Origin of the sequence: Micromonospora sp. CPCC 206060 (assembly GCF_036906895.1) — a bacterium.
Taxonomy (GTDB): domain Bacteria; phylum Actinomycetota; class Actinomycetes; order Mycobacteriales; family Micromonosporaceae; genus Micromonospora.
In genome coordinates, this window is the sequence record NZ_JBAKHU010000001.1 from 1 (window position 1) to 57,671 (window position 57,671).

53 protein-coding genes and 1 pseudogene (1 of these 54 running past the window's edge) are annotated in these 57,671 nt (G+C 72.7%); 8 read left to right on the plus strand and 46 right to left on the minus strand.

The features are described 5' to 3' along the window. Positions 1-107: 107 nt before the first annotated feature. From hisF to hisD, 12 genes are all read right to left on the minus strand, one after another. The gene (gene hisF, locus V6U90_RS00005) at positions 108-875 is read right to left on the minus strand and encodes an imidazole glycerol phosphate synthase subunit HisF (RefSeq protein WP_334430341.1); all 768 of its coding nucleotides are present in this window, start codon (positions 873-875) and stop codon (positions 108-110) included. 151 nt (positions 876-1,026) lie between these two features. Continuing rightward, the gene (locus V6U90_RS00010; RefSeq protein ID WP_334430343.1) at positions 1,027-2,034 is read right to left on the minus strand and encodes an NADP-dependent oxidoreductase; all 1,008 of its coding nucleotides are present in this window, start codon (positions 2,032-2,034) and stop codon (positions 1,027-1,029) included. A 66-nt stretch (positions 2,035-2,100) separates the two neighbouring features. Next, positions 2,101-2,517 carry an organic hydroperoxide resistance protein gene (locus tag V6U90_RS00015; RefSeq protein ID WP_334430844.1) on the minus strand — a complete coding sequence of 139 codons (417 nt, stop codon included), beginning with the start codon at positions 2,515-2,517 and terminating at the stop codon, positions 2,101-2,103. 5 nt (positions 2,518-2,522) lie between these two features. Next, a complete protein-coding gene (locus tag V6U90_RS00020) occupies positions 2,523-2,969 on the minus strand; it encodes a MarR family winged helix-turn-helix transcriptional regulator (RefSeq protein WP_334430344.1) in 447 nt (148 codons plus the stop codon). 36 nt (positions 2,970-3,005) lie between these two features. Beyond that, positions 3,006-3,398, minus strand: a complete 393-nt coding sequence (locus tag V6U90_RS00025; protein WP_334430346.1) for a RidA family protein — start codon at positions 3,396-3,398, stop codon at positions 3,006-3,008. Then, positions 3,395-4,120, minus strand: a complete 726-nt coding sequence (priA, locus tag V6U90_RS00030) for a bifunctional 1-(5-phosphoribosyl)-5-((5-phosphoribosylamino)methylideneamino)imidazole-4-carboxamide isomerase/phosphoribosylanthranilate isomerase PriA (RefSeq protein WP_334430348.1) — start codon at positions 4,118-4,120, stop codon at positions 3,395-3,397. The genes V6U90_RS00025 and priA overlap by 4 nt, the downstream gene beginning before the upstream one ends. 14 nt (positions 4,121-4,134) lie before the next feature. Further along, positions 4,135-4,461, minus strand: coding sequence for a hypothetical protein (locus V6U90_RS00035; protein WP_334430350.1), 327 nt, complete (start codon positions 4,459-4,461; stop codon positions 4,135-4,137). Between the two features lie 82 nt (positions 4,462-4,543). Next, a complete protein-coding gene (gene hisH, locus V6U90_RS00040; protein WP_334430352.1) occupies positions 4,544-5,179 on the minus strand; it encodes an imidazole glycerol phosphate synthase subunit HisH in 636 nt (211 codons plus the stop codon). Next, positions 5,176-5,349, minus strand: a complete 174-nt coding sequence (locus V6U90_RS00045) for a hypothetical protein (RefSeq protein WP_334430353.1) — start codon at positions 5,347-5,349, stop codon at positions 5,176-5,178. The genes hisH and V6U90_RS00045 overlap by 4 nt, the downstream gene beginning before the upstream one ends. Before the next feature lie 28 nt (positions 5,350-5,377). Further along, on the minus strand, positions 5,378-5,989 hold the full coding sequence (gene hisB, locus V6U90_RS00050; protein ID WP_334430354.1) for an imidazoleglycerol-phosphate dehydratase HisB: 612 nt from the start codon (positions 5,987-5,989) through the stop codon (positions 5,378-5,380). Next, positions 5,986-7,062: a histidinol-phosphate transaminase gene (locus V6U90_RS00055; RefSeq protein ID WP_334430355.1), complete on the minus strand. Its 1,077-nt coding sequence runs from the start codon at positions 7,060-7,062 to the stop codon at positions 5,986-5,988. The genes hisB and V6U90_RS00055 overlap by 4 nt, the downstream gene beginning before the upstream one ends. Then, entirely contained in the window at positions 7,059-8,369 is a 1,311-nt protein-coding gene (gene hisD, locus V6U90_RS00060; RefSeq protein WP_334430846.1) for a histidinol dehydrogenase, read from the minus strand. Before hisD ends, V6U90_RS00055 begins: the two co-directional genes overlap by 4 nt. A 234-nt stretch (positions 8,370-8,603) precedes the next feature. On the opposite strand from hisD, the gene V6U90_RS00065 reads away from it, so the two are divergent. Next, entirely contained in the window at positions 8,604-9,299 is a 696-nt protein-coding gene (locus V6U90_RS00065) for an LON peptidase substrate-binding domain-containing protein (protein ID WP_334430356.1), read from the plus strand. On the opposite strand, the gene V6U90_RS00070 is transcribed toward V6U90_RS00065, so the two are convergent. From V6U90_RS00070 to mraZ, 25 genes and pseudogenes are all read right to left on the minus strand, one after another. Then, the gene (locus V6U90_RS00070; protein ID WP_442933501.1) at positions 9,214-9,969 is read right to left on the minus strand and encodes a DUF2567 domain-containing protein; all 756 of its coding nucleotides are present in this window, start codon (positions 9,967-9,969) and stop codon (positions 9,214-9,216) included. The genes V6U90_RS00065 and V6U90_RS00070 overlap by 86 nt on opposite strands. 130 nt (positions 9,970-10,099) lie before the next feature. Further along, positions 10,100-11,758: a MinD/ParA family ATP-binding protein gene (locus V6U90_RS00075; protein WP_334430358.1), complete on the minus strand. Its 1,659-nt coding sequence runs from the start codon at positions 11,756-11,758 to the stop codon at positions 10,100-10,102. Positions 11,759-11,872: 114 nt separating this feature from the next. After that, positions 11,873-12,910, minus strand: coding sequence for a hypothetical protein (locus tag V6U90_RS00080; RefSeq protein ID WP_334430360.1), 1,038 nt, complete (start codon positions 12,908-12,910; stop codon positions 11,873-11,875). 114 nt (positions 12,911-13,024) lie between these two features. Then, on the minus strand, positions 13,025-13,984 hold the full coding sequence (locus tag V6U90_RS00085; protein ID WP_334430361.1) for an RluA family pseudouridine synthase: 960 nt from the start codon (positions 13,982-13,984) through the stop codon (positions 13,025-13,027). Beyond that, entirely contained in the window at positions 13,981-14,652 is a 672-nt protein-coding gene (gene lspA / locus V6U90_RS00090; RefSeq protein ID WP_334430362.1) for a signal peptidase II, read from the minus strand. Before lspA ends, V6U90_RS00085 begins: the two co-directional genes overlap by 4 nt. A 59-nt stretch (positions 14,653-14,711) precedes the next feature. Beyond that, a complete protein-coding gene (locus tag V6U90_RS00095; RefSeq protein WP_334430363.1) occupies positions 14,712-15,131 on the minus strand; it encodes a TraR/DksA family transcriptional regulator in 420 nt (139 codons plus the stop codon). Between the two features lie 223 nt (positions 15,132-15,354). After that, positions 15,355-16,857: a potassium/proton antiporter gene (locus V6U90_RS00100; RefSeq protein WP_334430365.1), complete on the minus strand. Its 1,503-nt coding sequence runs from the start codon at positions 16,855-16,857 to the stop codon at positions 15,355-15,357. A 22-nt stretch (positions 16,858-16,879) separates the two neighbouring features. Next, the gene (locus V6U90_RS00105) at positions 16,880-17,221 is read right to left on the minus strand and encodes a DUF167 family protein (protein WP_442933486.1); all 342 of its coding nucleotides are present in this window, start codon (positions 17,219-17,221) and stop codon (positions 16,880-16,882) included. A gap of 409 nt (positions 17,222-17,630) precedes the next feature. Beyond that, positions 17,631-17,978 (minus strand): annotated as a pseudogene (locus V6U90_RS33875) (hypothetical protein); the annotation flags it as partial. Positions 17,979-18,027: 49 nt separating this feature from the next. Then, positions 18,028-18,831 carry a DivIVA domain-containing protein gene (locus V6U90_RS00115; protein ID WP_334430367.1) on the minus strand — a complete coding sequence of 268 codons (804 nt, stop codon included), beginning with the start codon at positions 18,829-18,831 and terminating at the stop codon, positions 18,028-18,030. A 52-nt stretch (positions 18,832-18,883) separates the two neighbouring features. Beyond that, positions 18,884-19,183: a YggT family protein gene (locus tag V6U90_RS00120; RefSeq protein ID WP_334430368.1), complete on the minus strand. Its 300-nt coding sequence runs from the start codon at positions 19,181-19,183 to the stop codon at positions 18,884-18,886. 29 nt (positions 19,184-19,212) lie between these two features. Beyond that, entirely contained in the window at positions 19,213-19,908 is a 696-nt protein-coding gene (locus tag V6U90_RS00125) for a cell division protein SepF (protein ID WP_334430369.1), read from the minus strand. Between the two features lie 199 nt (positions 19,909-20,107). Beyond that, a complete protein-coding gene (locus tag V6U90_RS00130; RefSeq protein WP_334430370.1) occupies positions 20,108-20,887 on the minus strand; it encodes a YggS family pyridoxal phosphate-dependent enzyme in 780 nt (259 codons plus the stop codon). A gap of 9 nt (positions 20,888-20,896) precedes the next feature. Continuing rightward, positions 20,897-22,012, minus strand: coding sequence for a cell division protein FtsZ (gene ftsZ / locus V6U90_RS00135; protein WP_334430372.1), 1,116 nt, complete (start codon positions 22,010-22,012; stop codon positions 20,897-20,899). A gap of 332 nt (positions 22,013-22,344) precedes the next feature. Further along, a complete protein-coding gene (locus V6U90_RS00140) occupies positions 22,345-23,160 on the minus strand; it encodes a cell division protein FtsQ/DivIB (RefSeq protein WP_334430373.1) in 816 nt (271 codons plus the stop codon). Next, the gene (gene murC, locus V6U90_RS00145) at positions 23,157-24,629 is read right to left on the minus strand and encodes a UDP-N-acetylmuramate--L-alanine ligase (protein ID WP_442933487.1); all 1,473 of its coding nucleotides are present in this window, start codon (positions 24,627-24,629) and stop codon (positions 23,157-23,159) included. The genes V6U90_RS00140 and murC overlap by 4 nt, the downstream gene beginning before the upstream one ends. A 135-nt stretch (positions 24,630-24,764) precedes the next feature. After that, entirely contained in the window at positions 24,765-25,871 is a 1,107-nt protein-coding gene (murG, locus tag V6U90_RS00150) for an undecaprenyldiphospho-muramoylpentapeptide beta-N-acetylglucosaminyltransferase (RefSeq protein ID WP_334430375.1), read from the minus strand. Further along, positions 25,871-27,478: an FtsW/RodA/SpoVE family cell cycle protein gene (locus V6U90_RS00155; protein ID WP_442933488.1), complete on the minus strand. Its 1,608-nt coding sequence runs from the start codon at positions 27,476-27,478 to the stop codon at positions 25,871-25,873. Before V6U90_RS00155 ends, murG begins: the two co-directional genes overlap by 1 nt. A gap of 135 nt (positions 27,479-27,613) precedes the next feature. Next, the gene (gene mraY / locus V6U90_RS00160) at positions 27,614-28,738 is read right to left on the minus strand and encodes a phospho-N-acetylmuramoyl-pentapeptide-transferase (RefSeq protein WP_334430376.1); all 1,125 of its coding nucleotides are present in this window, start codon (positions 28,736-28,738) and stop codon (positions 27,614-27,616) included. Then, positions 28,735-30,147, minus strand: coding sequence for a UDP-N-acetylmuramoyl-tripeptide--D-alanyl-D-alanine ligase (locus V6U90_RS00165; RefSeq protein ID WP_334430377.1), 1,413 nt, complete (start codon positions 30,145-30,147; stop codon positions 28,735-28,737). Before V6U90_RS00165 ends, mraY begins: the two co-directional genes overlap by 4 nt. Then, the gene (locus V6U90_RS00170) at positions 30,144-31,670 is read right to left on the minus strand and encodes a UDP-N-acetylmuramoyl-L-alanyl-D-glutamate--2,6-diaminopimelate ligase (protein WP_442933489.1); all 1,527 of its coding nucleotides are present in this window, start codon (positions 31,668-31,670) and stop codon (positions 30,144-30,146) included. Before V6U90_RS00170 ends, V6U90_RS00165 begins: the two co-directional genes overlap by 4 nt. A 91-nt stretch (positions 31,671-31,761) precedes the next feature. Beyond that, entirely contained in the window at positions 31,762-33,918 is a 2,157-nt protein-coding gene (locus V6U90_RS00175) for a peptidoglycan D,D-transpeptidase FtsI family protein (RefSeq protein WP_334430379.1), read from the minus strand. Between the two features lie 3 nt (positions 33,919-33,921). Beyond that, positions 33,922-34,548 carry a hypothetical protein gene (locus tag V6U90_RS00180; protein WP_334430381.1) on the minus strand — a complete coding sequence of 209 codons (627 nt, stop codon included), beginning with the start codon at positions 34,546-34,548 and terminating at the stop codon, positions 33,922-33,924. Beyond that, positions 34,545-35,699, minus strand: coding sequence for a 16S rRNA (cytosine(1402)-N(4))-methyltransferase RsmH (gene rsmH / locus V6U90_RS00185; protein ID WP_334430382.1), 1,155 nt, complete (start codon positions 35,697-35,699; stop codon positions 34,545-34,547). The genes V6U90_RS00180 and rsmH overlap by 4 nt, the downstream gene beginning before the upstream one ends. Before the next feature lie 198 nt (positions 35,700-35,897). Further along, on the minus strand, positions 35,898-36,329 hold the full coding sequence (mraZ, locus tag V6U90_RS00190; protein WP_334430383.1) for a division/cell wall cluster transcriptional repressor MraZ: 432 nt from the start codon (positions 36,327-36,329) through the stop codon (positions 35,898-35,900). Between the two features lie 375 nt (positions 36,330-36,704). On the opposite strand from mraZ, the gene V6U90_RS00195 reads away from it, so the two are divergent. The 3 genes from V6U90_RS00195 to V6U90_RS00205 are packed head-to-tail and all read left to right on the plus strand — an operon-like array spanning position 36,705 to position 39,335. Further along, the gene (locus V6U90_RS00195; RefSeq protein WP_334430849.1) at positions 36,705-37,952 is read left to right on the plus strand and encodes a MurT ligase domain-containing protein; all 1,248 of its coding nucleotides are present in this window, start codon (positions 36,705-36,707) and stop codon (positions 37,950-37,952) included. Then, positions 37,942-38,658, plus strand: coding sequence for a type 1 glutamine amidotransferase (locus V6U90_RS00200; protein WP_334430384.1), 717 nt, complete (start codon positions 37,942-37,944; stop codon positions 38,656-38,658). The genes V6U90_RS00195 and V6U90_RS00200 overlap by 11 nt, the downstream gene beginning before the upstream one ends. Beyond that, positions 38,562-39,335, plus strand: coding sequence for a TVP38/TMEM64 family protein (locus V6U90_RS00205; protein ID WP_442933502.1), 774 nt, complete (start codon positions 38,562-38,564; stop codon positions 39,333-39,335). The genes V6U90_RS00200 and V6U90_RS00205 overlap by 97 nt, the downstream gene beginning before the upstream one ends. A gap of 103 nt (positions 39,336-39,438) precedes the next feature. Here the strand turns inward: V6U90_RS00205 and leuS are convergent, their stop codons facing one another. Then, positions 39,439-42,282: a leucine--tRNA ligase gene (leuS, locus tag V6U90_RS00210; RefSeq protein ID WP_334430386.1), complete on the minus strand. Its 2,844-nt coding sequence runs from the start codon at positions 42,280-42,282 to the stop codon at positions 39,439-39,441. A 565-nt stretch (positions 42,283-42,847) separates the two neighbouring features. Between leuS and V6U90_RS00215 the strand changes: the two genes are divergently transcribed. The 3 genes from V6U90_RS00215 to V6U90_RS00225 are packed head-to-tail and all read left to right on the plus strand — an operon-like array spanning position 42,848 to position 47,667. After that, the gene (locus V6U90_RS00215) at positions 42,848-43,903 is read left to right on the plus strand and encodes an AAA family ATPase (protein WP_334430387.1); all 1,056 of its coding nucleotides are present in this window, start codon (positions 42,848-42,850) and stop codon (positions 43,901-43,903) included. A 3-nt stretch (positions 43,904-43,906) separates the two neighbouring features. Further along, positions 43,907-45,205 (plus strand): DUF58 domain-containing protein, encoded by a 1,299-nt coding sequence (locus tag V6U90_RS00220; RefSeq protein WP_334430389.1) that lies wholly within the window; start codon positions 43,907-43,909, stop codon positions 45,203-45,205. Then, positions 45,202-47,667, plus strand: coding sequence for a transglutaminase TgpA family protein (locus V6U90_RS00225; RefSeq protein ID WP_334430391.1), 2,466 nt, complete (start codon positions 45,202-45,204; stop codon positions 47,665-47,667). The genes V6U90_RS00220 and V6U90_RS00225 overlap by 4 nt, the downstream gene beginning before the upstream one ends. Before the next feature lie 284 nt (positions 47,668-47,951). Here V6U90_RS00225 and V6U90_RS00230 read toward each other — a convergent pair whose 3' ends face one another. The 7 genes from V6U90_RS00230 to V6U90_RS00260 form a co-directional block, all read right to left on the minus strand. Then, positions 47,952-48,341, minus strand: coding sequence for a DUF3040 domain-containing protein (locus tag V6U90_RS00230; RefSeq protein WP_208814838.1), 390 nt, complete (start codon positions 48,339-48,341; stop codon positions 47,952-47,954). A 116-nt stretch (positions 48,342-48,457) separates the two neighbouring features. Beyond that, on the minus strand, positions 48,458-49,720 hold the full coding sequence (locus V6U90_RS00235) for a DNA polymerase IV (RefSeq protein ID WP_334430395.1): 1,263 nt from the start codon (positions 49,718-49,720) through the stop codon (positions 48,458-48,460). A gap of 82 nt (positions 49,721-49,802) precedes the next feature. Continuing rightward, complete coding sequence (locus tag V6U90_RS00240; RefSeq protein WP_334430396.1) at positions 49,803-50,972, minus strand: alkaline phosphatase family protein; 1,170 nt, start codon at positions 50,970-50,972, stop codon at positions 49,803-49,805. Then, positions 50,969-51,736 (minus strand): methyltransferase domain-containing protein, encoded by a 768-nt coding sequence (locus V6U90_RS00245; RefSeq protein WP_334430397.1) that lies wholly within the window; start codon positions 51,734-51,736, stop codon positions 50,969-50,971. The genes V6U90_RS00240 and V6U90_RS00245 overlap by 4 nt, the downstream gene beginning before the upstream one ends. Then, positions 51,729-52,382, minus strand: a complete 654-nt coding sequence (locus tag V6U90_RS00250; protein ID WP_334430398.1) for a carbohydrate ABC transporter permease — start codon at positions 52,380-52,382, stop codon at positions 51,729-51,731. The genes V6U90_RS00245 and V6U90_RS00250 overlap by 8 nt, the downstream gene beginning before the upstream one ends. Further along, complete coding sequence (locus V6U90_RS00255) at positions 52,379-53,371, minus strand: carbohydrate ABC transporter permease (RefSeq protein WP_334430400.1); 993 nt, start codon at positions 53,369-53,371, stop codon at positions 52,379-52,381. Before V6U90_RS00255 ends, V6U90_RS00250 begins: the two co-directional genes overlap by 4 nt. An 8-nt stretch (positions 53,372-53,379) precedes the next feature. Continuing rightward, positions 53,380-54,726, minus strand: coding sequence for an extracellular solute-binding protein (locus V6U90_RS00260; protein ID WP_334430401.1), 1,347 nt, complete (start codon positions 54,724-54,726; stop codon positions 53,380-53,382). 170 nt (positions 54,727-54,896) lie between these two features. Here V6U90_RS00260 and V6U90_RS00265 point away from each other — a divergent pair, with 170 nt between their 5' ends. Continuing rightward, complete coding sequence (locus V6U90_RS00265; protein ID WP_334430402.1) at positions 54,897-55,619, plus strand: sulfite exporter TauE/SafE family protein; 723 nt, start codon at positions 54,897-54,899, stop codon at positions 55,617-55,619. 58 nt (positions 55,620-55,677) lie between these two features. Here V6U90_RS00265 and V6U90_RS00270 read toward each other — a convergent pair whose 3' ends face one another. Continuing rightward, positions 55,678-57,671 carry the 3' portion of an error-prone DNA polymerase gene (locus V6U90_RS00270; protein WP_334430403.1) on the minus strand. Its footprint extends 1,363 nt past the window's final position, so the window shows 1,994 of its 3,357 coding nt (coding positions 1,364-3,357); its start codon lies beyond the right edge, outside the window; the stop codon is at positions 55,678-55,680.

Here is a 57,671-nt window from a genome sequence, read left to right on the forward strand (position 1 = left end):
TCAACTTTTACCGATCACCACCACGCCGGACATCCATCACAACCGGGCACCTTCAGCCCATACGAAACACGGCCTAGCGCACCGAGCCGACAGGCGGACCCAGCCGGCTAGCGGACCGGGTGCCCGGCGCCGCGTAGGGCGTCCTTGACCTCACCGACACTCAGCTCGCCGAAGTGGAAGACGCTGGCGGCGAGGACGGCGTCCGCGCCGGCCGCCACCGCAGGCGGGAAGTGGGCCACCGCACCGGCCCCGCCGCTGGCCACCACCGGCACGTCCACCACCCGGCGGACCGCGCCGATCAGCTCCAGGTCGAAACCGTTCTTGGTACCGTCGGCGTCCATCGAGTTGAGCAGGATCTCACCGGCGCCCAGTTCGGCCGCCCGGTGCGCCCAGTCCACCGCGTCCATACCGGTGCCGCGCCGCCCCCCGTGGGTGGTCACCTCGAAGCCACTGCCGGTCGCCCCCGCCGGGGCACGCCGGACGTCCAGGGAGAGCACCAGCACCTGCCGGCCGAACCGCTCGGCGATCTCCGCGATCAGCTCGGGCCGGGCGATCGCGGCGGTGTTCACCCCGACCTTGTCGGCGCCCGCGCGCAGCAGGACGTCCACGTCCTCGACGCGGCGTACGCCACCACCGACGGTGAGCGGGATGAAGACCGACTCGGCCGTGCGGCGTACCACGTCGAGCATGGTGCCCCGGTCGTCCGAGGAGGCGGTCACGTCGAGGAAGGTCAGCTCGTCCGCTCCGGCCCGGTCGTACGCCGCAGCCAGCTCCACCGGGTCACCGGCGTCGCGCAGGTCGACGAAGTTGACTCCCTTGACCACCCGTCCGGCGTCCACGTCCAGACAGGGGATCACCCGTACCGCCACCGTCATGGGCTGAGCCTATCTCCCCGGATGAGTCGGCCGACCCGACCGGGTGGCCGGACCAGCGGGTGGGCCGCGACGGCGGGTGTGACGCGGGGACAAGTGTTAATAAGGGCCCCTTCCTCTACCGAAAGCGATAAGAAGGGGCCCTTCCTTACACCTACAGGCGGACGAGCATCTTGCCGAGGTTCTCGCCGCGGAGCAGGCCGAGGAAGGCTGCCGGGGCGTTGTCGATGCCGTCGACGATCGTCTCGTCGTACCGGATCTCGCCGGAGCGCAGCCAGCCGGCCATCTCGCCGAGGAACTCGTCCCGCAGGCCGGCGTGGTCGCCGACCAGGAAGCCCTGGAGGGTGAGCCGCTTGCCGATCACCAGCGCCAGGTTGCGCGGCGCGGCCGGCGGCTCGGCGTCGTTGTACTGGGCGATCATCCCGCAGATGGCGGCCCGACCGTGGGTCCGCATCGCGGCGATCGCCGCCTCCAGGTGGTCCCCGCCGACGTTGTCGAAGTACACGTCGATGCCCTTCGGGGCGGCGGCCTTCAGCGACTCCTTCACCGGGCCGTCGTGGTAGTCGAACGCGGCGTCGAAGCCGAGCCCGAGCACCCGTTCCACCTTCGCGGGTGAGCCGGCACTGCCGACCACCCGACCGGCGCCCCTGCGCTTGGCGATCTGGCCGACCAGGCTGCCGACCGCACCGGCCGCGGCGGAGACGAAGACCGTCTCGCCGGGCTGCATCCGGGCCACCGCCAGCAGGCCCGCGTACGCGGTGAGCCCGGTCATGCCGAGCACGCTCAGGTACGCCGACACCGGGGCCAGCTCCGGGTCGACCACCCGGGCGGAGGCGGCGTCGACCACCGCGTACTCCCGCCAGCCGAGCCCGTGCAGCACCGTGTCGCCGGGGCGGATCCCGTCGGCGTTGCTGGTGAGCACCTCTCCGAGGGCACCGCCGTCGAGCGGCGCGTCGAGCCGGAACGGCGGGATGTAGGACTTCACGTCGTTCATCCGGCCCCGCATGTACGGGTCGACGGACATCAGGGTGTTGCGGACCAGCACCTGCCCGGGGCCGGGGGTCGGGACCGGGACCTCGACCAGCCGGAAGTTCTCCGGTGTGGGCCAGCCGTCGGGGCGGGAGGCGAGGTGGATCTCCCGTCCGGTGGTGGGTGCACTCATCGGTGCCCTCCTTCGGTGTCGCCGGGGCGCCGCCACCGCGACAGCGGTACGGCAGGGCCGGCACGGTCAGCGGACGGTCAGGGTGACGTCGATGTTGCCCCGGGTCGCGTTGGAGTACGGGCAGACCTGGTGGGCCTGGGCGACCAGGTCCTCGGCGACGGCCCGGTCGACCGCCGGCAGCTCGACGGCGAGCGCCACGGTGAGGCCGAAACCGCCGCTGCCGTTCGGGCCGATGCCCACCTCGGCGTCGACCGTCGAACCGGTGACGTCGGCCTTGGCCCGGCGGGCCACCAGGCGCAGTGCCGAGTGGAAGCAGGCGGCGTAGCCGGCGGCGAAGAGCTGCTCGGGGTTGAGCGCCCCGCCGGCACCACCCATCTCCTTCGGGATGGCCAGGTCGACGTCGAGCGTGCCGTCGGAGGTCTGGACGTGGCCGTCGCGGCCGTCCCCGGTGGCGTGTGCGGCGGCGGTGTAGAGCACCTGCATGGTCGTCACTGCTCCTTCTGTTGGTGGATCGTCGCGGTGATCCTGGTGAGGGTGTCCCGGAGGGCGACCAGCTCGTCGCCGGTGAGCCCGGTCGCGGCAGCCACCCGGTAGGGCACCTGCTCGACCCGCTCCCGCAGTGCCCGGCCGGTGTCGGTCAGCGCGACGGTCACCCGGCGCTCGTCGACCGTCGACCGGCGCCGGGCCACCAGCCCGGCCGCCTCCAGCCGCTTGACCAGCGGGGAGAGCGTGCCGGAGTCCAGCCGCAGCTCGGCACCGAGCTCGGAGACGGTGGGCGGGTCGTCGCCGCGTTCCCAGAGCACGAGCAGGACCAGGTACTGCGGGTAGGTCAGGCCCAGCTCGTCGAGGATCGGCCGGTAGACGTCGGTGACCGCACGGGACGCGGCGTAGAGCGCGAAGCACACCTGCCGACGCAGCACCAGATCATCGTTCACGGGTGAACGATAGCGCGCGATTAAGTTGTGCGCAACTTAATCGCCTCCGAGGTACGCCTCCACCTCAACCTCCACCAGGTGGTCCGGGTGCAGCAGCCCGGCCACCACCACCAGCGTGGCCACCGGCCGGACCGCACCGAAGACGGCGTTGTGCGCCCGACCCACCTCGTCGGCGTACGACCGGTCCACCACGTACATCCGGGTCCGCACCACGTCGGCCGGACCGGCACCCACCTCGGCCAGCGCGTCCAGCGCGATCCGGAACGCCTGGGCGGTCTGCGCCACCGCGTCACCCACGTGGGTGACCTGCCCATCGACGGTCGACGTGCAACCGGCGGTCAGCGCGAGCGCACCGGCCCGGACCACCCGCGAGTAGCCGTACGTCCGCTCCCACGGGCCACCCGAGCCGAGCCGGGTCACCAGCGTCACGGCCGGGCCAGCGTCTCAAGCGCCTGCGCCACGGTGAACGCACCGGCGTAGAGCGCCTTGCCGGCGATCACGCCCTCCACCCCGACCGGCTCCAGCGTGGCCAGCGCCCGCAGGTCGTCGAGCGTCGAGACACCACCCGAGGCGATCACCGGCGCGCCGGTCCGCGCGCACACCTCGCGCAACAGGTCCAGGTTCGGGCCGCGCATGGTGCCGTCCTTGGTGATGTCGGTCACCACGTACCGGGAGGCGCCCGCCTTGTCCAGCCGCTCCAGCACCTCGAAGAGGTCACCGCCGTCCCGGGTCCAGCCCCGAGCGGAGAGGGTACGACCCCGCACGTCCAGCCCGATCGCCACCCGGTCGCCGTACTCGCCGACCACCCGGTCGCACCAGACCGGGTCCTCCAGCGCGGCGGTGCCGATGTTGACCCGGGCCGCACCGGTACCCAGCGCGGCGCGCAGCGACTCGTCGTCCCGGATCCCGCCGGAGAGTTCCACCCTGACGTCCAGCCGGCGCACCACGTCGGCCAGCAGCGCCGCGTTCGAACCCCGACCGAACGCGGCGTCGAGGTCGACCAGGTGGATCCACTCCGCGCCGTCGGACTGCCAGGCCAGCGCCGCGTCCAGCGGGTCGCCGTAGGTGGTCTCGCTGCCGGCGGCGCCCTGCACGAGACGGACGGCCTGGCCGTCGGCGACGTCGACGGCAGGAAGCAGGGTGAGGCTCAACTCGGTCTCCTCGATCAGGTTCTACGGTCCAGGGCGATCACCACGACCGCCGGAAGTACGAGCACCAGTACCAACGACAGCAGCACCCGCAGGGCGAGGTCGTCGACGAGTGCCCAGATCAGGGCGGCCACCGCCAGCACCACCAGCACGATCCCGGCCCGCTCCGCACGGGTACGTCGGGGTAGCAGCCGACCGGTACGCCGGTCCGGCAGCCGGGGGACCAGTCGCCGGAGCAGCGCCCGCCGGCGCTCCCGCCGGGCGCGTCTGCGCTGCCGGGCGGCACGTTCCCGCTCGGCCGCCACCTCCCGTTCGGCCCGACGGCGGGCCCGCTCCCGACTCACCGGCCCACCGGTCCGGCGACCAGCACGACAGCCGGCACCGGTCCGCCGCACCCGGGACGGGGCGCGGGCGCCGCCGCCCGGTTCACAGCGTGGCCAGCCAGTTGCCCAGCAGGGTGGCGCCGGTGTCGGCGGACTTCTCCGGGTGGAACTGGGCCGCCGACAGCGGACCCCGCTCCACCGCCGCGACGAAGTCGGTGCCGTGGTGCGCCACGGTGGGCACGGCACCGGCCGCGCGCAGCGCCACCACGTCGGACACCGCGTACGAGTGGACGAAGTAGAACCGGCTCTGCGCCGGCAGCCCGGCGAAGAGCACCGAGCCGGCCGGCGCGGTCACCGTGTTCCACCCCATGTGCGGCAGACGCTCGGCGGCGAGCCGGGTCACCCCGCCGGGCAGCAGCCCCAGCCCCTTGGTGACCACGCCGTGCTCCTCGCCGTACTCGAAGAGCACCTGCATGCCCACGCAGATGCCGAGCACCGGACGGCCGGCCGCGACCCGCTCGGCGATCACCGGCCCGGCACCGAGCGCCTCGATGCCGGCCATGCACGCGGCGTACGCCCCGACCCCCGGTACGACCAGGCCGTCCGCGTCCGCCGCAGCGGCGAGGTCGGCGGTCACCGTGACGTCGGCACCGACCCGGGCCAGGGCCCGTTCGGCGGACCGCAGGTTGCCGGAGCCGTAGTCCAGGACCACCACCCGGCGTGTGGTGCGCTCACTCATGAACCCTCCCCGGGGATCAGCCAGAGGATGCCGCCCGCAGCGGCCAGCAGCGCGAGCAGCCCGACAAAGAGCACCGCCGTGCGCCCGGCCCCCTGCCGGTGCATCGACCAGGCCCCACCGACCAGCACGCCGGAGAGGGCCAGCAACAGGACCGGCAGTACCGAGCTCACCGCGGCGCCCCCGCCGCCGGCCCGGACATCAGAGCGCCCCCTTGGTGCTGGGGATCACGCCCGCCGACCGGGGATCGATCGCGGTGGCCTCGCGCAGCGCCCGGGAAACCGCCTTGAACTGGGCCTCGACCACGTGGTGCGCGTCCGGGTGCCCACCGGGGCGGGCCGCCCGCAGCACGTCCACGTGCAGGGTGATCCGGGCCGCCTGCCCGAACGACTCGAAGATGTGCCGGGTCATGCTGGTCGGATAGACCGGCCCGATGTACGGCGCCAGGACCGGTTCGTCGTGCACCACGTACGGCCGGCCGGAAAGGTCGACGGCGGCCCGGACCAGTACCTCGTCCATCGGGACGGTGGCCGAGCCGTACCGCCGGATGCCGGCCTTGTCGCCCAGCGCCTGGTCGAACGCGGCGCCCAGGGCCAACGCCGTGTCCTCCATCGTGTGGTGCGCGTCGATCTCCAGGTCGCCGACGGTCCGCACGGTGAGGTCGAAGCCACCGTGCCGGGCGATCTGGTGCAGCATGTGGTCGTAGAAGCCGATGCCGGTGCTGATCTCGGCCCGGCCGCCGCCGTCGAGATCCAGCTCGACGAGCACGTTCGTCTCCTTGGTGACCCGCTCCACCCGGGCGGTCCGGCTCATCGGGACAAAACCTCCATGGCGCTGAGAAGAGCATCGGTTTCGGCGGGGGTGCCGGCGGTGACCCGCAGCCAGCCGGGCAGACCGACGTCGCGGACCAGCACCCCGGCGTCCAGCAGTGCCTGCCAGGCCACCGCCTGGTCACCGTCGACCGAGAAGAGGACGAAGTTGGCGTCGCTGTCAGCCACCCGGTGACCCCGGCGGCGCAGCTCGGTGACGATCCGGTCGCGCTGCTCGCGGATCGCCGCCACGGTGGCCAGCAGGACGTCCCGGTGGGCCAGCGCCGCCCGGGCCGCGGCCTGGGTGAGCGCGGAGAGGTGGTACGGCAGCCGGACGAGCTGGACCGCGTCCACCACGGCCGGGTCCGCCGCCAGGTAGCCCAGCCGGCCACCGGCGAAGCCGAACGCCTTGCTCATCGTGCGGGTCACCACCAGCCGGGGATGCCCCGGCAGCAGCTCCAGCGCGGTCCGGGTGCCGGCCCGGGCGAACTCGGCGTACGCCTCGTCGACCACCACCATGCCGGGGGCGACGTCCAGTACCGCCCCGATCACCGCCGGGTCGAGGGCGGTACCGGTGGGATTGTTCGGTGAGCAGAGGAAGACCACATCCGGGTGGTGTGCCCGGACCTGGGACACCGCGTCGTCGACGGTCAACCCGAAGTCGGCGCCCCGGCGGCCGGCGATCCAGCCGGTACCGGTGCCGAGCGCCAGCAACGGGTGCATGGAGTAGGCCGGGGTGAAGCCCAGCGCCACCCGGCCCGGCCCGGCGAACGCCTGTAGCAGCTGCTGCTGGATCTCGTTGGAGCCGTTCGCCGCCCAGACGTGCCCCGTGGTCAGCCCGTGGCCGAGGTAGTCGGCCAGGTCGGCGCGGAGCGCCAGCGCGTCCCGGTCCGGGTAGCGGTTGAGGTCCCGCAGCTCCGCCGCGACCGCCTTGCCGATCGCGTCGACCACCGCGTCGGGTACCGGATAGGAGTTCTCGTTGGTGTTCAGCCGTACCGCCACGTCGAGCTGCGGCGCGCCGTACGGCGACCGCCCGCGCAGGTCGTCGCGGATCGGCAGGTCGTCGAGGGTGGTCACCGGAACCTCACCTGGACGGCCTGGCCGTGCGCCGGCAGGTTCTCCACGTTGGCCAGGGTCACCACGTGCGGGGCCACCTCACGCAGCGCCGCCTCGTCGTACTCGACCAGGTGGATGCCGCGCAGGAACGACTGCACCGACAGCCCGGAGGAGTGCCGGGCGCAGCCCCCGGTGGGCAGCACGTGGTTGGAGCCGGCGCAGTAGTCGCCGAGCGACACCGGCGCGTACGCCCCGACGAAGACGGCCCCCGCGTTGCGGACCCGCAGCGCCCACTGCCGGGCGTCCCGGGTCTGGATCTCCAGGTGCTCGGCCGCGTACGCGTCGACCACCCGCAGACCCTCCTCCAGGTCGTCGACGAGCACCGCCCCGCTCTGTTCCCCGGTCAGCGCGGTGGTGACCCGCTCGTGGTGCCGGGTCGCCGGTACCTGCCGGGCCAGCTCCGCCTCCACCGCGTCGACCAGCTCCACCGACGGGGTGACCAGGACGCTCGCCGCAAGGGGGTCGTGCTCGGCCTGACTGATCAGGTCGGCGGCCACGTGCGCGGGGTCGGCGGTGTCGTCGGCCAGGATGGCGATCTCGGTCGGCCCGGCCTCGGCGTCGATGCCGACCACCCCGCGCAGCAGCCGCTTGGCGGCGGTCACCCAGATGTTGCCCGGCCCGGTGATCATGTCGACCGGCTCGCACCAGCCGGTGCCGTCGGCGTCGGTGGCGCAGCCGTAGGCCAGCATCGCCACCGCCTGGGCGCCGCCGACGGCGTAGACCTCGTCGACGCCGAGCAGGGCGCAGGCGGCGAGCACCCGGGGATCGGGCAGGCCCTTGTTGTCCGGCTGCGGCGGGCTCGCCACCACCAGCGAACCGACCCCGGCGGCCTGGGCCGGGACCACGTTCATCACCACGGTCGACGGGTACATCGCCAGCCCGCCGGGGACGTAGAGGCCGACCCGGCCGACCGGTACCCACCGCTCGGTGACCGTGCCACCCGGGACCACCTGCGTGGTGTGGTCGGTACGCCGCTGGTCGGCGTGCACCCGCCGGGCCCGGCTGATCGACTCCAGCAGGGCGGCGCGTACCTCGGGTTCGAGGTTCTGCTCGGCGGCGGCGATCTCCGCCACCGGTACCCGCAACCGGTCGAGGGTCACCCCGTCGAAACGATGGGTGGCGTCCCGGACCGCCGTGAAGCCATGCTCGCGGACCGCCTCGACGAGCGGGCGGATCTTCTCGACCGCCACGGAGACGTCGAGCTGGGCACGGGGCAGCAGGCGGCGCGGGTCACGGGCGCCGCCGCGCAGGTCGATCCGGTTCAACACCCCTGCGAGTCTAGGCGGCGGGCCCGCGGCCGGCCCGCGCCGTCCGGGTGGCGGGACGGTGAGCCGGACCACCCCGACCAGCACACCACCATTCCCGCCGATCATGGAGTTGTGGTGCCCCACGAATGCCGCCATACGGGATCAGTCACCCACCACACCTCCATGATCGACAAGGCGGGACAGGCGAGTGGGACGGGCCCCGCCGGTTGGGCCCCGGCGGGCTACGCTCGGATGGTGAGTGCGCGGCTGCCGATCTTCCCGCTCGGGACGGTGCTCTTCCCCGGTCTGGTCCTCCCACTGCACATCTTCGAGGAGCGGTACCGGACGCTGGTCAACAACCTGGTCGGGCTGCCCGACGACACACCACGCGAGTTCGGGGTGGTGGCGATCCAGAGCGGCTGGGAGGTCGCGCCGGCCGGCGGCACCGGTCCCGGCTCCGCCTCGGTCAGCCTGCACGAGGTGGGATGCACCGCCGAGGTACGCCAGGTCACCGAGCTGGCCGACGGCGGGTTCGACCTGGTCACCGTGGGCAGACGCCGGTTCCGCATCATCGACGTCGACCAGGACGCGGCACCGTACCTCACCGCCGACGTGGAGTGGCTGCCCGAGCCGGACGGCCCGGACGAGGTCGCCGAGCTGCTCACCCCCCGGGTCACCGCGGTGTTCCGGCAGTACCTCGGCCTGATCCGGCCGGAGGCCGCGGAGATCACCGAGCAGCTACCCGACGACCCGACCGTGCTGTCCCACCTGGTTGCCGCGACCGCCGCGCTGACCATCACCGACCGGCAGCGACTGCTGGCCATCGACGGCACCGCCGACCGGCTCCGCGCGGAGCTGCGTCTGCTCAACCGCGAGGCGGCTCTGCTGCGTCAGGTCCGGGCGGTCCCGGTGCCGCTGGCGGAGCTGGCGGTGCCGCCGAGCCCCAACTGACCTCCGGTCCCGCGCCGGCCCTGGCTCCGGGCGCATCACCCGCGCCGGGCCCGGTCGCCGGCAGCCAGGGTTGCGGCTCGGGCTCCGGGTGCAGCGACGGCCACTGCGACCAGCCGGCGAGCAGGGTGTACGCCACTGCGGCGCCAAACGCCGGGATCAGCACGTCACCCTGGACGGTGGGGATCACACCGAGCACCCACTCGAACCCACCTGCCCGCAGGTCGGCGGGCTTGTCCAGCGCCTGCCCCACCTCGGCGGCATCCAGCAGCCGCTGGTAGCCGGCCAGCCCGATCTGCCGCCCGAGTCGCCAGGCCACCAGGGCAGCGCCGGCACTGCCGAGGACCGCGACGAGCAGCCCGACCGGTCCGCGTACCCGGCGCACCAGTAGCCACACCCCGATCGCGGCGAGCACGCCGAAGCCGAGCCCGAGCAGGCTGAACCATCCGTCGGCGGCGATGAACTGCTCCGGCTGCGGCTCGGCCAGGACCGCGCCGTCCTCCGTCCGCACCACCGGTACCCGGGGCGCCAGGGCGTACCAGAGCAGGCCGAGTGGCACGCCGAGCGCGGTCAGCGCCACCACGGCGCCGGCACAGATCCCGACCGTCCGGCCGGGCCGGCGGGGCGGTTCGTGCAGGAGGGTCAGGGTGCTGACGTAGGCGCTGTCGACCACGGGACGGTCGGGCTCTCCGGTGGGCTGGCTCACCGGATGATCCTCTCAGGCGTCCCCGCCGGCCGTGGCCCGGACCGGCCCGGGTGGGACAGGCAGGCCGGCCCGGGTGGGACAAGCCGGCCCGGGTGGCTCAGCGGGCGAAGGGTTCCAGCATGACCGCCGCCGCCCGCAGCCAGGCGTCCCGGGTCTCCTGCTGCAACTGGTGGTACTCGATCGAGGAACCCGCCTCCAGGGCCGGGTCGTACGGCACCACCGCGACCGCCCGGGTCCGGGTGGCGAAGTGCCGTTCCAGGTCGGTCTGCAACGGCGACCGGCCCGGGGTGGGGCAGGAGATCAGGGTCACCGCGTTGTCGGCCAGCTCCCCCATGCCGACCTCGTGCAGCAGGTCCAGCATCCAGTCGCCGCTGAACGCGGCGTCCTCGCGGGGCACCGTGGTGAGCACGAGCTGGTCGGCGGACTGCATCACGCTGCGCCAGTTGGGGCTCTCCACGTTGTTGCCGGTGTCCACGCAGATCACCTCGTGGGTCCGGCGGAGCAGGTCGAGCACCCGCCGGACGGTGAACTGGTCGAGCCGTTGGGCGAACCGGGGGCTCTCCTCCCCCGCGAGAACGTCGTACGACCCGTCGGAGGCGTGCCGCAGATAGTCGTCGAGCCGGTCGTGCAGGTCCGCGCCGTGCCGGGTCTCCACATCGGCCAGGTCGGTGACCAGGTGCCGGATCGTACGGGCGTGCCGGGCGCTGCCGGCCCGCAGTCCGAGGGTGCCGCGCAGCTCGTTGTCGTCCCAGGCCAAGACGCCCCGCCCGCGTACGCTGCCGACGGTGGCCGCGGCGAGCACGGTGGCGGTGGTCTTGTGTACCCCGCCCTTCGGGTTGGCGAAGGCGATCACCCGGGGGGTGCCGAAGTCCCGTCGCAGCACACCGACCGCCCGCTCCGTCTCGTTCGCGGGGGCGGGACGCTGCCACTGGCCCCGGGCCGGGTAGCCGCCGGCGGCCGGCGTCGCCGTGGTCACCGGCGTCGAGGCCGAGGCCGGCAACGCCGGCCGGGTCGGGTAGGCGTACTCGACGGCGGGCGCGGACCGGGCCGGATAGCCGCTGTCGAGCGGGCGGGCCGGATGGCCACTCTCCACCGCTGGCGCGGTACGGGCCGGGTAGGCGCTCTCCACCGACCGGGCCGGGTAGCCGCTCTCCACGGCCGGTACCGACCGGTCGGGGTAACCGGTGTCGACCGGCCGGACCGGATAGCCGCTCTCCACCGCCGGTACCGACCGGGCCGGGTAACCGCTGTCCGGAGCCGGCCCGGCCTGGGGCGGCTCACGCCGGTAGACCGGCTCCGCCGGGGCGGCGGCGGGATACGTCGGCTCGGCCCGGTAGCCGTTCTCCAGCAGCGCGTACCGGGACTCGGCCGGCGGTTCGGGCGCATGCCGGTAGCCGTTCTCCAGCAGCGCATAGCGCGACTCACCGGTCGCCGGCGGGTCGGGCCGGAGAACCGGGCCCGGCTCCGGCAGGGGGCCGCCGCCGGAGTAGCCGGCGGGGGCGGCCCGTCCGGCGTACGCACCGCCCGCCGTGCGTCGGGGCAGCGGAGGCCGCTCAGGATCACCGGGTACGGCGGAACGGCCGGCCCGGGTCGGCAGGGTGGACGGGTCGTCGACGGCCGGCGGCGGGTCGTCGACGGCGTGCCCACCCTCGCCCTGCTCCGTCGGCCGACCGTGGAGCCGGGCCCGGTCCAGCAGCGCGCGCCAGCGCGGTGCTGGTTCCGCAGGCCGGCCCCAGCCGGTCTCGCTGCCGTCCACGGCTCGCCCTCCCAGCGCCCTCGGTTCCCCGCCTGACAGGCTACGGAAGCAAACCCTATTCGGACCAGATCGTGGCGGATACACCACCGTCGCCGTGCTGACCCGCGACGGTACTCACGGGCTGCCCGCCGGAGCCGCCGAAGGGGGCGGCGGTGAGGGCGGCGGCGGGTCCGTCCCCCAGGTCGGACCGGGTGTCACCGACTCGTCCGGATGTCCGGGGGACGTGGCCGGGGCACCCGGGATGGATTCCGCTCCGGTGGTCATCCCGGTCGCATCCGGGGTGACCTGGCCGGCGGCGTCGGACACCCGGGCGGCGGGCGCCGGGCTCCCGCCGGCCGTCGGTAGGCCGGTGTCGGCGGGTGGACGGACCACGTCGACCTGCTCGGGCAGCGGGGGTGAGAAGACCGCGCGGTCCAGTCGGTCCACCTCCGGTGCCGGGTCGACCCCGCGTACGCCCGGCCGGCCGGCCACCGCCCTCAGGGCGGTCGGTTCGGCGCGGACCACCGCGGCGTAGACGCAGGAGCAGTGCGACCGGTACGCCGCAGCCTCGGCGGCGGCCACCTCGGCCCCACTGACGTAGACCTGCCGCAGTTCACGGTCCTCGACGGCGTCCCCGGTGACGGCGGCGGCGCGGGCCCGGTAGTCCGCCGCCTCGCGGTCCTTGCGGCGGGCGAGTTCGTCCATCCCGGCCAGCACGTCCTGCGGGACCCGGAGCGCGGGGATCCGGACGATCTGGGTCTGCCGGCCGGGCAGCGGCACCCGGCCGAGGACCTCGGCGACGGCCACCTCACCGAGCAGCGGGGCCAGCCGGTCCGGGGCGAGATAGTCGGCGAGCGAGACCAGGGCGTACGTCTGCCGCCCGCCCTCGCCCGCGGCCAGCGCGGCCAGTTCGTCCCCTGCGGTACGCAGGTAGCCGGGAATGGACTGCCCCTCGGTCACCCCGACCCGCGCGGTGGTACCCAGCGTCGGGTCGCCGGTCGGCGGCCGGTCGGTGGTCCACACGGCGGTGAGCAGCACCGCTGCCGCGCAGAGCACCGCGACGACGGTCAGCGCCCGGGGTCGGGCCGGCCCTTCGCCCATCCGGGTGACCGTCCGACCGAGTCGGGGCAGCAGCCGTTCGTCGAGTCGTCGCAGCAGGTCGCCGGCTCGCACGGTGGCTCACCCCCCCTCGTCGCTGTTCCGCCCGGCCCGGTACGGCCACCGGGTGCCGCCACCGGCCCGTCGGCCCGGTGCCGCAGCGGGCCGTCAGGTGTCGGACGGACGCGCTCAGTCGCGCAGGATGCCGAGCGCGCGATCCAGGTCGTCAGGGTAGTCGCTGACGAACTGGACTTCCTCCCCCGTTCGGGGGTGCAGGAAGCTGAGCGACCGGGCGTGCAACCACTGGCGGGTCAGCTTCAGCCGGGCGGCGAGCGTCGGATCGGCACCGTAGGTGAGGTCACCCACGCACGGGTGCCGCAACGTCGAGAAGTGCACCCGGATCTGGTGGGTACGCCCCGTCTCCAGCCGCACGTCGACCAGGCTCGCCGACGGGAACGCCTCGACGGTGTCGTAGTGCGTGATGCTGGGCTTGCCACCGGAGACCACCGCCCAGCGGTAGTCGTGGGTGGGGTGCCGGTCGATCGGGGCGTCGATGGTGCCGCGTAGCGGGTCGAGGTGTCCCTGGACCACCGCGTGGTAGCGCTTCTCCACCTCGCGGTACTTGAACGCCCGTTTGAGGGCGCTGTACGCCTGCTCACTCTTGGCAACCACCATGATGCCGGTGGTGCCGACGTCGAGCCGGTGCACGACCCCCTGCCGTTCGGCGGCACCGCTGGTGGCGATGGTGTGCCCGATCGCGGCGAGGGCGCCGATGACGGTCGGGCCGGTCCAGCCGGGGCTGGGGTGCGCCGCGACCCCGACCGGCTTGTCGACCACCACGATGTCGTCGTCGGCGTAGACCACCCGCAGGCCGGGGACCGCCTGCGGGACGACCACCGGTGCGCTGGCCGGGGCGGGCAGGGTCACCTCCAGCCAGGAGCCGGCGTTGACCTTGTCGGACTTGCCGCGTACCACCCCGTCGACCTGGGCGTCGCCGGCCTCCACCAGGGACGCCGCCGCCGTCCGGGACAACCCGAAGAGTCGGGACACCGCCTGGTCGAGGCGCATGCCGTCGAGGCCGTCCGGGACCGGCAGGGACCGGGTGTCACCGGCCGGGCGGGCCCGTCCCGCGTCGAAGACCGAGGTCATGCCCGCTCCCGCTGCTCGCTCTGGTCGCTGTCTGCCGGCGTCCCGGCGGCGTCCGGGTTCCGGCCGTTGTCCGCCGGCTCCGGGTCGTCGCCCGTCGTGTCCGGCTCGCCGGACCGGCCGAGCCGGGTGCCGTCCCGCTGCCGGCCGGTCAACTCCAGCAGCACGGCGAGCAGTACGCCGCAGACCAGGGAACTGTCGGCCAGGTTGAACACCGGCCAGACCTGCCCATACGGGTCGAAGAGGCTGACCATGTCGACCACGTGACCGATGAACGTACCGGGTGCCCGGAAGATCCGGTCCGTCAGGTTACCCAACGCCCCACCGAGGACCAGACCGAGGGAGACGGCCCACGGGACGGACCGCAGCCGCAGCGCCATCCAGGCGATCCACCCGACCACCCCGAGGGTGATCAGCGGGAAGATCCAGGTGTGGTCCGAGCCGAGGCTGAACGCGGCACCGCTGTTGCGGGTCAGCGTCAGGTAGACCGCCCCGCCGAGCAGGCGTACCGGCTCCCGGTCGGTGAGGGTGACCAGGGCGAGATGCTTGGTGCCGAGGTCGGCGAGGAGTGCCACCAGGGCGACGGCCAGCAGGATCAGGGTGGCGCGCCGCCGGGGCTGACCGGGTGGCGGCTCGGCGGTGTCGGACCGGTCGGGCCGTGCTGCGGTCATCTGCTCCCCATCGACGCTCAGCGGTGATCCCTCACCGGCTCCGAGGCCGGGGAGCGCCGCTACCGGCGCTCCTCCAGCTGCTTGCAGGTCACGCAGAGGGTGGCCGAGGGAAAGGCGGCGAGCCGTTCGACCGGAATCGGGTTGCCGCACCGCTCGCACCAGCCGTAGCTGCCCTCGTCGAGCCGTTCCAGTGCCCGCTCGACCTGCGTGATCCGTTCTTTGATGCTGTTGGCGAGTGAGATCTCCTGCTCGCGCTCGAACGTCTTGGTGCCGGTGTCGGCCTGGTCGTCCCCGGCCGAGTCGGTCAGCCGGTCGCGCTGCAGCTCGGTGATGTCGCTCAGCGTCTGATCGTACTCGGCACGCAGTTCGTCGTACCGGGCCGCCAGGGCCGCCCTGATCTTCTCGGTCTCGGCGGCACTGCGGTCGGCCTTGACGGCCGGTTTGCGGCCGGCGGTCCTCGTGTCGGCTGGCTTCGCCATCGTCGCCCTCCCTTGGCCGCGGAGCCCGCGGCGATCGGCGGTGCCTGACAGGGCCCCCGGCCCGGCGGACCCCACGTACAAAACGGGCGCGCGGCCGGCGGCCGCGCACTCCAGAGATTGGCAAGAATACGGAACGTACAGGCGTGCGACAACATGCCGCACCAACACACCGCATCCGAGCCCGGACTAAACTCGTAATCAGGGCAGCACGAACGGTAGCAGACTATTCGCCTGAATCGTCACCGTACTCGCCGAACCAGCGGGCCAGCCGCCCCCGCCGGCTCACCGCCCGCAGCCGCCGCTCCGTCGCGTCGCGGACCTCGACCGAGGCCACGATGAGCAGGCTGTCCCCCACCTTCAACCGGGTGTCCGGCCCGGGTACGAAGCCCGTGCCGTCCCGCAGTACCAGCGTCACCGAGGCGCCCATCGGCAGGCGCAGCTCGTCCACGTGCACTCCGCCCAGCTTCGAGCCGGGTGGGATCTCCAACTGGAGCAGGTCGGCGCGCATCCGCTCCAGCGGCGCGGTCTCCACCCGGATCTCGGCCGCCTCGGCCGGCGCGGTGACCCGCAACCAGCGGGCGACCGGCGCGAGGGTGCCGGCCTGCACCAGTGTGAAGATCACCACCAGGACGAAGACCGCGTCGAAGAGCCGGTCCGCGCCCGGCACCCGTTCGGAGAGCGGGATCGTGGCGAGCACGATCGGCACCGCCCCCCGCAACCCGGCCCAGGACAGGAAGAGCTGCTCCCGGGGGCCGATCCGGAACGGCGTGGCGGAGGCGGCGACCGACAGCGGCCGGGCCAGGAAGAGCAGCGCCAGTCCGACCACCACCGCCGGCAGCAGCGCGTCGGCCAGCCGACTCGGCGTCACCAGCAACCCGAGCAGCACGAACAGGCCGATCTGGGCCAACCAGGCGAGCCCGTCGGCGAACCCGAGGATCGCCTGCCGGTGCGGCAGCCGGGCGTTGCCGAGCACCACCCCGGCGACGTACACGGCCAGGAAGCCGGAGGCGTGCAGCACCGCTCCGGCGGCGTAGGCGAGCACGGTCAGGCCGACTGCCGCGATCGGGTAGAGCCCGGACGACGGCAGGGCGGCCCGGCGCAGGGCCCACCGCCCGCCGAGACCCACCAGGAACCCGACCGCCGTGCCCATGGACAGCTCGTAGGCCACCAGCAGCACCTCGTACCACCAGGGGTGGCTGACCGGGCCACTGGCGGAGAGCAGCACCACGAGCAGGACCACCGGGGCGTCGTTGGTACCCGACTCCGCCTCCAGGGTGGCCACCAGCCGGGGCGGCAGGCGCAGCCGGCGGAGGGTGGCGAAGACGGCCGCCGCATCGGTGGAGGAGAGCACGGCCCCGTAGAGCAATGCCAGTCGCCAGTCGAGGTCGAGCAGGAGATGCCCGGCCACCCCGACCACCGCGATGCTGACCAGCACGCCCACCGTGGAGAGCGCGGCGGACAGTCCGAGCACCGGGCGCAGGGTGCTCCACCGGGCGGTCAACCCGCCCTCCGCGATGATCACGATGAGCGCGCAGAAGCCGAGGACCCGGGTGAGTTCGGCGTCGTCGAACCGGATGCCGAGGCCGGCCTCACCGATCGCCATGCCCAGGGCGAGATAGACCAGGAGGCTCGGCACCCCGAGCCGGGTGGAGAAACGGACCGCCCAGACCGCCACCAGCAGCACCGCCGCGCCGAGCAGCAGCGCCAGGTCGAGCCCGCCCGTCACGGTCGGCCTGCGCCTGCGGACCTCACCCGGCGGCCCCGTCGCGCAACCGCTGCACCAGCTCGGGCAGCCCGACGGCGGCCTGTTCGACCTGGAAGAGCTTGTCCCGGCTGGCCGCCCCGGCCCGCAGCGACACCGCAGCCGGGCGAAGGCCCAGCGCGTCGGCCAGCGCCCGACGGGCCGCCTCGGTGGCCCGGCCGTCGACCGGGGGAGCGTTCACCGCGACCACCACCGCCGGGCCGTAGGGGCCGTCGAAACAACCACCGACCCGGGTACGCGACGAGCCGGGCTTGACCCGGACGGCGACCGTCAGCGTGGCGTCGCCGGCTCCGCCGGCCGCGCCACGGCGCTCAGACCGGGCGGACATCAGCAAGCAGGGCGGTGTCCGGGGCGCATCGGGCGCAGGGAGTGAAACCGAGTTCGACCGCCTCGGCCACCGGCAGCGATTCGGTCCGGCGCCCCACCAGATGGGGGCAGGTGGCCAGGTGGTACCGGGGACGGCCATCCACGACCAGCACCGGGCTGGCCAGTCGGGCCACCCGGGCTGCGTCGTCATCCCCGACGACCTGGGCGGGGGGCTCGTCGGGTAGCAGGTCCTCGTCGGCGGCCAGATCGGATGCGGCCCCGAGCGGGCCGTCCGCAGCGGTCACCCACGCTCGGTCGGGATCGACCGGACTGTCCGCACCGGCCGCCCACCGTTGGTCCGAATCGACCGGACTGTCCGCACTGGTCACCCACGCCGGGTCGGGATCAACCGGATCCGGGCCGGACGCCGACGGACCGGGTGGTTGCCGCCACCCGGTCCGTCCGGAATCGTCCGTCGTACGCATCGACTGCACCGGGATGCCCGCCGTCGCCGGGGAACCGGCGTACCGGCTGGCGCCGTCACCCGCCCCGGCCTGCTCCCCCCGGCCCCGCTGGCCGGGCCGTCCGGCTGGGCTGCCCGGACGGGATCCACCCGCTTCGCGGGTGGCGGCCGCCTGGCGGGCACCCACCACCAGCGCCACGGCAGCCAGCAGGCTCGCCGCGATCGAAGTGATCAGCAGCAGACTGGAGCCGTTCGCCAGACCCAGCACGAGCAGCACCACCGCGACGAGGATGAGCAACAGACTTGCGACTATCACGGCTCACCCCCGCCGCATCGCTTCGAACCGGGTCAGTCGGTCACGAGGATCAGTGGCCGGCTTCGAGGGCGTTGGCGCGGCCCCCGCTGTACGAGCCACCGAGGCCGGCGGCGGCGAGACCGCCGTTGCTGGCCCCACCCCGGCCGACCTCGGTGCGGGTTATGTCCGCCTCCAGGTCCTGGCCACGGGCACCGAGGTCACGAAGCTGGCTCTCCAGGTACGCCTTGAGCCGGGTGCGGTACTCCCGCTCGAACTGCTTGAGCTCCTCGATGTGCTTCTGCAACGCGGTGCGCTTGGCGTCCAGGCCACCCATGGCCTCCTGGTGCCGCTGCCGGGCGTCCCGCTCCAGGGCGTCGGCCTTGGCCCGCGCCTCGCGGGTGACCTCCTCGGCCTTGGACCGGGCCTCGGAGAGCAACTGGTCGGCCTCGCGCCGGGCGTCGGAGACGTGGTCGTCCGCCGTGCGCTGGGCCATCATCAGCACCCGCAGCGCCTGCTGCTCGCCGTCGCCGGCCCCACCGGGGCCGCCCTGGGCGCGCATCTGCTCCAGCTCGGCCTGCATCGCCCGGGCGGCCTGCTCGGCCGCCGCCTTGTCGCGCTGCACCCGGTCGAGCTGGGCCTTGACGTCGTTGAGCTCTGCGGCGAGCCGGGGGTCGGCACCGGGACCGGCGGGGGCACCGCCGCGGCCGCCCCGCTCCACCTGGGCGCGAAGCTCGTTGTTCTCCTCGATCAGACGGGCGAGCTCACGCTCGACCTCGTCCAGGAAGGCGTCGACCTCCTCCTCGTCATACCCCCGCTTGCCGATCGGCGGCTTCTTGAAGGCGACGTTGTGAACGTCGGCCGGGGTCAGCGGCATCGAAACTCCTCGGGTCAGTTGCGGCCGCGTAGCGCGCTGGACCACCGGGTCTTCACCCGTTGATCAACCGCCTTAACACGAACTCCATCAGCACGAACAGGATAACCAGGAGCACAAGGGAGGCCAGGTCGATGCTCACGGTACCAATTCGCAATGGAGGGATCACACGCCTCAACGCCTTGAGGGGCGGATCAGTGACGCTCCACACGGTCTCGAGTCCTGCCACTGCTCCCCGGCCCGGTTGCCACCGGCGGCCGTACTGCAGTACTGCGCTCAGTACGAACCTGGCCAAAAGAGTCAACAAAAAGACATAGAGGATCAGATACAGGACTTGCAGCACGACGGACAACACGGTAGGCGAGGCCCCCTGATCGGGTGGGATCATCCCAGACTGAAGAAACCGCCCTCAGCGATCTTGGCCTTGTCCTCCGCGGTGACCTGGACATTGGCCGGTGAGAGCAGGAACACCCGATTGGTCACGCGCTCGATCGTACCGCGCAGACCGAACGCCAACCCGGCAGCGAAGTCCACCAACCGGCGGGCGTCGGCCTCATCCATCTCGGTGAGGTTGATGATCACCGGAACCCCGTCCCGGAAGTGCTCACCGATGGTGCGCGCCTCCCGGTACGTGGTCGGGTGCAGCGTGGTGATCTGGTAACGCTGCTCCTCATCCGGCACCACCCGCTCCCGCACCTGCGCCTGCGGCGCCAGGGCGAGGTTGTCCCGGGTGTGGTAGCTCAACGCACCCGACGACTCGGTGGTTCCGGACCTGGCGATCGACCGGACGCTGGCGCGTTCGGTCCGCTCCGGCCGGTCGGAGTCGGCCCGGTCGGCCTCACTCGCCCGGGACGACACCCGCTCGGCCAACCGGGTACGCTCGCCGGGTCGGGAACGGGGCGGTGCCGGCGGCTCGTCCTCGTCGTCCTCGCCGTCCTCGCCGAACTCCTCCGCGTAACGGCTCTGCCGGTAACGCGTCTCGCGGTAGCTACCCTTCTCGTAGCCACCGTCGTCGTAGGCCCGCTCATCGTCCTCTTCGACGAGACCGAGCCAGACCCCCGCTTTGCGCAGTGCGCCCATTCGCCGCGCCCCTCCGTCCGCCGTGCGGCACGCGCCCCCGTGCCGTGTCGCTGTCACGCGCGTGAACACCCCAAGTGCCCACCGGACCGAGTCGGCAATCCCCCGACGCCGACGATCGCGACCGTCCGCGTCATGACCCCCGCCACCGGAATGGCCGACTCAAACAACACTGATGTAATTTGCTGTCTCCACGGTCAGGCTACCCCAGCGTGGAACGCATTCCGAGCAACGCGCTGCCTACCCTGACATGTGTCGCGCCGTAGGCGACAGCCGTTTCCAGATCCCCGCTCATTCCGGCGGAGAGCACCGCGGCCTGCGGATGGGCACTACGGAACCGGGCGGCCACCTCGGCCAGCCGGGCGAAGGCCCGCTCCGGCTCCCAGCCGAGCGGGGCGACCGCCATCAGCCCGGCCAACCGCAGCGACCCGGCGGCGGCGAGCCGGTCGGCCACCGCCGACAGGCTCCGGTCCGGGTCGCCGTCGTCCGGCAACGCGCCCCCGCGTACCGGATCCGCGTCGATGCTGACCTGCACCAGTACGTCCAACGGCCGGTCCCGGCCGGCGGTGGCCGCCGCGTCCAGCGCCGCAGCGAGCCGGACGCTGTCCACCGACTGGACGACGTCGGCGTAGCGCACCACCGACCGGCACTTGTTGCGCTGCAACTGGCCGATGAAGTGCCACCGCAGGTCGGCCCCGGCCGCAGCGACCTCGGCCGCCTTCGGCGCCGCCTCCTGGTCGCGGTTCTCCCCCACGTCGGTGACGCCCAGCTCGGCGAGGAGCAGGGCGTCACTGGCGGGGTACGTCTTTGTCACCGCGATCAGCGACACCTCGGCGGGATCCCGACCGGCGGCCGAGCACGCGTCGGCCAGCCGGGCGCGGGTACGGGTCAGCGCAGCGGCCAACTCGGCGCGACGCGACTGCCGTCGGGCAGCCGCGTCCGCACCGCCGGCGACGCCGGCCGTGGTCGTCTCCTCGGTCATCGGGCCGGCTCAGGATCCGTTCTTGAGGAAGTCGGGCACGTCGACGTCGTCGAAGAGCACCCGGCGGGGCGGCTGCGTGGGGGCCGGCGAGGGCGGCGAGTGGGGTGCGCTCTGCATTCCGCCCGACTGCTGGCTCACTGCCGGCTTACGGGCCGGCTCGGCCGCCTTGTAGGCGGGTGTACCACCGTCGAAGCCCGCCGCGATCACGGTCACCCGTACCTCGTCGCCGAGCGCGTCGTCGATGACCGCACCGAAGATGATGTTGGCGTCCGGGTGGGCCGCGTCGGTGACCAGCTGGGCCGCGTCGTTGATCTCGAACAGGCCGAGATCGGAACCACCCGCGATGGAGAGCAGCACCCCTCGGGCGCCATCCATGCTCTGCTCCAGCAGCGGGCTGGAGATGGCCGCCTCGGCCGCCTCGACCGCGCGGTTCTCGCCCCGGGCGCTGCCGATGCCCATCAGGGCACTGCCGGCACCGCTCATCACGCTTTTGACGTCGGCGAAGTCCAGGTTGATCAGACCGGGGGTGGTGATCAGGTCGGTGATGCCCTGGACACCGGAGAGCAGCACCTGATCGGCGGTACGGAACGCGTCCATCATGCTGATGCCCCGGTCACCCAGGGCGAGCAGTCGGTCGTTCGGGATGACGATCAGCGTGTCGCACTGGTTGCGCAGCTCGTCTATCCCCGACTCGGCCTGCACCTGACGCCGCTTCCCCTCGAAGGAGAACGGCCGGGTGACCACGCCGATGGTCAACGCGCCGAGCTTGCGGGCGATGTTCGCCACCACCGGGGCCCCGCCGGTACCGGTGCCGCCACCCTCACCGCAGGTCACGAAGACCATGTCGGCGCCCTTGAGCACCTCTTCGATCTCGTCGCGGTGGTCCTCGGCGGCGTTCTTGCCCACGTCCGGGTTGGCGCCCGCGCCGAGACCACGGGTCAGCTCCCGGCCGACGTCGAGCTTGACGTCGGCGTCACTCATCAGCAGCGCCTGCGCGTCGGTGTTGATCGCGATGAACTCGACGCCCTTGAGCCCAACCTCGATCATCCGGTTGACGGCGTTGACGCCGCCGCCACCGATGCCGACGACCTTGATGACCGCCAGGTAGTTGTGCGGAGGTGTCATCGGGGTCCTTCCCTTCGAGATTGGCGGCGCCGACCGGGTCCCGCTCGGCCGGTCGACATCCACTTACAGCCAGGAGGGTGAAGGTTAACCCTCACCCTCTACTAGAGGCTTACAGTTATGTCAACCACTGATCCTCTCGGGGCAACGTAAGCGGCTCCACGCCACCAGCCAAGGACCACACCCGGCGTGTCGCCACACCCAGGGACAAACCCGGGGGGCGTACCGGTACCCAGCCGTGGCGCGGCCCACACCAGCCGCGCCTGGAGCGCCGCGACCGGCCACAACGGTGGGTCCGGACCGGACCGGCCAGCGGGGACGACCGGTACAGCCGGTCAGCGGAAGGTCACCACGTCCGGGGCACTCACATCGATGGTGTCGGCTTTCCGACTGAGCAACGCGGTCGCCACCCGAGCCTTGGTCTCCCCCCGGGTCGCGTCGCCCCAGATCACCTTCCGGTCCCCCCGCAACCGCACGGTGATCCGGGCCAGCCCCTCCACGGTCACGTCCACAAGCTGGGCCCGCAGCTCCGGAGTCAACGCGGCGAGCACGTCGAGCGCCGCCCGGGTCCCCGGATCGTCCCGGCCCGGGGTGGCCACCCGGGCCACCGGCAGCCCCGGCGGAGGCTCCGCGAGATCACGGAACACCGTGCCGGAGGAGTCGATCACCGCGAACCGGCCGGCCCGAGGCACCACCGCCGCAGGCGTCCGCTCCACCACCTCGACCAGCAGCCGGTCCGGCCACTGCCGGGACACCGTCGCCCGCTCGACCGGCGGCAACTTGCCGATCCGGTCCGCCACTCCGGCCAGATCCACCTGGGCCAGCGGCATCCCGTCCGGCACCGCCGCCGCGTCCCGCACCTGCACGGCGGTGACCAGGTCGTTGCCGGTCACCCGCACCTCGCGTACGCCGAACAGGCCGGTACCGAGCAGCGTCCAGGCGACCAGACCGGCCAGCACGGCCACCCCCGCCGCGACGGCCCAGGGCAGGGCGGCCCGCATCCGGCGCTGCCGCGCCCGGCGCATGAACCGGCGGGTCGACGGCGGTACGGCGTCGCTGCCGGCCCGGACCAGCTGCCAACGGCGCTCCGGACCGCGCCGGGACGCAGCGTCCGCACCGGCGGTCCGTCCCCGCGACGGCCCGGGGCTCATCCGACCGTGGGCGCCGCGCCGTCCCCCTGGTCCGGCGAGGCCGGACCGGCCGCACGGCGCAGCAGCGCGTCAAGCAGTTCGTCGCCCATCAGCGAGATCGGCGGGGCCCCCATGGTGACCACCACGTCACCCAGGCGCGCCCGGCGCAGCACCTCCGCCGGAACCGCCTCCCAGGACTCCACGAACACCTTCTGTGCCTCAGGCAGGTCGATCGCTGCGGTCAGGGCGACCCCGCCCTCACCCGGCTGGCGTACCTCGCCCGGGCCGAACACCTCCATCACCACCACCTCGTCGGCCAGCGCCAACGCCTCGGCCAGCTCCTGCTGGAGGTCGCGGGTCCGGTAGAGCCGGTACGGCTGGAAGACCACGACCAGGCGACCGTCCCCGGCCACCTCCCGCATGGTGCGCAGCGCGGCGGTGATGGAGGTCGGGTGGTACGCGTACTCGTCGTACACCAGGACGCCGTCGGCGGTGCCCTTGCGCTCGAAGCGGCGCCGGACCCCGGGGAACGCGGCCAGGGCCGCGGTGATCGCCTCCAGCGGCAGCCCGAGCTGGTACGCGGTCAGCACCGCCGCCGCGCTGTTCAGCCCCAGGTGCCGCCCCGGCGTCGGCAGCCGGATCTCGCCCAGCGACTGCCCCTCCACGCCTGCCAGGTAACGGACCCCGTGGGCGGAGGAGGTGATGTCGCTCAGCCGCAGGTCCGCGTCGGCCGACTCACCGTAGGTGAAGACCCGTCGGCCCTCGGCCCGCAGCACCTCGGCGAGTCGTCGGGTACCCGGATCGTCCGCGCAGGTCACCACGAAGCCCTCGGGGTCGGTGAGCCGGGCGAACTCGGCGAAGGCCGCCTCCAGCCCGGCGTAGTCGCCGTAGGTGTTGAGGTGGTCCGCCTCGATGTTGGTGATCACCGAGACGAACGGCCGGTAGATCAGGAACGACCGGTCGCTCTCGTCGGCCTCCACCACGAAGTACTCGCCGGTGCCGTGGTGCGCCCCGGACCCCACCTCGGAGATCTCCCCGCCGATGACGAACGACGGATCCTGCCCGGCCTGTTGGAAGACCAGGGTCATCATCGAGGTGGTGGTGGTCTTGCCGTGCGTCCCGGCGATGGCGATCGCCCGCCGACCGGTCATCGCCGCCGCCAGCGCCTCCGACCGATGCAGCACCCGCAGCCCTCGGCGACGGGCCTCGACCATCTCGATGTGGTCAGCCGGGATGGCCGTCGAGTAGACCACGGTGTCGACCTCGTCGAGGTTGGCCACGTCGTGGGTCATGTGGATCCGACCACCCAGCGCCCGCAGGCCCACCAGTGACGGCCACTCCCGCAGTTCGCTGCCGGAGACCGGGATACCCCGGGTCAGCAGCAGTCGGGCCAGGCCGCTCATGCCGACCCCACCCACCCCGATCAGGTGAACCGTACCCAGGTCCTCCGCGGTGAGCGTGCCGGCCGGGCTGAACTGTGCGGTGTTCATAGGGAGAACCTTTCCATAACGGCCGGCCGCCTCACCGGGCTACCCGTCCGTTCGCGACTGCGGGGCTCGCAAGCTCGCTCCTCGCGCTCACCACAGCTACCCGTCCGTTCGCGACTGCGGGGCTCTCGGTTACGGTCACCGGCCGACCGCCTCGTGGACGAAGGCGAGCAGCGCCTCGTCACCGTCACGGCGGCCGTACCCGGCGGCGGCGGCCCCCATCGCGGCCAGCCGCTGCGGATCCCGGATCAGCGGGATGACGTGGTGTTCCAGCCAGGCCGGACTGAGCTCGGCGTCGTCGACCAGCAGCCCGCCACCGGCCTGCACCACCGGCAGCGCGTTGCGCTTCTGCTCCTGGTTGCTGTGCGGGTACGGCACGTAGATCGTGGGCAGCCCGATCGCGGCCACCTCGGCGCAGGTCATCGCCCCGCCCCGGGCCAGCATCAGGTCGGCGGCGGCGTAGCCGAGTTCCATCTCCGACAGATAGGGCAGAGTGACGTACGGCACCGGCAGGTCCGCCGGGACCGGCACCGGCTCGTTGCGGGCCCCGATGACGTGCAGCACCTGCACCCCCGCCCCGGCCAGCCGGCCGGCCGCCCCGGCGACCGCCTGGTTGATCGACCGGGCACCCTGCGACCCGCCGGCCACGAAGAGGGTGGGCAGGTCCGGACGGAGCCCGAAGTGTTCCCGGGCGGTGGCCCGCCGGGCCGCCCGGTCCAGCGTGGCGATCCCCCGGCGCAGCGGCACCCCGACCACCCGGGCGTGGCGCAGCGACTCGGCCTGGACCGGCTGGTGCGGGAAGCCCACCGCCACATGTTTCGTGAACGTCATGCCGAGCCGGTTGGCGACGCCCGGCGGGACGTTCACCTCGTGGACGACGATCGGCAGTTCCCGACGCCAGGCGGCCAGGTAGGCGGGGACCGAGACGTAACCGCCGAAGCCGACCACCACGTCGGCGGCCACCTCGTCGAGTACCCGGCCCGCCGCGCGGGCCGCCCGCCACATCCGGTCGGGCGTCCGGATGAGATTCATGTTGAGCGACCGGGGGAGCTGGTGGGCGGGGATCGGCCGCAGGTCGTACCCGTGTGCAGGAATGAGGTCGTTCTCCAGGCCACGGGGGGTACCGACGCAGGTGATCCGGACCGACGGGTCGTGCCGGCGCAGGCAGTCCGCGAACGCCAGCAACGGGTAGACGTGCCCCCCGGTACCGCCGCCGGCCAGGACCACCGACCGCAGCGGACCCATCACCGTCTCCTCTCGCTCGCCGGACCGGAGCGGCTCCGGGGCACCCGGGGCGGTGGTACGCCGTCGTCGCGGCGGGCTGCGGCGCGGTCCCGGGGTGGCGAAGAGTCCCGTGCCGTCGACCGGTCCCGGGTCGGCGTCGGCCGCTCCCGGCCGGGGGTGGCCCGGTCGTCGGCGGCCGACGGCGGTACCGTGCGCCGGCCGGGGATCGGCGGCAGCGGGGCCCAGAGTAGGCGGACCCACCGGGCCGGCGGGCGCGCGTGCAGGGCCCTCGCCGCATCGGGTTCGGCCCGGGCGAACGAGGCGAGCATGCCGATCGCGGCCATCGTGACCACCAGGGCGCTGCCGCCGTCGGAGATGAACGGCAGCGGCAGACCGGTGATGGGGAGCAGCCCGACCACCCCACCGATGTTGATCACGGTCTGGCTGACCAGCCAGGTGGTCACCGCTGCGGCGGCGAGCCGCCGGAACGGGTCGGAGACCCGCCGGGCGATTCGCAGCCCGGTGTACGCGAGGACGGCGAAGAGGGCGAGCACCACGGTACAGCCGACCACGCCCAACTCCTCGGCGAGCACCGCGAAGATGAAGTCGTTGTCCGCAGCGGGGAGCCAGTCCCACTTGGCGCTGCTCTTGCCGAGCCCCACCCCGAACCAGCCGCCGTTGTCGATGGCGTACCGGGCCTGGGCGAGTTGGTAGCAGTCATCGAGGTTGCACTCGTTCGGCGGCGGCGGGTTGAGGAACATGGTCAACCGGGCCAGCCGGTAGTTCTCCGCATCCTTGTCGCCGGAGCCGGCGCCGAGCGAGGCGACCGCGATCAGCAGGCTGATCCCGAGCAGGCCCAGCGCCGACAGTGCCGCGAAGATCCGCAGCCGGACCCCGGCCGCCCAGAGCAGGCCGACCACCAGGGCCAGCAGGCAGAGCATCGTACCGAGGTCGTTGTAGCCGACCAGGACGAAGAGCAGCCCGACCACCGGGAAGAGCGGGGTGGCCAGTTCCCGCCACCAGCCCAGCTCGGCGCCCTTGCGGGCGATCACGTCGGCACCCCAGAGCACCAGGGCGAACTTGGCCAGCTCACTGGGCTGCAACTGGATCGGGCCGATGTAGAGCCAGAGCAGATTGGCCTCGACCGGGCCGATCTTCGCGACCTTTAGGTCCCGCAGCGACGCCCAGGCGAGCAGGGCGTTGAGGATCAGCAGCAGCACCACGGAGAGGCCGAGCAGCGGTCGGCCGAGCACCCGGTAGGTACGCGCGGGCAGCCGCTGGCAGGCCCAGAACGCGACCAGGCCGACGACCGCGAAGACGGCCTGCTTGGTGAGGTCGGCGTAGGCGTTGCCGTCCTCGGCGTACGCCTTGACGCTGGTGGCCGAGAAGACCATGGTCAGGCCGATCACCAGCAGCAGCCCGGCACTGGAGATCAGCAGGTAGTAGGAGGCGAGCGGCCGGGCCAGCAGGCCACGCAGCGCGGCCAGCCCACCGGCCGCCGCGTCCAGGCCGCGCGGTGCCGCGCCGGGCCCGTCCGCACCGGCCGGCTGGTCCGGGGTACGTCCACCGCCGGACTGCCGGAGCGGGTACTCGCGGGTGCTGCCCGTTCTGTCGTGTCCCTCCCCCATGCGCCCATCATCACCGGTACCGCCCGTCGGCGGGGACAGGCGCCCGACCTGCGGCGTGTCGCCCCGGATGCGCGGAAGGACCCCTGCCTGCCGTTTTCGGCGGCGGCAGGGGCCCTTCGGCGACGGCCCGCCGGGTCAGCTGACGTTGGCGAGGAACTCGCTGTAGAACAGGCCCAGCGCGATGGCCACCCCGATCCCGGCGATGATCCAGAAGCGGACCACGATGTTGACCTCGCTCCACCCGGCCAGCTCGAAGTGGTGCTGCAACGGCGACATCCGGAAGACCCGCTTACCGGTGGTCCGGAACGAGATGATCTGGATGACCACCGACATGGTGATGATGACGAAGAGTCCGCCGATGATCGGCAGCAGCAGCACGGTCCGGGTGGACATCGCCATACCGGCGATCAGGCCACCCAGGCCCAGGGCACCGGTGTCGCCCATGAAGATCCGCGCCGGTGAGGTGTTCCACCAGAGGAAGCCGACGCAGGCACCGGCCGCCGCACCGGCGATCAGGGCGATCTCCAGCGGGTCACGGACCGCGTAACAGTACTTCTCGGTGTAGTTGGGGTCGGCGCACCAGTGCCGGTACTGCCAGAACGCGATCAGGGCGTACGCGGCGAGCACCATCACCGAGGCACCGGTGGCCAGGCCGTCCAGACCGTCGGTCAGGTTGACGCCGTTGGTGGCCGCCATCACCACGAAGATGAAGATGATGACGGAGGCGACCTTGCCGACCTGCAGCGCGTCGATGTCGCGGATGAAGGAGAGGGTGGTGCTGCCCACCGTCTCGACGTTGGTGGCCGTCCCCGCGGCGTCGACCATGCTGCTCGGGAAGTAGAGCGCGATCACCCCGAAGACCGCGCCGACCAGGATCTGGCCGAACAGTTTGCCGCGCTTGTTGAGACCGGCGCTGTTGCGCTTGCGGACCTTCAGGAAGTCGTCGATGAAACCGACCGCGCCGGAGAAGACCATCAACCCGAGCAGCACCAGCGCGGTGATGGTCGGCTCGACCTGGGCGATCTGCTGGTCCGGCAGGGTGGTCAGGGCGAGGTGACCGGCGACGTACGCGATCACCGTGGCGATGATGAACACCACGCCACCCATGGTGGGGGTGCCCTTCTTGCCCTGGTGCATCGCCGGGCCCTCGGCCCGGATCGGCTGTCCGGCCTTGAGCCGGGTGAAGACCTTGATGGCGATCGGGGTGCAGAACAGGGAGATCAGGAACGCCACCCCGACGGCGACGATGACCGCCCTCACGCCGGAGCCACCCCTGCGTCAGTTCCCGTGGCGCCGTCGGCGCGCAGCGCGTCGGCGACCTCCCAGGTGCGGTAGCGGGAGCCCTTGACCAGGACGACATCGCCCGGTCGTAGCTCGCTCCGCAGTATCCCGACGGCTTCCGCCTGATCGGTAACCAGCACCGACTCTCCTCCCCAGTCCTGTACCGCTGTCGCGCCCTGATGAATGGACGCGGCCGGCTGGCCCACCACGAGCAGCCGGTCGACGCCGAGTTCGGCCGCGATCCGGCCCACCTCGGCATGCCCGTCGGATTCGTACGGGCCGAGTTCGGCCATGTAGCCCAGGACCGCCACGGTCCGGCGGCCCTGCCCCATGCCGGCCAGGGCGCGCAGCGCCGCGGCCATCGACGCGGGGTTCGCGTTGTACGAGTCGTCGATCACCGTGACGCCGTCCGGCCGGTCGAACACGTCCATCCGGCGGGTGGAGACCAGACCCAGCTCGCCGAGGGCCACCGCCAGCTCGGCCAGGGGCATGCCGACCTCCCGGGCCACGGCGGCGGCGGCCAACGAGTTGGATACCTGGTGCCGGCCGGTCAGGCCGAGCCGCACCGGCGCGCTCCCCTCCGGGGTGACCAGGGCGTACGACGGCCGTCCGCGCTCGTCGAGGGTGACGTCGACGGCCCGCAGGTCGGCGTCGGCCGCCTCGCCGTAGCGGACCACCCGGGCCCCGGTCCGCGCCGACATGGCGGACACCCGGGGGTCGTCGGCGTTGAGCACCGCCAGCCCGTCGGCGGGCAGCCCCTCCACCAGCTCGCCCTTCGCCTCGGCGATGGCGTCGGCCGAGCCGAACTCGCCGATGTGTGCCACCCCGACGTTGAGCACCACCGCGATCCGGGGTGGCACCACCTCGCAGAGGTAGCGGACGTGTCCCCGCCCCCGGGCGCCCTTCTCCAGCACCAGGAAACGGGTCAGCGGACCGGCCTGCAACGCGGTCCAGGGGTGCCCCAGCTCGTTGTTGAACGATCCCGGCGGTGCCACCGTGGGGCCGAGCCGGACCAGCAGCTGGGCGATCATGTCCTTGGTGCTGGTCTTGCCGGAGGAACCGGTCAGACCGACCACGGTCAGCCCGGGCAGCCGGTCGACCACCGCACGGGCCAGCCGCCCCAGCGCGGTCAGCGCGTCGTCGACGAGCACCATCGGCACCCCGGGTACCTCCCGGGTGCCGAGTACGGCGACCGCGCCCGCCGCGACGGCGGCAGCGGCGTAGTCGTGACCGTCGACCTTCTCCCCGGGGAACGCCACGAAGAGCGACCCCGGCCCGACCTTGCGGGAGTCGAACTCCACGGCTGACGTGACCGTGGCGGCCGGGTCGGCGGCGACCAGCCGGCCGTGGACCGCCTCCGCCACCCCGGCCAGGCTCATCTCGATCATGACCGCTCCACCAGATGTCCGAACCGACTGGTCAACGCAGCGGCCAGCTCCACCTTGTCGTCGAAGGGGTGCACCTCGCCACCGATCTCCTGACCGCGTTCGTGCCCCTTGCCGAGCACCGCGATCACGTCACCCGGCTCGGCCAGCCGGACCGCCTCGTCGATCGCCGCCCGACGGCCGGCGACCTCCAGGATCCGGCCCCGTCCACCGGCGCTCTCCGCACCGGCCCGTACCTCGGCCCGGATCGTCGCCGGGTCCTCGGTACGCGGGTTGTCGTCGGTGATCAGCAGCAGGTCGGCGCCCCGGGCGGCGGCGGCACCCATCACCGGGCGTTTACCCCGGTCCCGGTCACCGCCGGCGCCGAGGACGCAGATCAGCCGGCCGGCTTCGCCCGGTTCCCGGAGGGCGGCCAGGGCGGCCACGATCGCGTCCGGCTTGTGCGCGTAGTCGACCACCCCACGGACCGGCCCGGGGGCGTCGATGAGCTCCAGCCGACCCGGTACGCCCGGACAGGCGGCCACCCCGGCCGCAGCGGTCTGCGGGTCGACCCCGGCGGCCACCAGGATGGCGATGGCGAGCAGCGTGTTGGCGACGTTGTGCCGGCCGGGCAGGCCGACGCCGGCGGCGACGGTGATCCCGTCCGGCCCGTGCGCGGTGAACCGCTGGGCGTACCCGGCGTCGCGCACGTCGCCGGCCCACCAGGTCGCGGTCGGGTCACCGGCTGCGGAGTAGCTGACCGTGGCCGGCTGGTACAGCGGGCGCAGCGCCGGGTCGTCGTGGTTGAGCACCTCGACCGCGCACCGGCCGTCGAAGAGTTGGGCCTTCGCGGCGAAGTAGTCGGCCACGTCGGCGTGGAAGTCGAGGTGGTCGGAACCGAAGTTGGTGTAGCCGCCGACCGCGAAGCGCACCCCGCCGACCCGGCCCATGGCCAGCGCGTGGCTGGACACCTCCATCACCACCGAGGTCACCCCCTGCTCGCGGGCAGCGGCCAGCATGGCGTGCAGGTCGGTGGCCTCCGGGGTGGTGCGGACGCTGTCCACCCGGAGATCACCGAGGCGGGTCTCCACGGTGCCGATCAGGCCGGTGACGTGCCCGGCGGCGCGCAGCCCCGACTCGATGAGGTAGGCGGTCGAGGTCTTCCCGGCGGTGCCGGTCACCCCGATCATGGTCAGGTCGCGGCTCGGCTCGCCGTAGACGGCGGCGGCGACCGTACCGAGCACCACCCGGGGATCGGCCACGACGAGGGTGGGCAGCCCGGCCTCCTCGGCGGTGCCGACGCCGGCCGGGTCGGTGAGCACCGCCACCGCACCGGCGGCCCGGGCCGCCGGGATGAACTCGGCGCCGTGCCGGCGGGCACCGGGCAGTGCCGCGTAGAGATCGCCGGGTCGCACGTCCCCGCTGGCGTGGGTCACCCCGGTCACCGTCAGGTCGGCGGCGCCGGCCGGGGCCACGACCGTGAGCCGCGCGGCGAGGTCGCCGAGCCGGACAGGTGGGACGGTACGGGGACGAGGATTGCCGGGCACGGCGTCAGACCCTACCCTCTCCGCCGGCCCCGACCGCACAGCCGCCCCGGTGGTTCGTCGCCACTCCCCGATGATGTCCTGCCGTGCCTGCTCAGCGGGGATAGACGGTGAAGTTCGGGGCTTTCGTACCGCTACTCGGCGGCACCTTGTTGTGCCGGAGTGTGTACCCCATCAGGTCCTTGAAGACCGGGGCGGAGATGTCCCCGCCGCCGCCACCGGGGGTGTGCGCGAAGACCGCCACCACGTACCGGGGGTTGTCCGCCGGCGCCATGCCGATGAAGGAGGCCACCTCGCCGGACACCTTCCGGCCGTTGACCAGGCGCCAGCCGGTGCCGGTCTTGCCGGCCACCCGGTAGCCGGGGATCCGGGCCCGCAGTCCGGTGGCGTCCGGCACGGTGGTCACCGCCTCCAGGATGTGGCGTAGCGCGGCGGCGTTCTCCGGGCTGAGCACCGGGCGGGTCACCGGGTCCGGGGCGGGGGTCCGTTTCCCGTCCGGGCCGATGGTCGCCCGCACCAGCCGGGGCTGCACGTAGGTGCCGTTGTTGGCGATGGTGGCGTAGACCGCCGCCATCTGCAACGGCGTGGCGTCCACGCTGTGCCCGATCGGCACCGACCCGTACGACGATCCGCTCCACTCGGCCGGCGGCAGCAGCCGGCCGGACGCCTCGCCGGGCATCCCCACGCCGGTCGGCTTACCCAGCCCGAAGCGCTGCTGGTAGTCGTAGAGCCGGTCCTTGCCCAGCGCGTCGGCGATCCGGATGGTGCCGACGTTCGACGAGTAGGCCATCATCCCGGGCAGGCTCATCGGCCGGCCGTTGGCCCGGTGGGTGTCGGAGAACGGGGTGTCGCCCTTGACGATGGTGTTGGCCACCGGGAAGGCGGTGTCCGGCTTGATGACGCCCTCCTGGAGCGCCGCGCCGAAGGTGATCGCCTTGTGTACCGAGCCGGGGTCGACCACGAAGCTGGTGGCCGCGTCCTCCCGGTCGGTCGGCTTGCTGGGGAACGGGGTCGCCGCGTTGTAGGTGGGGTGGCTGGCCTGGGCCAGCACCTCGCCGGTCCGGATGTCGATGACGATGGCGGCGCCGGTGCTGCCCCGCACCTCGGCCATCCGCTCGCTCAGGTAGCGCTGCGCCTGGAACTGGAGGTCCCGGTCGATGGTGAGTTCCAGCGAGCTGCCCGGCCGGGCCTCGGTGGTACGGCTGTACCCGCCGGGGATCGGCGCGTTCAGGTCCCCCTGCCCGACCTCGAAGACCCGCTTGCCGGTCTCGCCGCGCAGCAGTTCGTCGTAACGGGCCTCCAGCCCCTCCAGGCCGGCCATGTCCTGGCTGGTGAACCCGATCAGGTTGGCGGCCAGGTCGCCGCCGGGCACCTCGCGGCGCTCGTCCCGGTCGGTGAAGATGCCGCGGAGCTCCAGCTTCTCGATCTGCTTGGCCTTCTCGATGCGTACCCCCCGGGCGAGGTACTCGAACTGGGAGACGTCGCCGTCCCGTTTCCGGGGGGCCATCCGCTTGACCAGTTCCGAGCGGGGTACGCCGAGCAGCGGGGAGAGGATCTCTGCGGTCTTCTCCCGGTCCTTGACCAGCGTCGGGTCGGCGTAGACGTACCGTGCCTCGACGCTGTGCGCCAGTGGGGCCCCGTCCCGGTCGTAGATCGCGCCCCGGGCGGCGGGCAGGTAGACGATCCGCAGCCGGTCCTCACGCCCGCCGCCCGCGTATGCCGGGGCGTCGACGACCTGGAGGACCACCAGCCGGATCCCGATGGTGGCGAAGAGCGCCAGGACCAGCAGGGTACCCAGGCGCAGCCGCAGCCGGGAATCGGCCAGCTTCGGCGGGCGGGGCTTCTTGCGGAGCGGCCGACGGGTGGCCGGTCGACCGGTCCGCCGGCCGGCTGCCGGGGTGGTACGCCGACGGGGCGGCGGCTCGTCATCCCGCCCGGTCCGGGCCGGGACGGTGCGCACGGTCTTGGCGCCCGCCGCGGGTGCGCTGCGCCGGGTGGTCCGGACCGGCACCTCCCGACCACCGTCGAGCACCTGCAGGGCCGGCCGGAACGGGTCACCGGACCGACTGGACCGGGGGGTACGCCGCTGCTCGGCGGATTCCCGGACGGTACGGCCCCGGGGGGTGTAGGCGCGGGCCTCGGAGATACCACCGAGGCCGGGCTCGCCGGGCTGGGCACCGGAACCACCCCGTGCCGAACCGCGCCGGGCCCCTGGCGGGTCCCGGCGCGGTTCATCCGATCTTGGTGGCACCGATCATCCCCCCGTGCCCTGCTGGCTGGTGATCGACGGCTGGCCGCCGGCCGGCTGTGGCACCCCGATCAGCCGGCCGTCGGGCAGCCGGATGAAGGCCGGCTGCTCGGACTCGACCAGACCCAGCTTGCGGGCGTTGGCGGTCAGGTTGCCCGGCATCGCCGCCTCGGCGATCTCCTTGTTGAGCTGCTGTTCCTCAATGTTGAGCTTGGCCTGCTGCTGCTGGAGCTTGTCGAGCCGGAACGCGTTCTCGTTGATCTTGGTATTGATCACCAGGATGCCGAGCACGCCACCGACCACGAGCGCCAGGATCAGCGCCACGAACGGCGCCTGGGGCACCGTCACCGGCGGCGGCGGTGCGACCCGCAGTCGCGGCCCGGTCGGGGTGGCCGGCGCGGTCCGCGTCGACACCCGCTCCACCGGCTTCAGTGCCGCACTGCCCTGCACCGGGAACTCGCCTGCCCCCCGGCTGCGGGCCCTTCGCAGGTGGGTGTCCCGGTCCACAGCCGGCACCCGGGTGCCGCCGCCCGCCGTACGCTCCGCCGTGGTCCGGCCCCCCGACCGCGGTGTGCGCTGCCCAGCGCCGCGCGCTGCGCCGGTGTCCCGACGGTCGCGCTTGTTGACGTTCATAATCCCTCCCCCTGTTCCGCCGTGCCCGTGCCGTCCCCTGGCACCCGCTCCGGACCCCCCTGGTCCGCCGGTCGCGCCGCAGCTCGCGCCACGGCCTCCGCAGGCGCCGCAGCGCCCGGCAGGTGCATCCCCTTCACCTTCCGGCGGGGCCGTTCGCGGCCGGCCCTGCCGTTGTCACGCGTCTGGGTGGTACTCGTCGGGTCGATCCGCTCCGCCGCCCGCAGCCGCACCGAGGCGGCGCGCGGGTTGGCGGCGACCTCCGCCTCCCCGGGAAGCTCGGCACCACGGCTGAGCAGCCGCAGCGTCGGGCCCGTCCCGGGCAGCTCGACCGGGAGGTCGACCGGGCCCGAACTGCGGGCCCGGGCCGCGAGCGCGTGCTTGGTGAGCCGGTCCTCCAGCGAGTGGTAGGACAGGACCACCAGGCGACCGCCCGGGGACAGTGCGTCCAGAGCGGCCGGCAGCGCCGTCTCCAGCGCCGCCAGTTCTCTGTTTACCTCGATCCGTAAAGCCTGAAACGTTCTCTTTGCCGGGTGTCCGCCCGTTCGTCGGGCCGGGGCCGGGATCGACTCGCGGACCAGCTCGGCGAGCCGCGCCGACGAGGTGATCCGGCCGCGCTCCCGTTCCCGCAGGATCGCCGAGGCGATCCGGCCCGCGAACTTCTCCTCGCCGTAGACCCGCAGCACCCGGGCCAGATCCCCATGGGAGTAGGTGTTGACGACCTCCTCGGCCGTCACCCCCCGGGTCTGGTCCATCCGCATGTCCAGCGGCGCGTCCTGCGCGTAGGCGAACCCGCGATCGGGTTCGTCGAGTTGCAGGGACGACACGCCCAGGTCGAACAGGACACCGTCCACCGCCGGGATCCCCAGGCGGTCGAGCACCTCGGGCAGCTCGTCGTAGACGGCGTGCACGAGATGGATCCGGTCGGCGTACCGGGCCAGTCGGGCCCCGGCGTGGGCCAGTGCCTCGGTGTCCCGGTCCAGTCCGATCAGGACGGTGGACGGATGCGCGGCGAGGACCGCCTCGGCGTGCCCACCGAGACCGAGCGTCGCGTCGACGTGGACCGTCCGGCCACCCCGGTCGAGCGCGGGGGCGAGCAACTCGAGACACCGCTCAAGCAGCACCGGCACATGCGTACCGCGTAGCTCCCCCATGCCGACCCCCACTGTCAACCGTTGCTTTCGTTCAGCATTCCGTAAAGGTGTGACATTTCCGTCATACCGCCAGATCCCCATCCGCTCTCGTCCGCTTCAGGCCGCGGCCCTGAACAGATCCCGCGCCTGGCACCGGGGAAGGGGCGCCAGGAGCTCGGAGCGGCTGGAGATCTTGCAGTACGTCGGGTGCGACACGCCCTACAGACTGCTCGGCAACACCCCCTCCTCGATGTCGGCGAAGTCGCCTTCGCTCTCCGCGAGGTAGGTCTCCCACTTCTGCCTGTCCCAGATCTCCACCCGCGTGCTGGCCCCGATCACCACCAGGTCGCGGTCGAGTTCCGCGTACTGGCGTAAGTGGACCGGGATGGTTACCCGGCCCTGCTTGTCGGGGACCTCGTCGTGGGCACTGGCGAAAAAGACCCGGTTGTACGCCCGCGCGGCCTTGTTCGTCATCGGCTGCGCGTGCAGTTGCTCAGCGATCCGCTGGAACTCGGGCATCGGGAAGACATAGAGGCAATGCTCCTGCCCCTTGGTGATCACGACACCTCCCGCCAACTCGTCCCGGAACTTCGCCGGAAGGATCAGCCGGCCTTTGTCGTCCAGGCGCGGAGTGTGGGTGCCGAGAAACATCGGCCCAACCCCCTTGCCCATAGCGGTGTTCGCGGCACCGCTGACCCCCCGGGCCGGTGGGCCCTCCCGGCCTCACCATTGCGCCCCACTCTACTCCACTTCCCTCCACCCGCAACCAACTTCAACCGCGCGGCGCGCCACTTCGCCGTTCAAAAGTGCACGTCAGAGGGGGTGGAGTGAAGTGGAGGGCGGGAACACCCGAATGCCCTGGTCCGCTTTCTGACATTGATCGACTCCAACCGGATCACCAAGATCCAACCGTCGGTCGGCACCGTACGACCGAACGGTTCGGCCTCAGCGGCGATCCGTTCGGCCTCGGCGGCGATCTGGTGGGATGTCCGGTCCGGTAACCTCGCGAACGTGACGGACGCGAAGCTGCCCCTGCGGGCCAAGGTCGCCAGCTCCGTGTCGCGGACCGCCGGAGCGCTGTCGCGCGCCGCGGGCCGCGGCGACGGATCGGTGATCGGTGGTTGGCTCGGCCTCAAGATCGATCCTGACCTGCTGGCCCACCTCGCGGCCGGACGGGCCATCGCCCTGATCTCCGGCACCAACGGCAAGACCACCACCACCCGGCTCACCACCGCTGCGGTCGGCGTACTCGGCCCCGTCGCGACCAACTCGTTCGGCGCCAACATGCCCACCGGGCACACCTCGGCGCTGGCCAAGGCCGGCAACACGCCGTACGCGGTACTGGAGGTCGACGAGCACTACCTCTCCCAGGTGCTCGACGCCACCAACCCCCACGTGGTGGCGCTGCTCAACCTCTCCCGGGACCAGCTCGACCGGGCCAAGGAGGTGGCGATGATGGCGCAGCTCTGGCGGTCCGCGCTGGTCCGCCATCCCCAGGTCCGGGTGGTGGCCAACGCCGACGACCCGATGGTGGTCTGGGCGGTCACCCCGCCGGTGGTGCAGGGCCAGTACGTCCAGGGCCCCCAGGTCACCTGGTTCAGCGCCGGCCAGCGCTGGCACGACGACTCGTGGGTCTGCCCGGAGTGCGGCTCGACCATCCAGCGCAACGGTGAGCAGTGGTGGTGCACCGGCTGCCCGCTGCGCCGCCCGCAGCCGCACTGGGTGGTGGAGGACGACGGCGTACTCGACCCGAGCGGCGCCTGGCACAAGGTCAACCTGCAACTGCCGGGGCGGGTCAACGTCGGCAACGCCGCCACCGCGCTGGCCGTGGCCGCCGAGTTCGGGGTACGCCCGGTCGACGCCGTCTACCGGCTCAAGGACGTCGCCTCCATCGCCGGCCGGTACGCGCAGGTACAGCGGGACGGGCGCAACATCCGGCTGCTGCTGGCGAAGAACCCGGCCAGTTGGCTGGAGGCGTTCGACATGGCCGACGAGGCGCCCACCCTGCTCTCCATCAACGCCCGGGACCCCGACGGGCTGGACACCTCCTGGCTGTTCGACGTCGACTTCGCCCCACTACGCGGCCGGCAGGTGCTGATCACCGGCGACCGGGCGTACGACCTGGCGGTCCGGTTGACCGTCAACGAGGTGCCGTTCCAGCACGTCCGGACGTTCGCCGCAGCCATCGCGGAGGTACCGCCCGGGCGGCTGGAGGTCATCGCCAACTACACCGCTTTCCAGGACATCCGAGCGGAGCTGGACCGTGTCAACTGAGAGTCTGCGCATCGTCTGGGTCTACCCGGACCTGCTGTCCACCTACGGCGACCGGGGCAACCTGCTGATCCTGGCCCGCCGGGCCCAGCAGCGCGGCATGCCGGTGGAGGCCATCGAGATCCGCTCGGACCAGCCGATGCCGACCAGTGCCGACATCTACCTGATCGGTGGCGGCGAGGACGGTCCGCAGGCCCTGGGTGCCCAGCGGCTGCTCGCCGACGGCGGGTTGCACCGGGCCGCCGCACAGGGGGCGGTGGTCTTCGGGGTCTGCGCCGGCTACCAGCTGCTCGGTACCTCCTTCTTCGCCAAGGGCGCCCAGTACGCCGGGCTGGAGCTGCTCGACCTGCACTCCGACCGGGGTCCGTCCCGGGCGGTCGGCGAGTTGGCCGGGGACGTCGACCCCCGGCTGGGCCTGCCACCGCTGAGCGGCTTCGAGAACCACGGCGGCCGGACCCACCTCGGCCCCGGCGTCGCCCCGCTGGCCCGGGTCACCGCCGGGATCGGCAACGACGGGGCCACCGAGGGGGCGTGGCGCGGCAAGCTGCTCGGCACGTACTCGCACGGCCCGGCGCTGGCCCGCAACCCCGCCCTCGCCGACCTGCTGCTGCGCTGGGCGACCGGGGTACACCAGCTCCCGCCGCTGGACGACACCTGGGCCGACCGGCTCCGCGCCGAGCGACGCGCCGCCGTCGCCGCCCGGGTGTGATCGCCGCCGCCCGCCGGCTGCTGCGGCAGCGGTCGGCGGTGCGTTTCGCCCTGCTCCTGCTCCTGCTCGCCGGCTGCGGCCTGGTGGTGCTACTGGTACCCCGCCCGGAGCTGGCCGAGCTGCCGCAGCTCGCCGACTCGCTCGGCGGGTTCGCCCCGGTCACCGGGATCGTCGGCGGCGCGCTGCTGCTGGTGGCACTGGTCCCCCGGACCTTCGTCACGCTGGCCTCGGGTGCGCTGTTCGGCCCGCTGGAGGGCGGCGTGTACGCCCTGGGCGCGGCCCTGCTCGCCGCCGCGCTCGGCTTCGCGGTGGGCCGGGTGCTGGGCCGGGAGTTCGTCGCCGAACGGGTCCGGGGCCGGCTGGCCCGCCTGGACGGCTGGTTCACCCGGCAGAGCGTCCTCGGGGTGGTCACCGTACGCCTGCTGCCGATCGCCGGTTTCGGGCTGGTCAGCTACGGCTACGGCACCACGGGTGCCCGGGTGCTGCCGTTCCTCACCGGCACTGTGCTCGCCTCGGCCCCCACCGCGTTCGGCTACGCGGCGGTGGGCGCTGCGGCGAGCTCACCCGACGAGGTGAACTGGTTCGCCGCCGCGCCCGCCGCGCTCGGTCTGATCGCCAGCGGGGTACTGATCCACCGCTGGTGGCGCGCCGAACGGCCACTGGCCGCCCGCCGCTGACCCCCGCACCCCGCCTGACAACCTGTCGATCATGGAGTTGTGGTGCCCCGCAGAAGCCACTTAACGGGGTGAACCACCCACCACAACTCCATGATCGGCGTGGTCAGGCGACGATGCTGACCATCCGGCCGGGTACCACGATCACCTTGCGCGGCTCCTTGCCGGCCAGCGTGCCGGCGACCGCCTCCAGGGCGGCGGCCCGCACGTCGACCTCGGCCGCGTCGGCGGGTACCTCGATCCGGCCGCGTACCTTGCCGTTGATCTGCACCGGGTAGGTCACCGACTCGGCGACCAGCAGGGCCGGGTCGGCCACCGGGAAGTCGGCGTACGCCAGCGAGCCGGAGTGCCCCAGCTTCTGCCACAGTTCCTCGGCGATGTGCGGGGCGAACGGCGCCACCATCAGCACCAACGGCTCGGCCACCTCGCGCGGCGTGGCCGGCAGCTTGGTCAGCGCGTTGGTCAGCTCGATCAGCTTGGCGATCGCGGTGTTGAACCGGATGCCCGACATGTCGCCCCGGACCCCGTCGATCACCCGGTGCAGCAGCCGGCGGGTCGGCTCGTCGGCCGGGGTGTCGGTGACCCGCAGTTCACCGGTGGACTCGTCGACCACGGTCCGCCAGACCCGCTGCAGGAAGCGGTACGCCCCGACGACCGCCCGGGTCTCCCAGGGCCGGGAGACCTCCAGCGGGCCCATCGACATCTCGTAGACCCGGAACGTGTCCGCCCCGTACACCTCGCACATCTCGTCCGGAGTGACCACGTTCTTCAGGGACTTGCCCATCTTGCCGTACTCGCGGCGCACCTCGGCGTCGCCGTGGAAGAAGGCAGCGTCGCGCTCGACGACCTCCTCGGCCGGCACGTACGTGCCCCGCGAGTCGACGTAGGCGTACGCCTGGATCATGCCCTGGTTGAACAGCTTCCGGAACGGCTCGACGCTGGAGACGTGTCCCAGGTCGTACAGCACCTTGTGCCAGAACCGGGCGTACAGCAGGTGCAGCACGGCGTGCTCGGCGCCACCGACGTACAGGTCGGTGCCCCCGGAGTCCCCCGCACCCTGCGGGCCCATCCAGTACCGCTCGTTGGTCGGGTCGACGAACCGGTCGGCGTTGGTCGGGTCCAGGTAGCGCAGCTCGTACCAGCAGGAGCCGGCCCACTGCGGCATCACGTTGGTCTCCCGGGTGTACCGCTTCGGGCCGTCACCCAGGTCCAGCTCCACCTCCACCCAGTCCCGGCGCCGGGACAGCGGGGTCTCCGGGTTGGAGTCGGCGTCGGTCGGGTCGAAGGTCTTCGGGGAGAAGTCGTCCACCTCGGGCAGCGCGACCGGCAGCATCGACTCGGGCAGCGCGATCGCGCTCCCGGAGGAGTCGTAGACGATCGGGAACGGCTCGCCCCAGTAGCGCTGCCGGCTGAACAGCCAGTCCCGCAGCCGGTAGGTGACCGCGCCGGTACCGTGCCCGTTGGCCTCCAGCCAGGCGATGATCCGGGCCTTGGCGTCGGTCACCCCCAGGCCGTTCAGGTCCAGGCCGCGCTCGGGCGCGGCGCTGTTGATCGCCGGACCGTCCCCGGTGTACGCCTTGCCGTCGAAGCCCTCCGCCGGCTGCACGGTCCGGATGATCGGCAGGTCGAACACCTCGGCGAAGGCCCAGTCCCGCTCGTCCTGGCCGGGTACCGCCATGATCGCGCCGGTGCCGTAGCCGGCCAGCACGTAGTCGGCGACGAAGATCGGGATCTGCGCCCCGTTGACCGGGTTGGTGGCGTACGCGCCGACGAAGACACCGGTCTTCTCCTTGGCGTCGGCCTGCCGCTCCACGTCGGTCTTGGCCGCCGCCGCCTTGCGGTACGCCTCGACGGCCGCCCGGGGGCTGGCGTGCCCACCGGTCCAGGCGTCCTTCGTACCGGCCGGCCAGGCCGCCGGGACCAGCGCGTCGACCAGCTCGTGCTCCGGGGCCAGCACCATGTAGGTGGCGCCGAAGACGGTGTCCGGTCGGGTGGTGAAGACCCGCACCGGCGCACCGGCGGCGGTCGGGAAGTCGATGTGCGCCCCGGTGGACCGGCCGATCCAGTTGCGCTGCATCAGCTTGATCGGCTCCGGCCAGTCCAGCAGCTCCAGGTCGTCCAGCAGCCGGTCACCGTAGGCGGTGATCCGCATCATCCACTGTTTCAGGTTGCGCTTGAAGACCGGGAAGTTGCCCCGCTCGGACCGACCGTCGGCGGTGACCTCCTCGTTGGCCAGCACGGTGCCCAGTCCGGGGCACCAGTTCACCGGCGCCTCGGAGACGTACGCCAGCCGGTGGTCGTCGACGATCCGGCGCCGCTCGGCCGGGTCCAGCTCGGCCCACGGCCGGCCGTCCGGGGTGGGCCGGCTGCCCGCCTCGAACTCGGCGACCAGCTCGCTGACCGGCCGGGCCCGGCGGGCCTCGCTGTCGTACCAGGAGTTGAAGATCTGCAGGAAGATCCACTGCGTCCAGCGGTAGAAGTCCACGTCGATGGTGGCCACCGAGCGCCGGTCGTCGTGCGCCAGTCCCAGCCGGCGCAGCTGGGCCTTGTACCGCTCGATGTTCGCCTCGGTGGTGGTCCTGGGGTGGGTACCGGTCTGCACCGCGTACTGCTCGGCGGGCAGGCCGAACGCGTCGAACCCCATGGCGTGCAGCACGTTGCGGCCGGCCATCCGCTGGAAGCGGGCGTAGCAGTCGGTGCCGATGTAGCCCAGCGGGTGCCCGACGTGCAGGCCGGCGCCGGACGGGTAGGGGAACATGTCCAGTACGTACAGCTTCTCCGCGCCGGCCCGGGGGTGGTCCGGGTCGGCCAGCGGACCGGTCGGGTTGGGCGCGTGGAAGGTGCCCCGCTCCTGCCAGATCTGCTGCCAGCGGGTTTCGATCTCACCCGCCAGCGCCGCGGTGTACCGGAAGGGTGGCGTGTCGGTCGCCGGTGCGACTGCCTCGGTCATGGCGTCTCCTTGCCTCGCTCGTCACCGCCAGGGCAACCCCCGCGTCGTGCTGGCTGGTGACCTCGTGTCGTACTGGCTGTCGGGTGGTCAGGAACGGTGCGGATCCGGGGCACAAAAAAGCCCCTCGCGCACGAGGGGCAGCCGTGCTGTCGCGCGGTCAGCGCATCAGCACGGCTCGGTAAGGAGCAGGAAGAACCCGGCCATGAGCGGATTGTAGCGGGTCCGGCCCGACCACGTGCGTCCGAACCGGTCGTACCATCCGGTCGACCTGCGGAGTGGGCAGCGAGTCGCATCATTGTCTGACCACTCAGTGAAGTGGTTACTGTCCGTTCCGTGTTCGGGACATGATTTTCCTACCGCTCTGTCACCAACCGTGGTCGGCGTCCCGCCGCATTACGGCTAGCCTGAATCATGCGGGTGGCCCGGACCACACATCCGTTCGGTCAACCCGCGAACCTATCGGCGGATCCAACCGATCTAGACAGGGCGGATCCACCGACCTGGCGGAAGAGCGGGTCCCATCGGCTCTGGCCAGAGCAGCCACGCAGCGACGAGGAGGAGGCCCGTGACACAACAGACCTGGGACGAGTTGGGCGGCACACTGCCGCAGGACGAGTTCCGTGCCGCGAGCGACGCCATCGTCGCCAACATCGAGCAGGTCATCGAGGGCAAGACCGCCACCGTACGGCTGGCCCTCGCCGTCCTGCTCGCCGAGGGACACCTGCTCATCGAGGACGTGCCGGGGGTGGGCAAGACCAAGCTGGCCAAGGCCCTGGCCCGCTCGATCGACTGCTCGGTACGGCGCATCCAGTTCACCCCCGACCTGCTGCCCAGCGACGTCACCGGGGTCAGCGTCTACAACCAGGAGAACCACGACTTCGAGTTCAAGCCGGGCGCCGTCTTCGCCAACCTCGTCGTCGGCGACGAGATCAACCGGGCCTCCCCGAAGACCCAGTCCGCGCTGCTGGAGTGCATGGAGGAGCGGCAGGTCACGGTGGACGGGGTCAGCTACGAGCTGCAGACCCCGTTCATGGTCATCGCCACCCAGAACCCGATCGAGATGGAGGGGACGTACCCGCTGCCGGAGGCGCAGCGGGACCGGTTCACCGCCCGGATCGCGATGGGCTACCCGGACGCCGGGGCCGAGCTGGCCATGCTGGACGGCCACGGGGCGAGCGACCCGATCCACGAACTGCGCCCGGTCTCCGACGCCGCGACGGTCCGCCGGCTGATCGCCACGGTCCGCAACATCCACGTCGCCGACGCGGTGAAGCAGTATGCGGTGGACCTGGTCACCGCCACCCGGGAGGCACCGGACCTGCGGCTGGGCGCCTCCCCCCGGGCGACGCTGCAACTGCTGCGCACGGCCCGCGCGGTGGCCGCCCTGGAGGGACGCGACTACGTGCTCCCCGACGATCTCCAGGCGCTCGCGGTACCCGTCCTGGCGCACCGGATCATCCCCACCGCGGACGCGCAGCTGGCCCGCCGGACCACCGACGCGATCGTCTCCGACCTGGTGCACCGGCTCCCCCTGCCACACGACCGGCGCCGCTCCCCCTACGACACCCGCCCGACCGGCGAGAGCAACGGGCGGTCCCGGTACGAGCCACGAGGGCGGTGACCGATGCGCGAAGGGCTACACGGGCTCACCACCCGGGGGCGTTCGTTCCTGGCCGCCGGGGTGGCGGCGGCGCTCTCCGCGCTGATCCTCGGCGAACGGGATCTGCTCCGGGTGGCGTTCCTGCTCGCCGTCCTGCCGCTGCTCGCCGCCGTCTACGTCGGTCGCAGCCGGTACAAGCTGGCCTGTAGCCGTTCGCTGGAACCGCACCGGGTACCGGTCGGGGCCACCTCCCGGGTGGTGCTCCGGCTACAGAACATGTCCCGGTTGCCGACCGGGACCCTGCTGTTGGAGGACCGGCTGCCGTACGCGCTGGGCAGCCGGCCCCGGGTGGTGCTGGAACGACTCGGCGCGCAGCAGGCCAGCTCGGTGGCGTACACCGTCCGGGCGGACGTCCGGGGCCGGTACGACGTGGGCCCGCTGGTGGTCCGGATGACCGACCCGTTCGGGCTCTGCGAGTTGTCCCGGGCCTTCCCCAGCACCGACCGGCTGACGGTGGTGCCCCAGGTCGTCCCGCTGCCCACCGTCCGGCTGCCCGGCGAGTACAGCGGCACCGGGGACAGCCGGGCCCGGTCGGTCGCGGTACACGGCGAGGACGACGCGGCGACCCGGGAGTACCGGCGCGGTGACGACCTGCGCCGGGTGCACTGGAAGTCGACCGCCCGCACCGGCGAACTGATGGTGCGGCGGGAGGAGCAGCCCTGGGAGAGCCGGGCGACCGTGGTGCTGGACACCCGGTCGCAGGGGCACCGGGGCGAGGGGCCGACGGCGAGCTTCGAATGGGCGGTCTCGGCCGCCGCCAGCATCGCCGTCCATCTGCGGCACAACGGGTACAAGCTGCGCCTGGTCACCGGCTCGGGGGCGGACGTGGACGCCAGCGAGGCCGCCGGTGACGGGCTGGTGCTGGACCATCTGGCGGAGGTGCGGCTCACCGGTCGGACCGACGTGGCGGCCCTGGTGGAGCAGATCCGGCAGCGGGCCGACGGCGGGCTGGTCATCGCGCTGCTCGGCAACCTCACCCCCGCCGAGGCCGAACTGCTCTCCGCGATACGCGGCAACAACGCCACCTGCGTGGGCTTCCTGCTGCACAGCAGCACCTGGCTCAACCTGCCCGAACGGGCGCGGGCCGAGGCGGAGCAGGCGCACGAGGCGGCATCGCGGGCGCTGATGCACAGCGGCTGGCGGGTGATCGGGGTCGAGCACGGCGGCAAGCTGCCGATGCTGTGGCCGCAGGCGGCCCGGGGTTCGCAGGGCTTCGCCTGGCGGGCCGCGCTGGCCGAGACCGTGGCGGGAGGCGTGCGGTGACCGGACAACGCAACCTCGGACTGATCGCCGCAGTGGCGACGATCCTGGCCTCGGCACCGCTGTCGGCGATCTTCCAGCGGTGGACCTGGCTGATCCAGACCATCCTCGCAGTGGCCCTGGTCGCCGGGGTGGCCGCGCTGCTGCGGCTGCTGCGGGCACCGGTCTGGGCGCAGGGGCTGGGCATGACCGCCGGGCTGCTGCTCGGGTTGACCTGGATGTTCCCCGGCGGCGGGGAACTGCTCGGGATACTGCCCACGCCATCGACCTTCACCCACTTCGGTGACCTGCTGACCGGCTCGTTGCGCGACATGCGGGCGTACGGGGTGGAGGTGCCGGACACCGAGCCGTTGCTGTTCATCACCGTGCTCGGGGTGGGCGCGGTGGCGGTGCTGGTGGACCTGCTCACCGTCGGGTTGCGCCGGCCGGCGCTGGCCGGGCTGCCCATGCTGGCCATCTACTCGGTACCGGTGGCGGTCTACGTGGACAGCGTCCCGCCGGTGCCGTTCGTCATCGGCGCGGCCGGTTTCCTCTGGCTGCTGGTGGCCGACAACGTCGAGCGGGTACGCCGGTTCGGCCGGCGGTTCACCGGCGACGGGCGGGACGTCGACGTGTGGGAACCCTCCCCGCTGGCTGCCGCCGGGCGGCGGCTCGCGGTACTCGGCGTGGCGATCGCCGTCGCGTTGCCGCTGGCCGTACCCGGGATGACCGGTGGGCTGCTGGACAGGTTCACCTCGGGCAGCGGTGACGCCACGGGCCAGCCCGGGGCGGGTGGGTCGTCCGGGGAGATCGACCTGTTCGCCGCGCTGAGCGGTCAGCTCAACCAGTCCGAGACCACCGACCTGGTCAAGGTGACCACCGCCGAACCCAGCCCGTTCTACCTCCGCTTCGGGGTGGCGGACGAGCTGCGGCCGGACGGGTTCCGGGTTCGCAACCCGAGCGGCGCCGCGGTCAACAAGGGGCTGCCGGAGCCCCAGCCGGCCCCCGGCGGGGTGACCCGGCGGCAGTACCAGGCGGAGGTGGAGGTCACCCGGGACCTGAACATGCGGTTGCTGCCGGTCTACGACGAGCCGGTCCGCGTCCGGGGCCTGGACGGCAACTGGCTCTACGATCCGGACCTGGACGTCGTCTTCGCCAAGCGCGGCACCTCGCGGGGAAAGAAGTACTCCTTCGACTACGTCCGCTCGACGTACACCCCGGAGGTGCTGCGGGCCGCCCGACCGCTCAGCGCGGACGCGTCGGTACTCGCCGAGCAGACCGCCCGGCCGATCGTCCCGGAGGTCGAGAACCGGGTCAAGGAACTCGTCGCGGGCCGCACCACCGAGTACGACAAGGTCCGGGCGATCTACGACTTCTTCTCGGCGAAGAACGGCTTCCGATACCAGCTCAGCACCGAACGCGGTACCAGCGGCCAGGAGATCGTCGACTTCCTGGAGAACCGGGTCGGCTTCTGCCAGCAGTACGCGGCGGCGATGGCCTGGCTGGTCCGGGCGGCGGGTATCCCGACCCGGGTGGCGTTCGGGTTCACCAACGGCAGTGGCCGGCAGGGCGACACCTACACCCTGACCAACCGCAACCTGCACGCCTGGACCGAGGTCTTCTTCAACGGCATCGGCTGGGTACCCTTCGACGCCACTCCGGCCGACAGCGTGGTCGGTTCGGCCCGCTCGGCGTGGGCGCCGAACGCCGACGCTCCCGACCCCGTGCCGTCGAGTTCGACGACCACCGCGCCGGGCGGGGTGCAGGCGTCGGCCGGGCCGGACGGCCCGGACGCCGCCGACCGCGAGCTGGAGGCCGACCTGAACACGGCGGCGGGTACCGGCGGCTCGGAGTCACCGAACTGGCCGTGGTGGCTGCTGGGCGTGGTCCTGCTGGCCGGCCTGCTGGCGGTGCCGGCACTGCGTCGGGCCGCCCTGCGGCGGAGCCGGCAACCGCACCGGGCGGGCTCTGCGGGCACCGGGACGAGTGTCCGGGCGGCACCGGGTGGGAGCGGGCCGACCACCGGCATGGTGGTCCTCGACTCGGACGTGCAGCGGGCCCGGGCCGACGCGCACGCGGCATGGGCCGAGTTGCTGGACACGCTGGTGGACTTCCGGATCCCGGTGGACCGGACCGAGACCCCACGGGCCACGGCGGACCGGCTGGTCCGGCAGGGTCTGGACGAGCCGGCGGCCGAAGCGGCCCGGCTGCTCGGCCGGGCGGAGGAACGGGCCCGGTACGCCCGTGAGCCGCTCACCGGAGGTCAACTGCCTCCCGCGCTGCGCTCGGTACGCCGGGCGCTGGCCGCCGAGGCGGACCGGCGGACCCGGGTCCTGGCTGCGGTGCTTCCGCCGTCGGTGCTGCTGCACTGGCGTACCTCGGTCGGTGACACCTCGTCCCGCCTGGTGGCTGCGGTGGGCCGGCTGCGCACCTCGATGCTGCGGTGGAATCCGCGACGGCTCCTGGCCAACCGTCCGGCCCGCTGACCGGTCGCCGCCGGGCGTGGTCGCGACCGCGCCCGGCGGCGAGGCGGGTTCGGCAGCCGCCCCAACCGGGAGAACTGAGCAGGGATTCTGTTTTCCGCCCGGCCGGTCGACCCGCGACGGGACGGCGTCAACCGGCCGCCGTGCCGGGCGCAGCCCGTCCCCTGCCACCGGGCAGACGTCGACCGGTCACCGGGCAGGGCGCCGACCGGTCACCCGGCAGGCGCCACCCGGAGCTCTGCGGGCAGGTGGCATCCCACCACCGGCCCGGTCGGCGCGCCAACGGACTAGCGGTGGCCCTCCGGGCGCTGACGCCACCGGTCTTCAAGTCGGTCCAGTAGTGACGACCGGCGCCGGCTGGGACGACGGCCCTTGCTGGTGGTCCCGCCCACGACGTGCAGGTCGGGCGAACTCGCCCGACGCTGCGACTGCACCGCGAACGCGGCCGAGGCCAGCATCACGACAAAGCCCGCCACTGCCACTGGTGGCACCTTGATCACCGCGCCGTACACCACCAGGGCCAGGCCAGCAATGATCACGCCGGCAGCGACGAGCAGGCGACGACGCGCGTGGAAGCGCGGGTCGCTGGCGCGCACGGCCGAGGCGAATTTGGGGTCCTCGGCAAGCGACCGCTCGATCTGCTCGAACAGCCGCTGCTCGTGCTCCGAGAGCGGCACGGCACTCCTCCCCGGTCACGTTGGTCGGGCCCGGTCGGGCCGACAGACCGTGGCAGCCAACCGGCTGCTTACCCGCCAGTCTACGAGGGGGTTCGGCAGTCGGAAAGCGGGACGACCTATGGCCGCGCCGGATTTTCGTTCCGGCGGGAATCTGTGCTGCCCAGAAGGCTGGCCGGACCGACCGCGGAACGCCCGAATCTGGCCGCCACCGCGTCGGCGGCGGCCTCCGCCTCCCGCCAGCCCCGCTCCGGCGCGCCCAGGACCAACTGCTGCGGGCTGGCGGCACGGTCGGCGAGACCTTCGGCCCGGACTCCGACCAGCCTAATCCGGTCCCCGGGGTCAAGTGCGGTGAATAGCGCCCAACTGGTCTGGAAGATCTCCCGGGCGGTGTCGGTGGCGACCGGCAGGGTCCGGGACCGGTTGACGGTACTGAAGTCGGCCAACCGGATCTTGATCGAGACGGTCCGGCCCACCTGCCCGGCCCGGCGCAGCCGAACACCGACCTTCTCCGACAGGCCCAACAGCACCCGCCGGATCACCAGCGGATCGGCGACGTCGGCGTCGAAGGTCACCTCGGCCCCGATCGACTTCTCCACCCGCTCGGGGCTGACCCGGCGTGGGTCCCGGCCGTGGGCCAGCTCGTGCAGATGGGTCGCCGCCGCCGCACCGAGCGCCCGGCGCAGCATGCCGGACGGGGCGGTGGCGAGATCACCGACGGTGTTCAGGCCGAGCCGGCGCAGCGTCTCGGCCGCCCGCTCCCCCACCCCCCAGAGGGCGTGCACCGGCAACGGGTGCAGAAATTCACGCACCCGGTCGGCCGGTACCACCAGCAGGCCGTCGGGTTTGGCCCGGGTGGAGCCGAGTTTGGCGACGAACTTGGTCGGCGCCACCCCGACCGAACAGGTCAGCCCCTCCTGCTCGGCCACCCGGGCCCGGATCAGCCGGGCGATCTCCACCGGCCGGCCGAGCAGACGCCGGGCCCCGGCGACATCCAGGAACGCCTCGTCCAGGGAGAGCGGCTCGACCAGCGGGGTGACGTCCCGGAAGATCGACATGACCGCCCGGGAGGCCGCGTCGTAGGCGGTGAAGTCCGGCGGCAGGAACACCGCGCGCGGGCAGAGCGCCCGGGCCCGTGCGGTCGGCATCGCACTGCGGACGCCGTACCGCCGGGCCTGGTAGCTGGCGGAACTGACCACGCCACGCGGCCCCGTCCCGCCGACCACCACCGGGCGCCCGCGCAGCTCCGGCCGGCGGCGCACCTTGACCGAGGCGAAGAAGGCGTCCATGTCGACGTGCAGGATGGGACTGCCGGTGTCGTCCCCGTCCGCGCCGAAGCGCGGATCGTCGCCGCCGCGCGGCACCGTCTGACTCCGTCCCACACCGGCAGGTTAACCCCCGGCTACGACAGTCCCCACCCTGGTCAGTGGGCCCCCGGCCCCGGTCGGTGCCGGATCACCCGCGTCAGCCCCGAACCACCAGCAGCGGGATGGTCATCTCGGCCGCCGTGCAGGAACCGTGGTAACCGATCAGCCCGGCCTCACCGGGATCGGTCCGGCTGGCGACCACCGCGTACGTCGACCGGCAGACCACCACCACGTCGCCGACCCGGCGCAGGTGCGCCTCCGGTACCGGGCCGAACCAGCCCGCCGCCACCGCCTCCTGACGGGTCAGCACCTCCGCCGCCGCGCCGAGCAGCTCCGACCAGGTGGCCAGCACGTCGGCCACCGCACCCGGCTCGGTATGCAGGTAGCGCACCCGGGCCTCACCGGCGACCAGGTGCACGCCGGCCCGCAGGCGGGGATCGCTGTCCAGGTCGAACCGGTGGTCGGCAGGGACGTTGAGCTGCCCGTGGTCGGCGGTGACCAGCAGCGCCGCGTCCGGTGGCAGCCCGTCGACCAGCCGGGCGAGCAAACCGTCCACCTCGGCGGCGGCCACCCGCCAGGAGACCGAGTCGATCCCGGTGACGTGGCCCCGGGAGTCCAGGTCGGGGTGGTACGCGGAGACCAGGGTGGGGCCGCCCCCGGCGGCGAGCGCGGCCAGCATCTCGGTGGCGAGCGCATCGGTGCCGGCGGCGCCCCGGTAGTCGCCGCCGGAGTTGGCGGCCACGGTCAGGCCACTGCCCGCGTACTCGGGACGGCTCACCACGGTCACCGCGACCCCGGCCGCCCGGGCGCGTTCCAGCTGGGTGGGGACCGGCTGCCAGACCCGGGGTTCCGGGTCGTCGGACCAGTTGACGTGGGTGAGCACCCGGTCGGTGTCCGGTACCCGGACCCGGAAGCCGAGCACCCCGTGCACGCCGGGTGCGGCGCCGGTACCGAGGGTGACCAGGCTGGTCGGCGTGGTCGACGGGAAACCCGAGGTGAGCGGGCGGCCCACGGTGGCCGTCAGGCCCGCCAGGGTCGGCGCGTACGGCGCCGCGACGGGGATCTGGTACCAACCGAGACCGTCGATGAGCAGCACCGCGATCCGGCGCACCCCGGCCAGCCGGGCGGTGAGCCCGAGCGGATCGGCCGACCCGGGCACCCCGAGCACGGCCAGCGCGCTGGGCAGCACGTCGGCCAGGCTCGCGGTGCCGTAACGCGGACTGACCGGGGCGAACGGGTCGGGCCCGGTTCCCGCCTCTGGGGTCATGCCGGCCGGCGGGCGAAGAGGTGCAGCTGGGCGGCGAAATCCCGGTAGGGCGGACGGGACGCGGCGGCCAGCTCCAGCTCCAGCAGGGCCGCCGGGTCGCCGTCGGCGGCCACCGCCGGGATCAGGTCGGCGAAGACGCGTACCCCGTGCACCGACTCGACGGCGAGCCCGCCCCCGGTGAGCAGCGCGGTGGCACCGTCGGCGTCGTAGCGCCGGCGCAGGGTGTCCCGGGGACCGGCGTGCGTGTCCGGGTCGGCGAGCAGCGCCGCGGCCACGTCCAGGTGCCCGTTCATCGCCCGGCTCAGCACGGCGGCGGCCCGGCCGGCGACCAGTACGCTCGCCGCGCCACCGGGGCGCAGCGCGTCGACCAGCGCCCCGACCACCGCCACCGGCTCGTCGACCACCTCCAGCACGGCGTGGCAGAGCACCAGGTCGACACTGCCCGGCTCGACCAGTCCGGCCAGTGCGTCGCCGTCGCCCTGTACGGCGCGTACCCGGTCGGCGACCCCGGCCTCGGCGGCCCGGCGGGTCAGCGCGGCGAGCGCGTCGGGGCTGGCGTCCACCACGGTCACCCGGTGCCCGGCGTCGGCCAGCGGTACGGCGAAGCCACCCGTACCGCCACCGATGTCCAGCACGGTGAGGGTCTCCCCGGCACGTCGGTCCAGCTCACGGCGGAGCACGGACCAGACCACGGCGGTACGGGGGGTCAGCTGCGGCCCGGTGAGGGCTCCTCGTGTCTGCTCCACACCGACGAGACTAGTCACTGTCACCTCCCCGGCGCCCCCACCGGGTCAGCCCTTCCGGCCGGTGGTGGCGATGCCCTCCACGAAGTGCCGCTGGGCGAGGAAGAAGAGGATCAGCATCGGCACGGTGGCGATGACGCTGCCCGCGAGGACCACCTCCCACTGCCTCGAAGTACTCCCGGGGCAGGGAGAGCAGGAACTGCCGGAGCAGGAAGATGTAGAACGCCGAACCGAACAGGTTGCCGGCCCAGAGCGGTACCTGGGTGTCGGTCAGCCGCAGCTCCGACCAGATCAGGTACGTCGGGATCATGGTGACCGCGAACGGCAGCATCATGGTGGCCAGCACCAGCCCGAAGAGCAGGTCCCGGCCGGGGAAGCGGAAGTAGGCGAAGCCGAACGCCACCCAGGCACTGGAGATGGTCACCGCTGCGGCGGCGGCGATCCCGACCACCACGCTGTTGAACAGCCAGGTCAGCAGGGGTACCGCCGACCATGCCTCGACGTAGTTGTCCAGGGTGAAGGGCACCGGCAGGAACCCGGTACCGAAGACGTACTCCCGGGGGCGCAGCGAGGCGCTGATCAGCCAGACGAACGGCAGCGTGAAGAGCACCGCCGCACCGGTCAACGCGGCCAGGTGGGGCAACCTCCGGAGCAGGGTACGGCTCATCGGTGGTCCCCCTCGTAGTAGACGAAGCGGTTGCTGAGCTTCACCTGGAGCAGGGTGATCAACAGGATGATCACGAAGAGCAGCCAGGCCATCGCCGAGGCGAAGCCCATGTGCAGGAACTGGAACGCCTCCTGGAACAGGTGGATGACGTAGAAGGTCGCCGCGTCGCTGTTGAACCGGTTCTGGGTCTCCCGGTTGCCGAAGTACATGGTGTAGACCTCGGTGAACATCTGCAGCGAGGCGATGGTGTTGACGATCAGCGTGAAGAAGAGCGCCCCGGAGATCATCGGCAGGGTCACGCTGCGGAACCGGGCCCCGGCGCCGGCCCCGTCGATGCTGGCCGCCTCGTAGAGGTCGCGCGGCACGTTCTGGAGCGCGGCCAGATAGATGATCACCGTGGAGCCGAGGCTCCAGAGGCTCATCAGCACGATGCCCGGCAGCATCCAGTCCGGGTCGGTGGTCCAGCTCGGCCCGTCCACCCCGACCAGCGCCAGCCCCCGGTTGATCAGCCCGTCCTGGGTGTTGAGCAGCAGCAGGAAGAGGATGCCGACGGCCACCGCCGGGGTCATCACCGGCAGGTAGAAGACGGTACGGAAGAAGCCCTGGAACCGACCGACCCGGTTGAGCAGCAGCGCCAGCCCCAGCGAGATCACCATCACCAGTGGTACGTGCAGCGCCGTGTAGTAGACGGTGTTGCCCAGGCTACGGGCGACCTGTGGATCCGCCACCAACTGCCGGTAGTTGTCCAGCCCGGTGAACCGGGGTTCGTTGATCACGTCGTACTCGGTGAGGCTCAGCCAGGCGCTGGCGATCATCGGCCCGGCCTGGAAGGCCAGGAACCCGACGATCCACGGGGCGAGGAAGACGTACGCCCAGCGGGCCTCCCGCCGGGCCGACGGCGAACGACCGGGCCGCAACGGCGGGCGGCCGGGGCCGGCCAGCGGCGCACGGGCCCGCCGCCGGCCGGCGGGAACGGTTGCGGTACCCATGCCAGGGCCTACCTCGACGCCCGGTCCAGGGCGGCGGCGGCCTCCTGCTGGGCCCGGAGCAGCGCCTCGGCCGGCTGGCTCTGACCGGCCAGCACCCGGTTGACCGCGTCGTACCACGCCTTGTCGAACTCGGCGCCGGCCGGTGAGGCGGGCATGGAGAACGCGGCGGCCTGCACCGACCGGATGGTCTGCACCGCGTCGTCGAAGCGTGGGTTACCGGTGGGGCGCCAGATCTCGGTGAAGATCCGCTCGTCGGCCCGGACATTGCCGGTGTAGACCCCGGTGAACGGCAGACCGGCCGCCCGGCGCGCCTCGGCCCGGGCCCTGGCGGCGGCCACCCAGGTGTCGGTGGCGGTCATCCGCGTCGCGAAGGCGCACGCCGCGTCCGGGTTCTTCGCGCCCCTGGGTATCACCCACGCCGACCCGGAGGCCATGGTCAGCGGCCGGCCCTGCCGGTCGACGAAGGGTTTGACCACCAGCTCGGCCTTCGGGGTGTTCTTGGCCGCGACGTTGAGGAACCAGTCCTCCATCGGCCAGACGGCGATCTGGTTGCGGGCCAGCGGGCTGGCGGCACCGAAGAAGTCGAAGGTGTCCCGGAACGACCTGAACCGCCCCCAGCCGCCCTGGTCGCGGATCAGCTCCAGCCCGGTGGTCAGTGCCTCGACCACCTTCGGGTCGCCCAGATGGGGGGTACGCCCGTCGACGGAGAGCAGTTCCACCCCGTTGGCCTTCGCCCACATCGGCAGGAACTCCGGGATCTTCGGGTCGACGCCGATCCGGGTCAGCTTCCCTCCGGCGACCCGCGCCAGCTTCGCGTTCAGCGCCGGCAACGCGGCCCAGTCGGCCAGGTTGACGTCGGCGGCGGTCAGTCCGGCCTCCCGCAGTACCGCCTCGTTGAGGTAGACCACCCGGACGCTGTAGAACTCCGGGAGTCCGTAGACGGTGCCGTCCAGGGTGACCTGCTGCCGCGCCGCCGGCCGGTACTGGTCGAGGTCGACCTTCTGCCGCTCGATGCAGTCGGTCAGCGGTTGGAGCGACCCCCGCCGGGCGTACGTGCCGATCAGCTTGCGGTCCAGGTAGACCAGGTCCGGCGGGTTACCGGCGGCGACCGCGGAGAGGAACTGCTGCTCGTCGAAGGCACCTTCGGTGATCTTCAGCTCGATGTCCGGACTGTCCCGCCGGAAGGCGTCCACCCGGGTTGTCGCGATCTCGTCGGGCAGGCCGAACCCCATTGTGGTCAACGTGCCCGTACCACCGGTCGCGCCGGAGTCCGGACCGCCGCCGACACCCCCGCAGCCGGCCAGGGTGAGCGTGAGTACCCCCACGAACGCGCTGATGCGCCGTAACCGTGACATGACTCCTCCTGGAGATACCGGGCGGGCCGCACTGCCCGCGCCGGGCACCGGGTTCTCCCGTTCGTCGATGTCCCAAACTCCTTTCAGGAGGCTTGGGGCCCGGTGCGCTGTGTGCGGGATCTCCACCCGTTACGGTTGGCAGGTAGGTCCCCGTTTGCCAGGCTCACCGGGTGTCCAGCCTGCTCACCACCTTCGGCATCGTGCTGCTCGCCGCCGTCGCCCAGGCGGTCAGCGGGTTCGGCTTCGCCCTGGTGGCGGTACCCCTGCTGGCCGTGACCACCGACGCCCGCACCGCGGTGGTCGCCACGTCGCTGGCCAGCCTGGCACTGACCCTGATCACCATGGCCCGGGAGTGGCGGTACGTCCGGTGGCGGACCGCCGGGCTGCTCACCGGCACCGCCGTGCTGGGCATGCCGGTCGGCCTGCTGATCCTGGTGGTCACCCCGGACCGGTTGCTCACCGCCCTGATCGCGGTGGTGGTGCTGGGCTGCGCCATGCTGGTCTGGTCCGGCGTCCGGATGCGCACCGGACGGCCGGCGGTCGGGGCGGTCGGTGTCCTGGTCGGGGTGCTGACCACGGCCACCGGGGCGAACGGCCCACCACTGGTCGCCGCGTTCCACTCGTTCGGATACGACCCGCGCACCTTCCGGGCCACCCTGGCCGCGATCTTCACCGGCAGCGGGGCCATCGGGATCGTCGGGTTCCTCGCCGCCGGCCAGGTGGACGCCGGCACACTGCGGATCGCCGTACTCGGCTTGCCGGCCGTGGCACTGGGGTGGTGGCTGGGCAACCGGGTCTTCGCCAGGGTCGGCCCGGCCACCTTCCGGCGGATCACGCTGGTCGGGCTGACCGCCAGCGCGGGTGCCGCGATCGTCCAGAGCCTGACCGGCTGATGACCAGGCCCGGGCGGGCGGGTGACCGGCCGGCCGGGTTACGGCCGGATGATCCTGGTCAGCGGAAGTCCCGGGAGGCGGGGCGGACCGGGGTGTCCACCTCATCCAGCCGGTCGGCGACCAGGTTGGTCACCCCCTCGTGCCGCTCCAGCCGGCCCCGGATCAGCAGCGCGACGCTGGTCCGGGCGATCCGGCGGTAGCGCTGCCAGAGCCCCGGCGAGCAGGTCACGTTGAGCATGCCGGTCTCGTCCTCCAGGTTGAGGAAGGTGACCCCGCCGGCTGTGGCGGGCCGCTGCCGGTGGGTGACGATGCCACCCACCCGGATCCGGCGGCCCGGCTCCACCCGGCCGAGCCGGGCGATCGGCACCGCGCCCGCCTCGTCGAGCCGGGCCCGGATGAACCGGGCCGGATGGGTCTCCGGGGACAACCCGGTGGCCCACACGTCGGCCATCAGCCGGTCCACGTCGTCCATCCCGGGCAGGGCCGGCGCCCGCGCCCCGGCGATCGTCCCCGGCAGCCGGCCCGGCCGGTCCTGGGCGGCGGCCCCGGCCGCCCAGAGCGCCGCCCGCCGGGTCAACCCGAAACAGGCGAAGGCGTCCGCGGTGGCCAGCGCCTCCAACTGGGCGGCGGTCAGGCCGACCCGCCGGGCCAGGTCCGCCATGTCCCGGTACGCGCCACCGGCCGTCCGCTCCGCCTCGATCCGCTCGGCGATCCCGTCGCCGAGGGTACGCACGCTGGACAGCCCGAGCCGGACCGCCGGGCCGTCCAGCCCCCAGGCGTGCGGCGGCTCCCCGGGCCCGCTCCCCCACCGGGTCGACGGGGTGGACTCCAGGGTGGCCTTCGCGGCGCTGGCGTTGACGTCCGGCCGGCGTACCTCCACCCCGTGCCGGCGGGCGTCGTCGACCAGGGTCTGCGGCGCGTAGAAGCCCATCGGCTGGGCGTTGAGCAGGGCGGCCAGGAACGCCGCCGGGTGGTAGCGCTTCAGCCAGGAGCTGGCGTAGACCAGGTAGGCGAAGCTCATCGCGTGGCTCTCCGGGAAGCCGTAGCTGGCGAACGCCGACAGTTTGCGGTAGACGTCGTCGGCCAGGTCCCCGGTGATGCCCCGCTCGGCCATCCCGGCGTAGAGCCGCTCGGCGATCTCCGCCATCCGCTCGGCCGAGCGTTTCGCACCCATCGCCCGGCGCAACCGGTCGGCCCCGGCCGCGTCGAACCCGGCCAGGTCGATGGCGAGCTGCATCAACTGCTCCTGGAACAGCGGCACCCCGAGGGTCTTCTCCAACGCGTTGCGCATCAGCGGGTGGGCGTACGCCACCGGCTCCAGCCCGTTCTTGCGCCGGATGAACGGGTGCACCGAGCCACCCTGGATCGGGCCGGGCCGGATCAGCGCCACCTCCACCACCAGGTCGTAGAACTCTCGGGGCTGCAACCGGGGCAGGGTGGCCATCTGTGCCCGGCTCTCCACCTGGAACACCCCCACCGAGTCGGCCCGGCAGAGCATGTCGTACACCTCCGGGTCGTCCAGCGACATCGCGCCCAGGTCGAGGTGCCCGCCGATCAGGTCGTACGCGTAGTGCAGCGCGGAGAGCATGCCGAGCCCGAGCAGGTCGAACTTGACCAGGCCGGCCGCGGCACAGTCGTCCTTGTCCCACTGGAGCACGCTGCGGCCCGGCATCCGTCCCCACTCCACCGGGCAGACCTCGATCACCGGCCGGTCGCAGATCACCATGCCGCCGGAGTGGATGCCCAGGTGCCGGGGGAAGCCCTGCAACTCGTTGGCGTACGCGACGACCTGCTCGGGGATGCCCTCGACGTCAACGGTGGCGACGCTGCCCCAACGGTCGATCTGTTTGCTCCAGGCGTCCTGCTGCCCGGGGGAGAACCCGAACGCCCGGGCGATGTCCCGCACGGCCGACCGGGGCCGGTACGAGATGACGTTGGCAACCTGGGCGGTGTGCTCCCGGCCGTACCTCTGGTAGACGTACTGGATCACCTCCTCCCGCCGGTCGGACTCGATGTCCACGTCGATGTCGGGTGGGCCGTCCCGTTCCGGGG

Bases quoted from the DNA above. Each gene is read 5' to 3' on its own strand.
- V6U90_RS00260 (WP_334430401.1), bottom strand. From the start codon at position 54,726: ATGTCACGGTTACGGCGCATCAGCGCGTTCGTGGGGGTACTCACGCTC.
- V6U90_RS00130 (WP_334430370.1), bottom strand. From the start codon at position 20,887: ATGACCGAGGAGACGACCACGGCCGGCGTCGCCGGCGGTGCGGACGCG.
- hisF (WP_334430341.1), bottom strand. From the start codon at position 875: ATGACGGTGGCGGTACGGGTGATCCCCTGTCTGGACGTGGACGCCGGA.
- leuS (WP_334430386.1), bottom strand. From the start codon at position 42,282: ATGACCGAGGCAGTCGCACCGGCGACCGACACGCCACCCTTCCGGTAC.
- V6U90_RS00105 (WP_442933486.1), bottom strand. From the start codon at position 17,221: ATGTCCGCCCGGTCTGAGCGCCGTGGCGCGGCCGGCGGAGCCGGCGAC.
- V6U90_RS00015 (WP_334430844.1), bottom strand. From the start codon at position 2,517: ATGCAGGTGCTCTACACCGCCGCCGCACACGCCACCGGGGACGGCCGC.
- murC (WP_442933487.1), bottom strand. From the start codon at position 24,629: ATGAACACCGCACAGTTCAGCCCGGCCGGCACGCTCACCGCGGAGGAC.
- ftsZ (WP_334430372.1), bottom strand. From the start codon at position 22,012: ATGACACCTCCGCACAACTACCTGGCGGTCATCAAGGTCGTCGGCATC.
- V6U90_RS00165 (WP_334430377.1), bottom strand. From the start codon at position 30,147: ATGATCGAGATGAGCCTGGCCGGGGTGGCGGAGGCGGTCCACGGCCGG.
- V6U90_RS00155 (WP_442933488.1), bottom strand. From the start codon at position 27,478: ATGGGGGAGGGACACGACAGAACGGGCAGCACCCGCGAGTACCCGCTC.
- hisB (WP_334430354.1), bottom strand. From the start codon at position 5,989: ATGAGCCGGACCGCCCGGGTGGAGCGGGTCACCAAGGAGACGAACGTG.
- V6U90_RS00115 (WP_334430367.1), bottom strand. From the start codon at position 18,831: ATGCCGCTGACCCCGGCCGACGTTCACAACGTCGCCTTCAAGAAGCCG.
- V6U90_RS00140 (WP_334430373.1), bottom strand. From the start codon at position 23,160: ATGAGCCCCGGGCCGTCGCGGGGACGGACCGCCGGTGCGGACGCTGCG.
- V6U90_RS00250 (WP_334430398.1), bottom strand. From the start codon at position 52,382: ATGAGCCGTACCCTGCTCCGGAGGTTGCCCCACCTGGCCGCGTTGACC.
- V6U90_RS00125 (WP_334430369.1), bottom strand. From the start codon at position 19,908: ATGGGCGCACTGCGCAAAGCGGGGGTCTGGCTCGGTCTCGTCGAAGAG.
- V6U90_RS00010 (WP_334430343.1), bottom strand. From the start codon at position 2,034: ATGAGTGCACCCACCACCGGACGGGAGATCCACCTCGCCTCCCGCCCC.
- V6U90_RS00255 (WP_334430400.1), bottom strand. From the start codon at position 53,371: ATGGGTACCGCAACCGTTCCCGCCGGCCGGCGGCGGGCCCGTGCGCCG.
- rsmH (WP_334430382.1), bottom strand. From the start codon at position 35,699: ATGGGGGAGCTACGCGGTACGCATGTGCCGGTGCTGCTTGAGCGGTGT.
- lspA (WP_334430362.1), bottom strand. From the start codon at position 14,652: ATGACCGCAGCACGGCCCGACCGGTCCGACACCGCCGAGCCGCCACCC.
- V6U90_RS00180 (WP_334430381.1), bottom strand. From the start codon at position 34,548: ATGAACGTCAACAAGCGCGACCGTCGGGACACCGGCGCAGCGCGCGGC.
- mraZ (WP_334430383.1), bottom strand. From the start codon at position 36,329: ATGTTTCTCGGCACCCACACTCCGCGCCTGGACGACAAAGGCCGGCTG.
- V6U90_RS00095 (WP_334430363.1), bottom strand. From the start codon at position 15,131: ATGGCGAAGCCAGCCGACACGAGGACCGCCGGCCGCAAACCGGCCGTC.
- murG (WP_334430375.1), bottom strand. From the start codon at position 25,871: ATGGGTCCGCTGCGGTCGGTGGTCCTGGCCGGCGGCGGTACCGGGGGG.
- V6U90_RS00220 (WP_334430389.1), top strand. From the start codon at position 43,907: ATGCGCGAAGGGCTACACGGGCTCACCACCCGGGGGCGTTCGTTCCTG.
- hisH (WP_334430352.1), bottom strand. From the start codon at position 5,179: ATGAGTGAGCGCACCACACGCCGGGTGGTGGTCCTGGACTACGGCTCC.
- V6U90_RS00240 (WP_334430396.1), bottom strand. From the start codon at position 50,972: ATGACCCCAGAGGCGGGAACCGGGCCCGACCCGTTCGCCCCGGTCAGT.
- V6U90_RS00085 (WP_334430361.1), bottom strand. From the start codon at position 13,984: ATGACCTCGGTCTTCGACGCGGGACGGGCCCGCCCGGCCGGTGACACC.